The organism is Aeromicrobium alkaliterrae (assembly GCF_039529015.1).
GTDB classification, from domain to species: domain Bacteria; phylum Actinomycetota; class Actinomycetes; order Propionibacteriales; family Nocardioidaceae; genus Aeromicrobium; species Aeromicrobium alkaliterrae.
Genome location: NZ_BAAAME010000005.1, coordinates 475,019 through 530,488 on the forward strand (window position 1 = coordinate 475,019; position 55,470 = coordinate 530,488).

A 55,470-nucleotide genomic window follows, 5' to 3' on the forward strand; every position below is an offset into this window, starting at 1 on the left:
AGGGATCGTCGAGCTCACCGAGCTCCTGGCGAGCCGAGGTGTGGGCGCCGAGGCCTGCCTGTTCACCGTCGATGACGCCGAGCTGCTGGTGCGACGCGGCGAGGTCGAGCGGTACCGCCGGATCGTCGTGGAGCCCATGGAGGCGGACCCGGCGGCCGGGTGCGAGCACGCCCTGGCGATGGAGGCCGTGCTCCTGCGCGCCGAGATCCGTCTCGAGCAGGTGCATCACGGCATGGGCCCTGCGTCCTGGCCCGTCCTCCGACAGGCCGTGACGCGTGGGCACGGCATCCGGACGGGTCTGGAGGACGTGGCGGACCTGCCGGACGGCGGTCCTGCGGACGGCAACCTTGCCCTCGTCCGCGCTGCGGCCGAGCTTCTCTGAGAGGCGACCTCACCCGCTCCACCAGTGCGACGAGTACAGGGACCGAACCCACCGAGGCCAGGGGCAGCACGGCGCGATCGTCACCGCCGAGCAGCCCGTCCAGCTCGCGCGCGTCCTGCGCGAGCGCCCCGATGTGGAACGAGCCGCCGCGCGGAATCCCGGTCGGGGCGTAGCCACGCGTCCACGGTGCGGCGCCGCCACCGGCGGTCGACAGAGGAGCGACGGGGATGTCGACTAGAGGATGCCGGCCGCAGCGGCCGCGTGGATCGTCGGCACCTCGGGTCGGAACCCGAGCTCGCGGGCCAGAGATCCGTCCATCCGGCCCGACCACGGGTTCTCGAGAGGGGCGGCGGACCCGTCGACGGGATCTCCACCTCCGAGTCGCGCCATCTCCCACACCGTCACCGGGGCGTCGTCGGTGAGGTTCACGATCCGTCCGTCGGTGACGCCGCTCAGCGCCAGGTGGACCAGGCCTGCGACGTCACGGTGGTGCGCGACGGAGTACGTGTGTGCCGGGTGCAGGCCGAAGCGCGGCGCGAGGGCGGAGATCGACGCCAGGTGCCCGTCGCCCTCGCCGTAGACGAACGGCAGGCGCAGGATCGACCACGTCAGGCCGCTCTCGCGCAGCAACGTCTCGGCGGCGACCTTGCTCGCCGGGTAGGCAGCGCCCGGCGAGCAGGCGTCGTCCTCACGCGACGGGCGGATGGCGGTGGCGTCGTAGACGTTGCCCGTGCTCGCCATGACGACCCGCGCGCCCGGCGCGTGGGTCGAGACCGCCTCGAGGAGGTGGCGGGTGCCGTCGAGGTTGGCTTGCCAGATCGCGGCCTCGTCGGTCGTGCGGAACAGGGCCGCGAGGTGCACGACGGCGTCCACGCCCTCGACAGCAGCACGGAGCGATGCCGGCTCGTCCAGGTCGCCGCGGACGGCCGTCACGCCGTCAGGCAGCTCGGTGTCACGGCGCACCAGGGCGCGGCAGTCGTGGCCGGCGGCGACGAGTCGGGGCAGGAGCCGCGAACCCACCAGGCCGGTGGATCCCGTCAGAAGAATCGTGGTCATGATCGTTCCTTTCGATGATCATCAGTAGTACTGATGATTAGCGTACACCCTAGAATCGATCCCATGACCTCCGAGCACGACCTCGGTCCGCACCTGCGCCGCCGGCTGACCTACCTGCTCAAGCGCGCGCTGGTCTCCCTCGACGAGCTGCACGAGACGCACCTGGCGGACAGCGGCATCAACGTCCGCGAGCTGGGCGTCCTGCTCCTGCTCGCCGACCGCGAGCCGGGGTCCCAGCAGCAGGCGGCCGAACGTCTCGGCGTCGACCGCACCTCGATGGTGGCCCTCCTGGACGTGCTCGAGGCGAAGTCGCTCGTGGTCCGCCGACCGGATGCCGCCGACCGACGCCGCAACGTCGTCGAGATCACCGACACCGGCCGCGCCACGCTCGCAGAGGCCACGCGCGCCAGCGACGACGCCGAGCGCGAGCTCCTCTCGGTCCTCGGCGACGCCGACGCCACGCTCCTGCGAGACCTGCTCGACCGCATCAACGTGGGCGGACCGCGCGGCTCCTGAGCGCCTCCGACGCCGACCGAGTCCTCACACCAGGGCGGACTGCCGTGTCACGGGGACGTGAAGTGCCGGCGCTCGACATAGGTGTCGGTGACCATCGTCAGCACCGGCCGCCCGTCTCCGTCACGCAACGCGCTGTGCAGGCGCACCAGCCCCATCCGAGGTCGGTCGAGCTCGACGGACTCCACACGAGCCTCTCCGTGCAGCTCGAGCTCGGGGAGCACGGGCTGATGAAACACCACGTCGCCCAGTGCTCGGCCGGCGACGACACGCCACGACGAGAACACGCCGACGACGCACATCCGCTGCAGCACGGCCATCGTCTGCACGCCGCTCGCGATCACGCCCTCGAAACGCGGGTGCGACCGCTGCGCAGGGTCGACGTGGAACGGTTGCGGGTCCCACAAGGTCGCGAAGTCGATGATCTCGCGCTCGGACAGACGGCGTCGACCCAGCACCAGTGGCTCACCGACGGTGATGTCCTCGGCGAAGCGGGCACCATCGGTCATCGGGCCGCTCGCAGCATCATGACCCGACGATCCCACACGGTCGATACGTCAGACGCGTTCGGAGTGCATGCCGCTCATGAGCGCGCCGAGGTCCTCGGGCTTGAGGAAGGACGGCGGCATGTGCGGACCCCAGGCAGCGAGGCTGTGCCGGCCGCCGAAGACCTCCGGCCGCCACGCCTCGTCGTCGTCGATGACGTCCAGGTCGCTGTAGTACTCCGCGAAGTTGCCGGCCGGATCCTTGAGGTACCAGAAGAAGTTGCCGCCCACGTTGTGCCGGCCGAGTCCCCACACGTGGCGCTCGGGGTCGGCCTCCAGCATGCGGGCGGCACCCCGACCGACCTCGTCGATGTCGTCGACCTGCCACGACGTGTGGTGCATGAAGCGGAAGGGAGCCCGCTGGACCATGAGGTTGTGATGGTCGGTCGAGCACCGCACGAAGTGGCCGACGTTGCGGATCGTGTCCGAGATCTTGAACCCGAGACCCTCGAGCACGATCTGCTCCGTGCGCTCGATGTCGGTCGTGCCGAGCACGACGTGCCCGAGCTTGCGCGGACGCACGAGCCCCTCGCGCGTGGATCCGGGAGCTCGTTCGTTGTGCCGCACGACCTCTCCGGGCGCGTTGTACTCGGGCGTCTCGGCCGGCGACGGGGCGTAGCGGGCGGTGGGGGTCATGCTGATCGTGACGCCACTGCCTTCGTCGAAGACCGCGAGTCCTTCGTCGGACGCCGTGTGCTGCACGTCCATCCGGGAGAGCCTCGACGAGGCGCTGCGGATGTCGTCCGGGTCGTCGACACCGACGCCGTACTCGAGCAGGCGCCGCACCGGCGAGTACGCCAGCTTCAGCTGCTCGCCGCCGTCGAGGGTGGCGAACCGGTGGTCCCCGAGGGGCGTCAGGCCGAAGTCGGTGTAGAACTCGGCGGTGGCGTCGAGATCGGGGACACCCAGGGTGATGGACGAGATGCGGTGCATGGACACAGGGGCCTCCTCAGGCTCGCGGCGTGCAGTGGTGCGTCATGGAGCCGATGCCCTCGATGACGCTGACGATCTCGGCGTCGGGTTCGAGGTAGCGCCGGGGCTGCTGCGAGGCGCCGACGCCGGCCGGGGTACCCGTGAAGATGAGGTCGCCCGGCTCGAGGCGCACGGCGCTCGAGATCTCGGCCACCAGTCGGGGCACGTCGAAGATCAGCTGGCTCGTGCGGCTCGACTGCACGACCTCGCCGTTGATCTCGCACCGGATCGCGAGGTCGTCCGGGTTCTCGAGCTCGTCCGGTGTCACCAGGTACGGTCCGACCGGGGCGTAGGTGGGGCCCGACTTCGCGAGGGCGAAGTGCGGCAGCGGCTTGCGCGCCTGGATGCGGCGGTCCGAGAGGTCCTGCCCGATCGTGAGGCCAGCGACGGCTCCCCACCCCTCCGCCTCGGGGATGGCGAACCCGCCGCGACCCACGACGACCACCAGCTCGACCTCCCAGTCGACCCGGTTGCTGCCGAGGACGACGCCGTCGGCCGGGCCGATCACGCTCGAGGGGTACTTCGGGAAGACCAAGGGGTACTCGGGAACCTCTGCGCCCGCCTCCGCCGCATGGTCGGCGTAGTTGAGCGCCAGGGCGAAGATCTGGCGCGGGTAGCCCACCGGCTGCTGGAGCGACTCGGGCCGCAGGGGCTCGGACCGGGCCAGGACCTCACTCTCGTCGAGGCCGTCGACGGACGTGCGAAACCCCTCCCAGTCATCGAAGAGGGTGTTGGTCCGTGCGTCGTGATCGTGGATCCCGAGCGCCGCGAGGGACGTGTAACGGTCACCTGCCACCAGCCCGAATCGGTCCGCCACTCGTGCGAGTCTCATGCCGTCCTCCGTCGTGATTGAACACCTGTGTCGAGTTTACAACTTTTGTGTCGAATACTCAACGATGATGTTGCCGCAACTAGCGCGTGCCGACGTTGACGACCTCGACGTGCGAGCCGTCGTACAGCAGCTCGGCGCCCGTCAGCGAGCGGTTGGACGGTCGCGCCAGGTAGACGATCGCGTCGGCGATCTCGTCGACGTCGATCATGTGGCCCAGCGGCTGGCTCGCCTCCATGAGCCGGATGGCGGCCTCTCGGTCGTCATCGTTCCGACCCGTGCCCGCCGTCAGCACCGGGCCGGGGTGCACCGCGTTCACCCGGATGCCCTCCTCCAGGAGGTCGGCAGCCATCGCTCTGGTGAGCGCCGCGACGGCACCCTTGGAGGCGCTGTAGACCGCACGAAGCGGCGTGCCGGCAACGGCGTTGACGGAGGCGACGTTGACGATCGAGCCGGACCCGGTCGCGCGGATCAGGGGAAGCGCGTGTCTGCTGACCCGAGCCAGTCCGAACACGTTGATCTCGAAGACGCGCAGCCACTCCGCGTCCGTGGCGGTCTCGACCGTGCCCCGGCTCGGCACCCCGGAGTTGTTGACCAGGACGTCCAGCCGGCCGTGCTCCGACGCGAGGCGGGAGAACGCAGCGGCCACCGTCGCGTCGTCGGTGACGTCGCACCTCAGGAAAGAGACGCCGTCCGGCAGTTCCCCCTCCGTGAGGTCGAGGCCGACCACCGTGGCGCCCGCAGCCGAGAAGGCTCGCGCCGTGGCCGAGCCGATGCCGCCCCCGGCACCCGTGACGGCGACGACCCGTCCGGTGAAGCCCGGGCTCATCGGCGAGGGCCGCGGTCGCGGCGAGGCGCGAAGTCGTTGCCCGGCGGCGCGAGCTCCTGCGGCACGTAGCCGAAGTGCTCGTCGAGTCCCGGGGGGACGACCAGCATCTCCACCGAGAGCCGGTCGGCGAGCCGCAGGTAGGTCGACCCAGAGGTCGTGGGGACCTCCACCGACGCGGTGGCCCCACGCGACAGCGTCCCCTCGACGTCGTCGTGCATCACGACGTGGTCGCGGTAGCCCATGGCGATGTTCATGAGTCCCTGGTCGCTCAGCAGCGCGTCGTCCGCCGGCGGGCGGGGAGTCGGGTCGTCGTAGCGGACCGCCTCGAGCAGGACGCCACCGCCGTCGAAGACCGCGACCTCGCGCCGCGCCTCCGCGAGCCCCCAGAGCTGCTCGGCGCCCGGGCCGTGGATCGTGTCCGCCGGCAGCTCCTCGAGCCCCAGCACCTCGGTGAACTGACGCCGGAACTCGTCGAGATCGCGGACCGAGGCGGCGACGTACGCCAGGGCCGGACGCGGGTCGGCCGTACCCGACTCGGCAGCGGGGAGCGCCGGGTCCTCCTCCATGATCTCCACGACCACGTCGGACCCCGGCTCGCGGAAGCACACCCGCCGGAACCCGTTCACCTCGATCGGGTCGGACAGCGTCGCATGGTCAGCGGCGGCGAGTCGAGCGACCACGGCATCGAAGTCGGGCACGACCACGCCGAACCGTGTCCACCCCAGGTCTGCCGGCGTCCAGCCCTCCGGACGGGGCCGCTGCGCCGGGCTCGAGTGGTGGAACAGCTCGACCTGGCCGCCGAAGCCCTGCCGCCCGATCAGCCACCAGATCATGGTGTAGGAGTTGTCTCCCGTCCCGAGCTCCTGGAGCCGAGAGGCGCGCTCGCCCCATCGGGGCCGGCCCCCCGCACTGTCGAAGCCGAGCACCTCGACGAACGTGCGGATGGTGCGCGGCATGTTGTCGGTGCAGATGGCGACCTGGACGAGCGTGGGCATGGGAAGTCTCCTGACGAGGCGGGGTGCAGTGGGAGTGACCGAGCAGGGCGCCGTGGTTCAGCTGCGACCGCGGGTCCAGGGCATGAGTGCCCAGGCGACCAGGGTCGTCGCGTAGTAGAGGACGACACCGAGCACGGTCAGCACGGTGAGAGCGGCGAACGCCATGTCCATCCGGAGCGCCGACGAGGCCACCTGCATCACGAACGCGATGCCCTCCGACCCGGCGAACATCTCGGCCCCGGCAGCGCCGGTCACCGCCAGCGTCATGCCGACCTCGAGCCCGCTGAAGATCGCCGGCAGGGCGAGCGGGACCTCGATCGTCCAGAAGGTCCGAGCGCGCGACCCTCCCATGACGCTCCCCAGCGAACGGAACTCCTCGTCGACTCCGCTGAAGCCGAGACGGGTGTTGACCAGGATCGGGAAGACCGTGATGAGCACGACGATGACCAGGCCCGAGGTCTGGCCGATGCCGAACCACGCCAGGATCACGGGCAGCAGGGCGATCTTGGGCACCGTCTGGATGCCGACGATGACCGGCGTCAGGAGGCCGTCGACGGTCGACGAGGCTCGCATCGCCACGGCGAGGGAGACGCCGATGACGACGGAGAGCGCGAAGCCGATCAGGATCGTCCGGAGGGTGTACCCCACGTTGTCGAGGAGCAGCTGCCGGTTGTCGCCCAAGGACCTCAGCACGTCGAGCGGCTCCGGAAGCACCGTGGCCTGCACCCCACCGACGGTCGTGACGAGGTGCCACGCGATCAGGGCGAGCGCGACACCGAGGGCACCCAGGAGCGGCTTGCGGCCGCGGGAGCGGCGCATCCTGCTCAAGGGGACCACCGGGCGGATCGCGGCAGGTCCTGCCGTGCTGGTGGTCGTGGCAAGGTCGGTCATGCTGCTGCCTTCCTCGAGGTGATGGCACGACGGGCGCGGTCGAGCACCTCGTCGAAGCGGTGGTCGACGGTGGGCCAGGCGGGACGAGGACGAGGCACGTCGACGACGATCTCCTCCGCGATGCGGCCGGGGCGCGGGGACATCACGACGATCCGGTCGGCGAAGAACGCCGCCTCCTCGATGCTGTGGGTCACCAGCACCGCGGTCGCCTGCGTCGTGTCCATCATGCTCGAGAGATCCGTGTTGATCTGTTCGCGCGTGAGGGCGTCGAGCGCTCCGAACGGTTCGTCCAGCAGCAGCACGTCGGGGTCGCGCACGAGCGCCCGGCAGAAGGCCACCCGCTGGCGCATGCCACCGGAGAGCTCGGTCGGCCGGCTGTCCGCGAAGTCGGCGAGACCCACGTCCTTCAGCAGGGCCAGCGCGCGCTCGCGGTAGTCAGCGACCCGCTCCTTGCGCAGGCGGACCGGCAGGAGCACGTTGTCGAGCACGGTCTTCCAGTTGAGGAGCAGGTCCTTCTGGAAGACGACGCCGGCATCGCTGTGCGGCTTGCAGATCTTGACGTCGTCCAGGTAGGCGCCTCCGGCGGTGGGGGCGATGAGTCCCTCGGCGATGCCGAGCAGGGTGCTCTTGCCGCAGCCCGAGGGGCCCAGGAGCGCCACCCGCTCACCGCTCTCGATCCTCAGCTCGACCCCGTCGAGCGCCCGGGTGACCCCGCCGGGCGTCACGTAGTCGTGCGTGACGCCGGCGAAGTGGACGACCGGCGCGCTCACGAGTCACCCTCGAGGTCGGCGCAGTCGTACTGCCCCTCGGCGGGGAGCGCGTCCAGCGTGGCGCGGGGGAAGGTGGTGGCCAGGTCGACCGCCCCCTCCTCGAGCACGCCCGAGGAGACCAGGGTCTCGACGCCTCCCTCGAGCTCCTCCGCGGTGAAGTCGCCGAACCAGGTGCCGTTGTCGTCGACCCCGCACCCGTTGGCGGCGAAGGCCTCGAAGACTGCACCCGCGTCCTCCTCCTTGAGGGCGGGGTTCTCCGCGAGCATCGCCGCGATCGCGTCGTCCTGGTTCTCGTAGGCCCCGGCCCAGCTCTCGAGCGTGGCCTGCACGAACCGTTCCGTCAGGTCGGCGTTCTCGCTGACGTACTCCTCCGAGGAGATGAGGAAGAAGCCCGGCATCTCGACGCCGGCCTCGGAGAACGAGATCGCCTCGACGTCGCGCTGCGGAGCCACCAGCGGCTCGGAGAACGGGAAGAGCGTGAGCACGGCGTCAGCACCGCCGCTGGCGAACGTCTGGTTGATGACGTTCTGGTTCACGTTGACGACCTCGATCTTGTCGGGGTCGACGCCCGCGGCCGTGACGGCGGCGTCGTAGAGCGGCTTCTGCGAGGACCCGGTCGTGATGATCACGCTCTTGCCCTCCAGGTCGCTCCAGGACTCGATGCCCGAGTCGCTGCCGACCAGCAGGCCCTGGTTTCCGCCGCGGATGACCTCGGCGAGCCCGACGAGCGGGTTGCCCGCCACACGGTTGAGCGCCACGCTCGGGAAGCTGCTCGTGGTGAAGTCCACCGTGCCGCGAGCGACGGCGTCGGACGCTGCCTGGCTCGAGACGCCCGGCTCGATCACGAGGTCGATGCCGTGCTTCTCGTAGATGCCCTCGGCCTTGCCGTACCAGAAGCCCGAGAACAGGCCGTTCTCCGGCAGCTGGAGCTGGATCGTCACGCGGTCCAGGTCGCCCGAGGCGGCGTCGTCGTCGGACCCGCAGGCCACGAGGAGCGTGGCGGGGATCAGGGCGAGAGCCACGGCCGCGATGACGCGACGCACGGATCGTCGGGCCCGGGACCGGCGGGGGGAAAGCTGGTGCATGAGTGCCTCCTGGTGAGCGTTGGTCCGACCGTAGACGTGGTGCGCGTCACATGTCAACTCTTATGTCGAATATTCTACGTTTGTGTTTCTATCGAGAATGCCAAGGCCCCGACCGGTGCCGTCGCACCGACCGGGGCCGTGGTCCACGAGAAGGGTCAGAACCGCCTGCCGGCCGTGGCGCCACCCTCGACCGGCAGAAGTGCCCCCGTCACGAATGAGGCCTCGTCCGACAGGAGCCAGCGGGCTGCACGCCCGATCTCGTCAGGCTCGGCCAGCCGGGGCAGCAGGTGCACCGTGCCCGCTCGACGGTCGGCAGCGGCGTCCATCGAGCCGAAGAAGGCCTCCGCCATCGGCGTTCGTGTGGAACCGGGCAGGACAGCGTTGACGCGGATGCCGAGCGGGGCACCGTCGACCGCGGCTGCCCTCGTCAGGCCGGAGAGTGCGTGCTTGGACGTCACGTAGCCCGCGCGGTCCGGGAAGGCGGTCGCCCCCAGCGCCGAGGAGGTGATGACGATGGAGCCGCCGGAGCCCATGGCGAGCATCTCCTGCTTGACGCAGTGGAACGTGCCGAGCACGTTCACTCGCATCACGAGATCGAACTCGGCGGACGTGAGCTCGAAGACGGGTTTCTCCGACTGGGTGATGCCGGCGTTGTTGAAGGCACCGTCGAGGTGGCCGAAGTCGTCGATCACGTGCTTCACGAGCTCCTCGACCTGGCCCTCGTCCGTGAGGTCCGCCTGCCGGAAGACGGCACGGGGACCCAGGGCCGACAGCTCGGCGGCTAACCCCGCCCCGCCGTCGTCGATCAGGTCGGTGACCACCACGTGCACGCCCGCCTCGGCGAGCAGGCGGGCGGTGGACCGCCCGATTCCCCCGAGCCCGCCGGTCACGAGCACGACCTTGGATGCGAGGTCCGCCATCGGCGCGGAGGTCACCGCGCGCCCTCCGACTCGACGAGTGCCCCCTCGTTCGCGACGACCGCCGCGATCTCCTCAGCCAGGAGGCGCTTGGCGATCTTCCCCACCGCGGTCCGGGGCAGCTCCGTCCGCGTCTCGACCCGCTCGGGCCACTTGAACTTGGCGACCTCCCGCGCGGCGAAGTGGGTGCGCACCTCGTCGAGCGTCAGCGGGGCACCGTCGTCGGTGATGACGTAGGCACACCCTCGCTCACCGAGGCGGAGGTCGGGCATCGCCACGACCGCCGCGGAGACCACGCGGGGGTGCTCGAGCAGCAGGCTCTCCACCTCTGCGGCGTTGACCTTCTCGCCGCCGCGGTTGATGAGCTCCTTGATCCGGCCCTCGACGCGGTAGGCCAGGACGCCGTCCACCTCCACCGCGGCCACGACGTCACCTGTGCGGTAGAAGCCGTCCGGGGTGAACACCAGTGCGTCGTGCTCGGGGGCGCCGATGTAGCCGCGGATCGTGTAAGGCCCCCGGACGAGGAGCTCGCCCGGCTCTCCGGTCGCGCACTCCCGGTCCGCCTCGGCGGGGTCGACCACGCGGATCTCGTCGTAGGCCGAGATCGGCGTTCCGACCGTGTGCCGCCGCATCTGGTCGGACGAGTCCAGCGGTGTGGCCAGGACGATGCCCTCGGTCATGCCGAAGTTCTGCCCCACCGTGACCCCCCAGCCCGACAACCGGTCGAAGAGACGCGACGTCGGCGCCGAGCCCGAGAGGCTGATCCAGCGCAGGCCCGACACCGCGCGCTCGAGGTCGGGGTGGTCGGCCCCGTCGAGCAACGACGACGCCATCAACATGCCGGTGACCCCTTCGTCCGCGACGGTGCGGAAGACGTCGAGTCCGCGCGCCAAGGAGTCGAGCACCAGACAGGCCCCCGAGGAGTGGGCCGGCCACAGGGCGGCATGGACGCCGGCGTTGTGGACGATCGGGATGAGGTGGGCGATGCGGTCCTCGGGCCCGACGCTCCACCGCTCGGCCGTCGCGATGCCGTTGTACCAGTACTCCGCGTGCAGCCGCGGGATCAGCTTGGGAGTTCCGGACGTCCCGCCGGACAGCTGCACCACGGCCAGGTCGTCGGGCCCGACACCGTCCGCCTCGGGAAGGAACGCCTCCACCGCGTGCGGCGGGGAGAGGCGCAGCTCGTCGAGCGTCAGCACGTCGTCCCCCGCCAGCAGCGACGGGCCGCCAGAGGTCTGGATGAGATGGACGACCGACGCGACCCGCTCGCGCACCTCTTCCGCGAAGACGCTGCGCTCGTCGGCTCGTTCGCTCAGGTCGATCGCGTGGGCCCTCGCGCCGACCGTGGTCGCGATCGAGTCGATCTCGTGGTGACCGTGCGCCTGCAACGTGCACACGGGGACCAGCCCGGCCTTGAGCAAGCCGTAGAAGAGCTCGATCGTCCCCACGGAGTTGCCGGCCTGCAGGGTCACCCGGTCACCCACCTCGAGGCCCGCAGCGAGGAGACCGGTCGCGATCGCGTCGCTGTTGGCATCGAGCTCGGCGTACGTCAGGCGCCGCTCTCGGTCGACCACGGCCTCGCGGTCGGCGAATCGGCTGGCGACCGCGCGGAACTCCTGCGCGATCGTGCGAGTGCCCCACAGGCCGGCGGCGCGGTAGCGCTCCACGGCCTCGACGGGGAAGGTCGGGAAGTCAGGCAGGCGCGGTGCGGCCTCCGAGGCCCTGGTGTCGACCGTAGGCATGGTCGCTCCTCATCTGTTCGACGTTTGTGTCGAATATACACCGCCAATGTCGATCTAGGTGTCCCAGATCACGCGCCGTCCAGCATCGAGCCCAGCCGGGCGACATCGCTGGTGATGCGGCGGTGCAGCTCGGAGACCGAGGCCGGGTCGCGCTCCGGCAGCGCGACGCCCATCAGCACCAGCTCCACCAGCCCGTCCGCCAGCTCGTCCGGGCCGATGCCCATGTCGGCGTGGTACCACCACGCCACCCAGTTGATCGAGCCCAGCGCCATGTACGTCGCGATCCGTGGATCGACCGCCCGGAACTCGCCGTCGCGCACGCCGTCGGCGATGATCGACTGCACGGCGTCGCGAAACACCCTGCGCGTGGCGGCGACCCGAGCGACGGTCTCCTCGTCCGGTGTCGCCTCCGGCGACATCAGGATCCGGAAGCGACTGGGGAACTCGGCGATGGGCGCCAGCAACGCCGCCAGGACGTGCCGGAGCCGCTCGGCCGCGCTGGCGTCCTGCCCGTCCGGGATCACGGCCTTCTCCAGGGCGGCTTCGGTGCTCGTGATCAGGTCGTTGATCAGTCGCTGCAGCAGCGCCTGCTTGCTCGGGAAGTAGTGATACAGCGACGGCCGTCCGATGCCGAGGTGGTCGGCGACGTCCTGCAGCGTCGACGTCCCGATGCCCTTCTCGTCGAAGACCTTGGCCGCGCCTGCGACGATCTCGCTCTCCATCAGGTCGCGGCGCGGTCGCCGTGCCGGCGGGTTGCTCTGTGCCATTCAGGTTCCCAAGAGGTGGAGGGTGGAGATCCTGGCGCGGTCTGCGCACACCCGCCAGGCCATCGGATCACCGCATCTAACCACGGACCCCTCGTGCGATCGCTCCATCCGATCGCCACGCGGAGCGGGCCGGAGGGACTGCTGCACGGTGCACCCGCACCGTCAGCTTCGGCCTCACGCCTGGCTCGCACCTGCGGCCGAGCCGCGGCGGCGCGTCGACACGGACCGCGGCGGGGTCCGACGCATGTGGTCACGCGTGCGAGACAGGATGTCGGCGAGGGTCTCGACGTCCGAGCGCGACAGCGGTGCGAGGAAGAGGTCCTCGAGGATCGCGACGTGGCCCGGGAAGACCTTGGCCAGGACCGTCCGACCGGCGTCGGTGATCGCGACGGTGATGCCGCGCTCGTCGTCGGGTGACGGCGCACGGGTGACGAGACCACGCTTCTCGAGCGTCTGCGCCTGGTAGGTCAGACCGCTGCGGCTGTAGACGACACCGTCGGCCAGGTCGGTCATCCGCGCACTGCCGTCCGCGGCGTCGCCCAGCGTCGCGAGCAGCTGGAACTGCACGTAGCTGAGGTCGCCGACCTCCTTCAGCTGCTGCTCCACGGCGTGCCGGAGCAGGCTGCTGGCCTCGATGAGCGCGAGGTAGGCGCCCAGCTGCTGGTCGTCGATCGGTCGCGGGTTCGCCATGGGCTGACGATATCAGTGCTTTGAACTCGAACCACTTGCTTTGAATTCGAATCATGTGTACCGTCGCACTCAGTTGCTTCGAATCCGAAGCAACAACACGAAGGAGACATCATGAAGGCCATCCGATTCCACGAGACCGGCGACGCCGACGTCCTGCGCTACGAGGACGTCCCCACCCCCATCCCCGGCTCGGGCGAGGTGCTCGTCCGCGTCGCCGGCTCGGCGTTCAACCCCGCCGACGGCGGCCTGCGCGGCGGCTTCCTGCCCATCCCGATCGCCCTGCCCCACATCCCGGGCTACGACGTCTCCGGGACGATCGAGTCCGTCGGCGACGGCGTCGACGCACTGGCCGTGGGCGACACCGTCATCGGGTTCCTGCCCATGACGGCTGACGGCGCGGCCGCGGAGCTCGTCGTCGCACCCGCCGAGGCACTGGTCGCGGCACCGACGCGCATCCCTCTGACCGACGCCGCCGGACTGCCGTCGGTCGGACTCACCGCCTCCCAGGCGCTCTTCGAGGCCGGGCGCCTGACAGCCGGGCAGCGGATCCTCGTCAACGGCGCCGGTGGGGCCGTCGGCGGCTACGCCGTGCAGCTCGCCACGCACGCCGGAGCCCACGTCATCGCGACCGCGAGCCCCCGCAGCCGAGCCAGCGTGGAGGCGGCCGGCGCCGACGAGATCGTCGACCACACGACCACCACCCTCCTTGACGCCGTCATCGAACCCGTCGACGTCCTGCTCAACCTCGCCCCCATCACCTCCGAGGACTTCACCGCACTCGTGGCGCGCGTCCGCGACGGCGGAGTCGTCGTGTCGACGACCCCGATGGTCACCACCCCGGGTGACGAGCCGCGCGACGTCCGGGCCGAGACGATCTACGTCCATCCCGACAACGCCACGCTCTCCCACCTCGTGTCGCTGGTCGACAGTGGCGACCTCCGCGTGGAGATCGCCCAGCACGTCCCGCTCAGCGAGCTGCCCACGATCCACGCGCAGGCCGACGCCGGCCAGGTCCACGGCAAGGTCGTCGCCGTGCCGCCGAGCGCCTGACCGGGGTCGGACGGGCCTCGGGGAGTGACCACACACCGTCGACACAGGAGACCCCCGGAATGCTGCGATTTCCCTTGCCCCCGGGGGTGTTCGTCACGCGCTGGCGGTGGATGAGGCTTCGATGTCGACATCTGCGGCCTGCAGCGATGCCCGAAATCACTGAAATCCCAACAGTTCGTCATCACAGCGATGCGTCCGAATCCCGCTATTTCACAGCAGGATGTGCCCATGCATCGGGAGGCGCAGATCCGCTCAGATCTGCGACGACGGCCGTCACGCGCCGAGTTCACCATCCGACACTTCTCGCGAATGTGTCAGATTCGTTGACGGTTGTCAGATTTCGAATCTAGCCTCAAATCACCACCTCAGTGACTCACGTCACATGGACAATCGGAGCGAGGCACGGATGACCAACCCCACCCCGACCGCAGCCGTCATCGGCGCCGGAATCAGCGGACTGACCGCAGGCAAGAACCTTGCCGACGCTGGCATCGAGTACGACTGCTTCGAGGCATCGGACCGCATCGGCGGGAACTGGGCGTTCCGGAACCCAAACGGGCACTCCAGCGCCTACCGGTCGTTGCACATCGACACCTCGAAGGAGCGGCTGTCGTTCAAGGACTTCCCCATGAGCGACGACCTACCCGACTATCCCCACCACACCGAGATCAAGCAGTACCTCGAGGACTACGCCGCGGCCTTCGGGCTGAAGGACCGCATCCAGTTCGAGAACGGCGTCGAGAAGGCGACTCGGCTCGACGGCGGAGGATGGCGCCTGGAGACCCAGGACGGACTCACCCGGTACTACGACACCCTGGTCGTCGCCAACGGCCACCACTGGGATCCTCGGACCGCAGAATTTCCGGGCACGTTCACCGGAGAGAGCATCCACGCCCACTCCTACATCGACCCCACCGAGCCCCTCGACCTCAAGGGCAAGCGGATCGTGGTCGTGGGCATCGGCAACTCAGCCGCCGACCTGGTGTCGGAGCTGTCGCAGAAGTCGTGGCAGAACACGGTCTTCCTGTCCACCCGGTCCGGAGCATGGATCGTGCCCAAGTACGTCTTTGGGATGCCGGCTGACAAGATCGCGAAGACCTTCCCCCACATCCCACTCTCCTGGCAGCGCCGGGCACTGCGCCCACTCCCACGACTGTTGTTCGGCAGCCCCGAGAAGTACGGCCTGCCCACCCCCAACCATCACTTCCTCGAGGCGCACCCGACACAGTCCGCCGAGCTGTTGATGCGACTCGGGTCGGGCGACGCCACGGCCAAGCCCAACATCGAGAGGTTCGACGGCCGCGACGTGCACTTCACCGATGGCACCGTCGAGGAGGTCGACGTCGTCATCTATGCGACCGGCTACAACATCACCTTCCCGTTCTTCGACGAGGACTTCCTGTCCGCGCCCGACAACCGCCTCCCCCTCTACAAGCGGATGCTCAAGCCGGGCCTCGACGACCTGGTGTTCATGGGCTTCGCGCAGGCAGTGCCCACGCTCTTCCCCTTCGTGGAGTGCCAGGCTCGGCTGCTCGCGGCCTACCTCTCGGGCAACTACCGCCCTCCGTCGCCCGAGCAGATGGTCGAGGCCATCGCCGCCGACGAGAAGAAGTACGTCGGGCACGTCACCGACAAGCCCCGCCACACCCAGCAGGTCGACTACTTCGACTACGAGCGCAACATGCTGAAGAAGGAGCTGCCCGCGGGGCGCCGACGGGTCGACAAGCTGGGACCTGTGGCTCTTGCCGGCCAGGCCGGCACCGAGGCGACTCGTGTCAGCTGACGTCACGTCACTGGCCCGCCGGTCACCACGTCCTCAGCTGCGCAGCGAGAGCCGGCGAGCCAACCTGCTGACTGCGCTCGAGAACGAGCTGCGGCACCACACTCTGGCCGAGGTCAGCATCTCGGCGGTGACACGCGGCGCGGGGCTCGGGCGCTCCGCGTTCTACTTCTACTTCCCGAGCAAGCACGCTGCCGTGGCCGACCTCCTGAGCGGCGTCTATGACGAGCTCAGCGATCTGGCGTCCGACCTGCTGCTCGGTCGCGGGGTCCCGCGTGACAACTTCGCGGACGCTCTGCGCCACACCGTCGCCATCTGGCGTCAGCACCGGTTGCTGTTCTGCGCCATGTTGGACGCGGTCGCGGCCGACCCTGGCGTGGCCAAGGTCTGGACCCGGTGGATCGCGATGTTCGAGGACGTCGTGGTGCGCGTGGCCGACGAGCAGGCATGGCCGATCGTGATCCCGTCAGAGATCGGACTCCGCCGGACGGTGACCGGACTTCTCGCCATGAACACGAGCGTTCTCGAGGCTCATGTCCGCTCCGACGGCGACCACGCCGAGGCCAGGCTGGTCGGGGATCTCCTCGTGCACGTCTGGACCAGCGCACTGTTCGGTCAGGAGCACTCGTGAGCACGGCGACCACGGTGGTCGTCGCCGTGCAGGGCGACACCATCGATGCGCGCCACCACCGCGCCGAGATCGACGACCTCCGGAACGCCAGCGGCGTGCCATGCGTCGTCATGGCCCACGGGATCGGTGCGACGCAGGACAGCGGGCTGGAGGGATTCGCCCAGGTCCTGGCGGCTGGAGGGCTGGACGTGGTGACGTTCGACTACCGCCACTTCGCCGCATCCAGCGGCGAGCCGCGTCAGCTGGTGTCGCCGCGGCTCCAGGTCGACGACTACCTCGCCGTCGTCCGTCATGCCCGAACGCTCGAGGGCGTCGATCCCGACCGCATCGTCGTGTGGGGCGTGTCCTTCTCGGGCGGACACGTGCTCAGGGTCTCGGCCCAGGATTCGCGCATCGCGGGGGTCGTGGCGCTGACTCCCGCGGTGGACGGTGCCGCGGTGGTCGCTAGCATGCTGCGCACCCAGCCGGGCTCGTACTTCACCCGGTTGATCGCGCTTGCGGTCCGTGACGCCGTCGCCGGGTGGCGCGGTCGAGTGCCGGTGATGGCGCCGATCGTCGCGGAGGTCGGCGAGCCCGCCGCTCTCAACTCTGCGGGCGCTGTCGAAGGGATGCTCGCCACGGCGGGTCCGACCTGGCGCAACGAATTCGCGGCCCGCCTGTTCCTCACGGTCGCGGCCTACCGGCCCATCACGAGCGCCCGCCACATCCAGTGCCCGGTCCTCGTCCAGATCGGTGACCGAGATCGCTCGGCACCGCCGGCTCCTGCGGCCAGGGCCGCGATCGTGTCCGGGGCGACGGTCCACCACTACCCCTGCGACCACTTCGACGTGTACCCGGGGGCCGCCTGGCACGAACGCGTCGTCAGGGACCAAGTACGTTTCCTGCGCCGCACCCTCGCCGTCTGAGGAAGCTGCAACCCTGCGCCAGCCGGGTCGGCGACGGCAGGCCCTCGGCTCGTCAATCCTGGCAATGCGGCTTGACCAACCGCGGCACCAGGCGGGCCTCGGGCCACTCCCCCGCCGCCGCAGCGACTCGAGCCCGCTCCAGACGTCGGCGGAACGCACCCCGATCCCGAGCCGAGCAGCAGCGCGGAGATCCTCGATCGTGGTGACGTCGCTACGCAGACTGGCCGGGGCCTCGTCGAGACGGCGCATGCCGAGCTGCTCGTGGAGCATCGACGATCGGTCCCCGTACAGCGTCCTCAGCTGACGGGGATCTCGACCGAGGACGACCGTGGTGCCCTCCCCGGACATGTCGGGCACGAAGGCCTGTCCACTGGTGAAGTCGCGCAGCACCCAGGTGAGGTCGGCGGTGGTCAGCGCCGGGAGGTCTGCAGGGACGACCACCACGGGCGCTCCGGGTCGACGGCCGCCGACCCAGATCATTGCCGACCGGACCGCCTCAGTGACTCCACCCTGGGCTTGGATCGGTCGATCGTGGATGACGTCCATCCCCAGACGACGCGCGTGGGGCACGACCGCACCCTCGGCCGTGACCACGAGAACCTGACTGATCCATCGCGAACCCGCCACCGCATCGAGGACGTCGAGGCAGAAGGCACGCGCGAGCTCGTGGCGCGCATCGATCTCCAGCCGGGGCTTCGACAGGCGCCACGGCTTCACCGGGACGACGGCCGTCCATCCCCTCATCGCAGGATCAGACCCCGTCGAGCTCGAGCAGGAGGTCGCCACCCTCCACCGGGCGCGTGCCACCGACGACGAGTCTTCTCACGACGCCGGCCCGGGGGGCGGTGATCGAGGCCTCCATCTTCATGGCCTCGATCGTGGCGACGACCTGGCCGGACGTGACCATGTCGCTCTCGGCGACGAGGGGGGTGACGACCCCGGCAAACGGGATCGCCACGTGCCTCGAGTCGTTCGGGTCCGCCTTCTCGGCGCTGACCGCAGTGGACTCGGCGGACCGGTCGCGCACGAGGGTGGGTCGGAGCTGGCCGTTGATGGTGCCGACGACGGTGCGCATGCCACGGGCGTCAGGCTCGCCGATCGCCTCGACGCCGAGGAGCACGAGGTGGCTCTCGTCGAGGTGGACCTCGACCTCGAGGTCCGCGTCGAGCCCGTACAGGAACGCGGCGGTCGGTAGCACCGAGACGTCGCCGTACTGCGCCACGTCCTCCTCATGATCGGCCGTGGGGCCGGGGAAGAGGAGTCGGTTCAGGGTGCGGCGTCGGTCGGTGACGAGATCCTTCTCCTGATCGTCGGTCAGCGACTCCTGGCGGGGCTTGACCTCCCGGCCGACGAGGGCCTTGGTGCGGAAGGGTTCGGGCCAGCCGCCGGGTGGGTCGCCGAGCTCACCGTTGAGGAAGCCGATGACGGAGTCGGGGACGTCGAACCGGGCGGGGTCGGCCTCGAAATCGCCCGGATCGGCGCCAGCGGCGACGAGGTGCAGGGCGAGGTCGCCGATGACCTTGGAGCTCGGGGTCACCTTCGGGATGTTGCCGAGGATGTCGTTCGCGGCGGCATACATGTCCTCGATCTGCTCGAACTTCTCACCCAGGCCCAGCGCGATGGCCTGTTGGCGAAGGTTCGACAGCTGGCCGCCGGGGATCTCGTGCCGGTAGACGCGGCCCGTCGGCGCGGGCAGACCCGACTCGAACGGGGCGTAGAGGCGACGCACGGCCTCCCAGTAGGGCTCGAGCGCGTTGACGGCGTCGATCGAGAGGCCCGTCTCGCGCGGAGACCGGTCAGTGGCCGCGACCAGAGCCGACATCGACGGCTGGCTCGTGGTGCCCGCGAGCGCGGCGGAGGCGGCGTCGACGGCGTCGACACCGGCGTCGATCGCCGCCGTCAGGGTGGCGAGCTGGCCGCCCGTGGTGTCGTGGGTGTGCAGGTGCACGGGCAGGTCGAACCGCTCGCGCAGGGCCGTCACCAAGGTGCGGGCGGCCGGCGCCCGGAGCAGCCCTGCCATGTCCTTGATCGCCAGCACGTGCGCACCGGCGTCGACGATCCGTTCGGCCAGGTGCACGTAGTAGTCGAGGGTGTAGAGCCGCTCGGCCGGGTCGGAGAGGTCGCCGGTGTAGCAGAGCGTCACCTCGGCGACCGTCGTGCCCGTCGCGCGCACGGCGTCGATCGCAGGACGCATCTGGTCGACGTCGTTGAGCGCGTCGAAGATCCTGAACACGTCGATGCCGGTGGACGCCGCCTCGGCGACGAACGCGTCGGTGACCGCACTCGGGTACGGGGTGTAACCGACCGTGTTGCGACCGCGCAGCAGCATCTGCAGACAGACGTTCGGCGCCGCGTCTCGCAGCTCCGCGAGCCGGTCCCACGGGTCCTCCTTGAGAAACCGCAGTGCCACGTCGTACGTCGCGCCGCCCCACGCCTCGAGGCTCAACAGCTGTGGCGTCGTGTGCGCGACCGCTCGCGCGGCAGGCACCAGGTCACGCGTGCGGACCCGCGTGGCGAGCAGCGACTGGTGGGCGTCGCGGAAGGTCGTGTCGGTGACGTGCACCCGGTCGTCGCCGCGCAGGGCCGCAGCGAACCCTTCCGGGCCGAGCTCCAGCAGCCGATCGCGGCTGCCCGCCGGCGGGGCTGTCGACAGGTCGACGACCGGAAGCTTGCTGATGGGGTCGACCGACGCCGGTTGCGGTCCGTGGGGCTGATTCACCGTGACGTCGGCGACGTAGGCGAGCAGCTTCTCGGCCGGGTTCTCGACCGTCGGCGCGTTCACGAGCTCGGGGTGCTGATCGATGAACTGCGTCGTGACCCCACCGGCACCGAAGTCCGGGTGCCGCAGAAGCGCCTGCACGAACGGGACGTTGGTCGAGACGCCGCCGATGCGGAACTCCGCCAGACCACGCCGTGCGCGGGTGATGACCGACTCGAACGAGTCAGCCCGGCAGGTCATCTTGGCCAGCATCGAGTCGAAGTGCGGGCTGATCGCCGCACCCACGTGCACCGTGCCGCCGTCGAGCCGCACCCCCGGACCACCCGGCGACGAGTAGGAGGTGATGGTGCCGGTGTCAGGACGGAAATCGTTGGCGGGGTCCTCGGTCGTGATCCGGCACTGCAGCGCGAAGCCCGTGACCGTGATGCCATCTTGGGTCAGGCCCAGGTCGGCCAGGGTCTCGCCCGCGGCGATCCGCAGCTGCGCCTGCACCAGGTCGATGCCGGTGACCTCCTCGGTCACGGTGTGCTCGACCTGGATCCGCGGGTTCATCTCGATGAACACGTACCGGCCGTCGGCACCCAGCAGGAACTCCACCGTGCCTGCACAGGAGTATCCGATCTCGGTCGCAAACCTGACCGCATCGGCACACATTGCGGCCTTCACCTCAGGATCCAGTGCGGGTGCCGGGGCGATCTCGACGACTTTCTGGTGACGTCGCTGCACCGAGCAGTCCCGCTCGTGCAGGTGCACCACGTTCCCCAAGGAGTCAGCGAGGATCTGCACCTCGATGTGGCGCGCGTCGACCACGGCCTCCTCGACGAAACAGGTCGGGTCACCGAACGCCCCGTCGGCCTCGCGCATCGCGGCCTCGACCGACTCGCGCAGCATCGCCGGATCGTCGACGCGACGCATGCCGCGCCCACCACCTCCGGCGACAGCCTTCACGAACAGGGGGTACGTCAGCGCGTCGGCCGCAGCCACCAGCGTGTCGACGTCCGTCGAGGGCTCCACCGACGCCAGCACCGGCACGCCCGCGGCCTTCGCCGCCGCGATCGCTGACGCCTTGTTGCCCGTCAGCTCCAGGACCTCCTTCGCCGGACCCACGAACGTGATGCCCGCCTCCGCGCACGCCTCGGCCAGATCGGGGTTCTCCGAGAGGAACCCGTACCCCGGGTACACCGCGTCCGCCCCGGCACGCTTCGCCGCGCCCACGATCGCCGCGGGGTCCAGGTACGCCCGCACGGGGTGCCCCCGCTCGCCGATCTCGTACGCCTCGTCCGCGCGCACCCGGTGCTCCGACCCTCGGTCCTCGTTCGGGTAGACAGCCACCGTCGTGGCACCGAGCTCGCGCGCCGCACGGAACGCCCGCACCGCGATCTCGCCACGATTGGCGACCAGCACCTTGGAGAACGGCAACGTCGTCATGTCGGGATCAGTCCGTCGCCACGAGCAGCACGGGACGCCAGTCCAGCACCTCGCGGCCCTCGACCGAGGTCCGAACGCGGGCGCGCACCAGCCTTCCGCCGGGCATGGCCGGCTCGCTCGAGACGATCTCGACCGTCGAGGTGAGCACGTCGTCCTCGTGCACCGGGGCGAGGTGGTCGCACCCGTCCCAGGCCAGCACCGTGACGACATCCGGAATCGCCCGCGCCAGGTGGGCCGCGGCGATGCCGATCGTGTGACCGCCGTAGACGAGGCGCCGACCGCCGGCAACCTCGGACTCGTGGTGCACGCGCGCGACGTTGAGCGTGAGACGCGCCAGCTCCGGGGCGCTCGACACCACGTCGCCGCCGACGACCTCGATGACGTCGCCGGCGTCCGGAGCGGGCCCCCGATGACTCCACTTCCGGAGGTCCCATCCGCCGACCGAGCGGAGCAGGTCGGGGGCCGGCCCGTCCGTGCCGATCGTCGTGAGGTCGTCGGCGTGGCCGGTGTCGACGTCATCGCGCAACGGCAGCATCGCGCAGCGGTAGAAGTCGAGCACAGGCTGACGGGCGTCGTCCGTGGTCGTGATCCGCAGAGCCGCCAGACCCGTCGGCGCGCGGTCGGGGCGCCGGGAGTTCTGCCGCAGTCCCACGACCTCGGTCGTGGTGTGGAGCGTGTCGCCGATCGAGGGCTGCTTCAGCAGCACCAGCCGGCGGTAGAAGAGGTTGGCCTTCACGTGCTGGGTGGCCTGCGTGCTCTGCCCGATGGCGACGTCGGTCACGAAGCTCGGGTGGGCGATCTGTCGCCGGCCCGCGACCTGGCTCGACGACCGCGCGTCCAGCATCATCGGGAACCGGTCGCCGACGATGGCCTGGTGCATCGCGGCGCGCCCCTCGGTCAACGTGTACGGCGAGCTGGGGAAGGTCTGCCCACGCTCGAGGTCGTCGAACCACGGACCCTCCACGCGGTTCATCGCGCCGCCTTGGCCAGGACGCGTCGTGCCGCGACAGCCATGGCCTCGTCGACCAGCTCGCCGTCGAGGGCCAGAGCGCCAGAGCCGCCCTCGTGCGCGCGCCCCAGCATCTCGACAACCCGCTCCGCGTGAGCCACAGCGCTTGCCGAGGGGGTGAAGGCATCGTTCACGTGCTCGATCTGGCGTGGGTGGATGACCCACTTGGCGTCGAAGCCCAGCGTGACGGCCCGTTCCACGGCTGTCGTGAAGGGTTCGTCGACGTCGACCGCCAGGTGCGGGCCGTCCACGACGTCCAGATTGGCGGCGCGAGCACGGATCAGCACCTCCATCTGAATCGGTGTCCAGGTCGAGGGATCGGCGTCCGGATGGCGCCCGAGTGACGCAGTGAGGTCGGCGTACCCGACCACGAGACCGTCGAGACGGTCACGTCGCGAACAGATGTCGTCGAGGTTCGCGACCCCACGAGCCGTCTCGACGAGAGCCTGCACTCGGAGCGGCACCGCCCGTCCGAGCTCGGCGGCGATGCCCTCGAGCACCGTCTCAACCACGGCCAGGTCCTCGCGACTCTCGACCTTCGGCACGACGATCGAGGCGACGCCAGCGCCGGACTCGGCAACGGCTCGGAGGTCGCGCAGACCCCATGGCGACCTCAGCTGGTTGATCCGCACCGTGACTCGCGGCCCACCGTCAGCAGGCTTCAGCCCTCGGACGACCTCGCGAGCGACGTCCTTGCGCTCGGGAGCGACGGCGTCCTCGAGATCGAGGACGACCTCGCTGGCCGAGGTCGTCAAGGCCTTCTGCACGAGGGTCGGGTTGGCGGCGGGGACGCAGAGGATCGAGGTCCGACCGGGTGGGGTGGGGGAGGTCGTGTTGCTCACCTAATTTAATCTAGATTAGACTTGCTTCGTTGCCAACTCCCTTCCCGTGTCAGGAGCATCCCGTGCCGCAGCTGAACGCCGACGAACGCGAGATCGTCAAGGTCGTCCGTGACTGGGTCAATCGCGAGGTCAAGCCCGTGGTGCAGGAGCTCGAGCACGCCAACGAGTACCCCGAGAAGCTGATCGAGCAGATGAAGGAGCTCGGCATCTACGGGCTCGCCATCCCTGAGCCGTACGGCGAGGCTCCCGTGTCGATGCCCTGCTACGTGGAGATCACCACCGAGCTGGCCCGCGGGTGGATGTCGCTCGCCGGCGCCATGGGCGGCCACACCGTCGTGGCCAAGCTCCTGCTCCTGTTCGGCACCGAGGAGCAGAAGCAGCACTACCTGCCCCGGATGGCCACCGGTGAGGTCCGCGCCACGATGGCGCTGACCGAGCCCGGCGGCGGCTCGGACCTGCAGAACATGCTGACCAGTGCCCGTCTCGACGGTGACGAGTACGTCGTGAACGGGTCCAAGACCTGGATCTCCAACGCCCGCCGGTCGCAGCTCATCGCCCTGCTGGTCAAGACCGACCCGAAGGCCGAGCCGCGCCACGAGGGGATCTCGATCCTCCTCGTGGAGCACGGCCCCGGACTCGAGGTCTCCCGCGATCTTCCCAAGCTGGGCTACAAGGGCGTCGAGAGCTGCGAGATCTCCTTCGACGGCTACCGCACCCCGGCCGACAGCATCCTCGGCGGCACCCCGGGGAAGGGGTTCGCCCAGATGATGAAGGGCCTGGAGACTGGCCGCATCCAGGTCGCGTCGCGAGCCCTCGGCGTCGCCCAGGCCGCGTTCGACGATGCGCTGGCCTACTCCCAGGAGCGCGAGAGCTTCGGCACGCCGATCTGGAAGCACCAGTCGATCGGCAACTACCTCGCGAACATGGCGACCAAGCTGACGGCCGCCAAGCAGCTCACCCACTTCGCCGCCGAGCGCTACGACGCCGGCGAGCGGGTCGACATGGAGGCTGGCATGGCCAAGCTGTTCGCCTCCGAGGTCGCGATGGAGATCGCGCTCGACGCCGTGCGCATCCACGGCGGCTACGGCTACTCGACCGAGTACGACGTCGAGCGCTACTTCCGGGACGCTCCCCTGATGATCGTGGGGGAGGGCACCAACGAGATCCAGCGCAACGTCATCGCCGCCCAGCTCGTGCGACGCGGAGGCCTCACGGCCTAGGTCACATTTGAATCACGAATCAACGATCTAGGATGGCGTCCATGGTTCTCAAGCAGGCCGCCTCCACCGACGCGGACTCCAAGTCCGCACGGACTCGTCTTCGCATCCTCGATGCTGCGGCCGAGGTCCTCAGCGAGCGCGGGTACGCCGGCATGCGTCTCAGCGACGTGGCCGAGAAGGCCGATGTCCAGGCCCCGGCGATCTACTACTACTTCGCCTCGCGTGAGCTGCTGATCGAGGAGGTCATGTTCTCGGGCATCCACCAGATGCGTGAGCACCTGAACACCGCGCTCGACGGACTCCCCGACGGCACCGAGCCGCTGGAGCGCCTGACGATCGCGATCGAGGAGCACCTCCGTCACGAGCTGGAGCTCTCGAACTACGCGACGGCGGCGATCCGCAACGCCGGGCAGGTCCCCGCCGCGATCCGCGAGCGCTACGTGGCCGAGCAGCGCGGGTACGGCGAGATCTGGGCGAGGCTCCTGAAGTCGGCGCACGAGGCCGGCGACCTCCGGGAGGGCGCCGACCTCTACATGGCCCAGATGCTGATCATCGGCGCCCTGAACTGGACCGGTGAGTGGTGGGACCCCGAGCGCGGCAACATCGACACGCTGGTGGCCAGCGCGAAGACGTTCATCCTCGACGGCATCACCTGAGCAACGCCCACACCCGGGGTCACGGCAGACTCAGACCTGGGCCGCCTCGCGCTCGCGTGCCTTCTGGGCCGCGAGTGCCTTGCGCTTCTCGGCGAACTCCAGGGCCTCGGTCCAGCTGGCGCCCTTCTGGATCATCACGCGGTACTTCATGATCTCGGTCTGGCCATTCACCGTCAGAGCGCCGATGATGCGCTCGCCCCGTCGGTAGAGCGCGACCCATCGACCGTCGGCGTCCGGATCGCCATCGACCAGCACGACCTCGTCGGCGTCCGGCGAGCCGACGAACTGGATGCGCACGTCGTACCAGTCCGACCAGAAGTACGGCACGGTCCCGTAGGGCTTGGCGTTCTCGGGGTCGATCGCGTTGCGGGCCGCGGCAGCGCCTTGCTCGGCCGCGGCGGTCCAGTTCTCCATCCGCTGGCGTTCGTCCATCACCGGGTTGTGCCACGACGCCACGTCCCCGGCGGCGTAGACGCCCGGGACCCCCGTCCACAGCGTCTCGTCGCACACGATGCCGTTCTCGACCGTCAGGCCGGAGCCCTCCAACCACTGCGTCGCCGGGATGATCCCGATGCCGACCACCAGCAGGTCGGCCGGGAGCACCGTGCCGTCGTCGAGCACCACGCTCTCCACCCGCGACTCACCGTTCACCGACACCACGGTCCGCCCGCAGAGCAACGGCGTGCCGTTGCGCTCGTGGAGGGACGCGATCGCCGCGCCCATGCGGTCACCGGTGGCCCGCACGAGCGGCGTCTGCAGGGCCTCGACCACGGTGACGTCCAGGCCCCGCTTGCGTGCGCCGGAGGCGACTTCCGACCCGATGAAGCCAGCACCCACCACGACGGTCCGGGCCCCCGCGTCGAGAGCCGCGCGCACGGCGATGCCGTCGTCCAGGGTGCGGAGCCCGTGGACACCATCGAGGTGCTCCGTGCCGGGCAGCGTGCGGAGGTTCGAGCCCGTGGCGATGACCAGCGCGTCGTAGGCGATCTCGCGGTCGCCCACCAGGACGACCTGACGACCGGTGTCGAGCCCCGTGGCCGGTGCGCCGAGCACGAGGTCGATGCCCAGCTCCTCGGCCAGGACCTGCTCGGTACGGAAGGTCGGGTGCTCAGGATCGTCGCCCGCCTCGAGGAAGGCCTTCGAGAGCGGCGGTCGGTCGTACGGCAGGTGCTGCTCCGCCCCGATGAGCGTGATCGCGCCCTCAAAACCGGCCTTGCGCGCGGCCTCGACAGCGCGTAGTCCGGCGAGCGAGGCGCCGACCACGACCAAGCGGTCGACGCTCACCGTTCGATCCGCAACGCCTCGGTCGGGCAACCAGCAACGGCCTCCTCGACGGACTGGAGCTCGTCGTCGCTGATGTCCTCCTTGAGGAGCACCAGGTCACCGTCGTCGTTCACCTCGAAGAACTCCGGGGCCAACGACTCACAGATCCCCAGACCCGTGCACTTTGCGAAATCCACGACCACCTTCATGGCAGTACCTCTCTCCGACCGATCGATCACGTCATAACTTAACTTATGCTCAGGCCGCGGGCGCGGGACGAGCGACCAGCCTCGACTCATCCGGCATGGGCAGCGAGGTGCTCCAGCACCTTGCCGGTCACGATCTGCGCCGTCTCGGCACACGCCGTCGTTCCGCCGTTGGCGTACTCCTTCACGCCGTCACCGACGTTCCAGAGGCCCTCGATCGGGGTGTCGTGCGGCATGTCGAAGCCGGCCACAGCACGCTGCGGCGGCCAGTCGTCACGCGTGATGTTGATGCTCAGCTCGCGCACGTCGTCGTCGAAGCCCGGGAAGTTCTCGCGCAGGTCCTCGCGCAGCAGCTCGATTTCGGCCGCCTCGTCGAAGTCGCCGATGGCCGGCTCCGGCACCGACGTCGCGACGTAGAGGTTCCAGCCCGGAGGCGACATCTCCGGACACGTGTCGGTGAAGTTGGCCACGTAGGCCATCCGCCTCGTGGAGGCGAAGCTCAGCATGCCGGGCGCCTCGACCAGGCGCTTCTCGCTGGCGAAGTTGATCGCGATCATTGCGCAGGGCCGGTCGCCCTTCTCGATCTGGGCGACGTAGTCCGCCGGCAGGTGCTCGCGCCCGACCAGACCCAGGGTGGCCGCGGGGCCGACGTTGCTGATCACGACCGGGGCGGACACGGTGACGCGCTGTCCGTCGCGCTCGAGCTCGACGCCCGTGACGCGCCCCCCCTCGGTCAGGATGCGGTCGACACTGGCTTCGCGCCAGATCTCGCCCCCGTTCGCCTGGACGTTGTCGGCGAGCTGCTGCCAGACGCCGATCGTGCCCTCGGGGTGGAACCCGAACCGCTTGAAGGCGCTCTTGCGGGTGAAGTACGTGAGGAAGACGCGCGCCGGAAGGTCGGTCGAGCTCACCGCGAAGATCGAGGCGCTCATGTTGCGGAAGATGCCTCGGACGCCCTCGTTCTTGGTGTACTTGCGCACCCACTCGTCGGTCGAGATCTCGTCCTCCGGCAGCCCGCTGTCGTTACGCGCTGCGCCGAGGCCGGACACCAGCTTGGCCCCGGAACGGGTCAGCTTGCTCAGCATGAAGCCCCAGCCGCCGCCCGTGACGTCGACGTCCTTGCCCTTGATCCGGTACAGGATCGGCGGCGTGGGCTCACGGATCTCCCACGGAATGCCGAGCTCGTTGAAGGTCTGCTCCGTGATGCCCCCGACCTCGATCACGATGGCGCCGTCGTTGACCTTGAAGCCGTCGACCACGGTCGTCGAGGCACGGCCGCCGACCTTGTCGAGCCGCTCCACCACCAGGACCCGACGGCCCTCGTGGGCGAGTCGAGCCGCGGTGAACAGGCCACCGGCGCCAGCGCCGATGACGACGACGTCGTAGTCGAGGTTGCTCATGTGAGTTCCTTCTCCTGGTGCTTCGGTACGGGGGTTCAGTAGGAGCGCGGCAGACCGAGGGAGGTCTGCGCGACGAAGTTGAGGACCATCTCGCGGCTGACCGGGGCCGTCCGCATCAGCCGGGTCACGAACCAGAGCTCGGACAGGCCGTACTCCTTCGCGAGGCCGTTGCCGCCGTGGGTCTGGATCGACTGGTCGAGCGCCTTCAGGGACGCCTCGGACGCGAGGAACTTCGCGATGTTGGCCGCCTCACCGGCACCGGGGTGGCCGGCGTCGAACAGCTCGGCACTGTGCTTGGTCGCCAGACGGCTCGCCTCGACCTCCATGTGGGCCAGCGCGATCGGGTGGGACACCCCCTGATGAGCGCCGATCGGCGTCGACCAGACCTCACGCTCCTTGGCATAGGCCACGGCGCGGTCGATCGCGTAGCGGCCGACGCCGCCGCAGATCGCGCCGACGAGGATGCGCTCGGGGTTGAGCCCGGTGAAGACCTGCTTGAGGCCCTCTCCGGTGTGGCCGACCAGGGACTCAGGGCCGACGCGGACGTCGTCGAGGTAGACCGTGAACTGCCCGTCCGGCGACACGATCGACGTGGGGATCTCCTGGTAGGACAGGCCCTCGGCATCGGTCGGCACCACGAAGATCGAGAGCTTCTTGCGTCCCTCGCCCGTCTCGTCGGCGTCCCGCGCGATCAGCAGGATCGCCTCGGCCTGGTCGACCGCGGAGATGTAGTACTTCTGGCCCGAGATCCGCCAGCCGTCGCCGTCGCGCCGGGCTGTCGTCGAGATCTCGTGGCTGTTCGAGCCGGCGTCCGGCTCGGTCAGCCCGAAGGCGACCTTGCGGCTGCCGTCGGCGATGCCGGGCAGCCACTCGCGCTTCATCTCCTCGGAACCGTGGCCGGCGATGATGCTGCCGACGATGGCCGGGGAGATGACCCAGATCAGCATCGGCATGCCGTGGGCTGCGAGCTCCTCGACGACGACCACGGCGTCCTCCATGCCGCCCCCGCCGCCGCCGTACTCCTCGGGCAGGTGCACGCCCAGGAGCCCGGACTGGCCGAGGTCGGCCCACAGCTCGTCGATGTTGCCGCCGTTCGCCCCGCGCTCGAGGAAGTACGCGGGTCCGTGCTTCTCGGCGATCGCCGCGACGCTCTTGCGCAGCGCGGCGTGCTCCTCGGAGTCGTGGATCAGTCCGGCCATGTCATCGTCCTTCGAATTCGGGGACCCGGCGCTCGGCGAACGCCGCGATCCCGTGGATGAGGTCGTCGGTCGCGGCGCAGGCCACGGTCGACGCACGTTCGCGCTGCAGGTGCTCGGCGAGCGTGTGGTCGTGGGCGCTCGCCACCAGGTCGAGCGCGTGGGCGTAGGCGACGGTCGGTCCCGCGCCAAGACGCGTCGCCAGCGCCAGGGCCTCGTCGGCGAGGGTGTCGGCAGGGACGAGCCGGGTGACGAGACCCCACTCGAGCGCTTCGCGAGCGGAGAACGACGGGTTCTCCAGCAGGAGTGACGCGGCCCGACGGGGTCCGACGAGGCGCGACAGGAACCAGGTCACGCCGGTGTCGCCCGGCAGGCCGAGACCCGTGAACGCCGTGCGGAACCGGGTGTCGTCAGCGGCGAGGACGACGTCGGCGATCCCGACGAGCGACAACCCGGCCCCGACCACCCAGCCGTGCACTGCGGTCACGACCGGCACCGGGAGCTCCAGCAGACCCACGAGGGCCGGCGTCACGCGGTCGGTCAGGTCACCGAACACCTCGCCGTACTCGGCCGGGTCGAACGTCCGGAAGTGACGCACGTCCCCGCCGAGGCTGAAGCTCGGCCCTTCGGCCCGCACCAGCACGGCCCGCAGGCCGTCCGTCTCCGCCAGCTGGGCAACCGCGGCGCCCAGGGCATCGGTGAGCTCGGCGTCGAACGCGTTGCCGTTCTCGGGACGGTTCAGCGCCAGCGTGCCGACGCCCGCGACGATCTCGACGGTGACAGCGGGCCCGGCCATCAGCGACCCTCGAAGTTCGGACGCCGCTTCTCACCGAAGGCCGTGATCGCTTCCGCGATGTCGCGGGTCGCCCCGGATGCGTGGAGCTGCTCGGTCTCGCGGCGGAGCTGGTCGGACAACGAGGCGCCCCAGGTGTCGCGCAGGAGCCGACGCATCTTCGCGTAGGCGCGGGTCGGGCCTCGCGCGAGGGTGCGGGCCAGCTCGAGCGCCGCCTCGTCCAGCTCGTCGTCCGGCACGACGTCGGTCACCAGACCGATGTCGAGTGCCTGGGTCGCGGGGACCGGCCGATTGAGCAGGGTGATCGCGGTCGCGCGGGCCAGACCGACCCGCCGCGGCAGGTGGTAGGACCACCCACCGTCACCGGACAGGCCGAGGTCGCTGAAGGCCGTCACGAAGCGCGTGGTCTCGGACGCGATGCTGACGTCCGAGGCATAGACGTATCCGATGCCTCCACCGGCAACGGCGCCTCGCGTCGCGGTGACGATGGGCACGTCGACCTCGGCGAGGATCCGAAACCCTTCGTGGAACGGGGTGGTCATCGAGCGGAGGAGGTCGCCGAGCTGGTCGGGGTCGCTCTCCAGGAAGGTCGAGATGTCACCGCCGACCGTGAAGTGGGGGCCTGCTCCCGTGATCAGGACCGCCCGCACCGAGGCGTCGGCCTGGATCCGGCGAGCCACGGTCAGCGTGTCGGTCGCCAGCGCCAGGTCGATCGCGTTGCGCACCTCGGGTCGATCAAGACGCACGTGGGCGATGCCGTCGTCGTCGACACGGTACGCAATGGTCGAGAGCTGGTCCGGGAGCGTCGCCGCCCAGGCAGCACTGTCGGTCAGCTGCTCGACCCGGACGATCCTGCCCTCACGGAACGACAGCAGGTGCACGAACGCTGCCTCGAGCTCCGCGCCCGTCGCCCGCTCGCTGCCGCGATACGTGCCGAGCACCACCAGACGACCGTCGTCGAGACCGTGCATCTCGGCGGGCTCGGCCGATGCGGCCCAGGTACGGCCGATCGCCCACCAGAAGCTGGCCTGCATGTCGGCCGGCGACGCGTAGTCGCCCCCGAGGCCGAGCGGGAAGCCGGCGGTGGCGTGACCGGTGAAGTCCGGGTGGAGGACGTCGTCCAGGGCATGACGATCACCGCGAGCGAGAGCTGCGTAGAGCCGCTCCGCCGCGTCGCACTGGTCCGGCAGGTTCATGGTCATCCTCCTTCTAATCTAGATTAAATTCAATTCGGCATCGGGTCAAGCCCGACGCCGCACCCCGACCAGGCTCAGCCGAGCTCGTTGCCGACGACGCTCACGAAGGAGACGCAGCCGCCCGGGCGTCCGCCCAGGTTGTGGGTCAGGGCGTGGTGAGGGTCGGCGAGCTGACGCTGCTCCGCCTCACCCCTGAGCTGCAGCCAGGCCTCGAACAGCATCCGGAGCCCGCTCGCGCCGACCGGGTGGCCGAAGGACTTCAGACCGCCGTCGACGTTGACCGGGAACCGCCCGTCCGCGTCGAACTCGCCCGCGAGCACGTCCTTCCAGGCCTGGCCCGGAGCGGTGAACCCGAGGTCCTCCATCAGCAGGATCTCGGTGGGGGTGAAGCAGTCGTGCACCTCCGCGAACGAGAGCTCGGCCGCGGGGTTCGTGATGCCGGCCTGGGCGTACGCGTCCTGGGCGGACCGCACGACCTCGGGGAACGTCGTGAAGTCGTACGCCGGGTCCATGCCGCCTCGCATGGGTCCCGCAGCCAGCGCGAGTGCCTTCACGTAGATCGGCCGGTCGGTGTAGTCGAGGGCGTCCTCGGCGCGCACGATCATCGCCGCGGCCGAACCGTCCGACACCCCAGAGCAGTCGAAGACCCCGAGCCGGCCGGCGACCTTCGGCGCAGCCTCGATCTTCTCCTTGGAGACCTCGGACCGGAACTGTGCGCGGGAGTTGCGGGCGCCGTTGACGTGGTTCTTCCACGCGACGTGCGTCATCGCGTCGCGCATGGCTCCCGGGTCGACCCCGTACTTGGCGCAGTAGGCCGGGTCGAGGAGGGAGAACGCCGCCGGCGCCGTGAGCGAGAGCTCCGACGCCGTCCCGTCGGCGGGCGGATCGGTGCGCAGCAGGCCCGAGAACCCCGAGTCCTTGAGCTTCTCGACACCCACGGCCATGACGCGGTCGTAGGCGCCTGACGCCACGGCGTAACAGGCGTTGCGGAAGGCCTCCGACCCGGTGGCGCAGTAGTTCTCGACCCGGGTGACGGGCTTGTAGTCGATGCCGAGCGGACGGCTGAGAGCCAGGCCGGACTGGCCCGAGCCCAGCGTGCCCAGCCAGAACGCGTCGACGTCAGCGACACCCACGCCGGCCGAGGCCACGGCCTGGCCGACCGCGTCGACCAGCAGGTCGTCGGTCGAGCGCTCCCAGAGCTCACCGAACTGCGTGCACCCCATGCCGACGATGGCGACCTTGTCGGCGATTCCTCTGCTCGTCATGCTGACTCCTCGGTACCGATCCCGGCCTCGGTCGGGACGACCTTGGCCTTCCAGAAGTAGTTGTGGACGCCGCCGGCCACGAACAGGCTGCGGAACGTCATCTCGACCTCGGTCCCCACCTCGACCGAGGCCGGGTCGGCGTCGGCCACCTCGACCGCGCACCGCCCGCCGTCGTCGAAGTCGACGACGACGTCGACGACCGGCGGCGACGGCGAGTAGGCGAGGCGGTCGACCGTGTAGGTCGCCACCCGACCCCGAAGCCGGGACACCGGCGCCGGCTCCATCTGCTGCGACGCGCCACAGCTGCGGCAGACCGGAACGGGCGGCAGGTGCACGAACCCGCACTGGGTGCATCGTGCTCCGACGAAGCCGAACTTCCACCCTCCACCGCGCAACGACGGTGGTCCGGCCGGCCGTTCAGGCTCGGGCCGGCGCGGCATCTCCCGCGCGAGCAGGCCTCGCCACGACAGGTAGGTGGGGTACGGCACCGGCACACCGTCGGCGAGCTGGCGCTCGAGAGGCACCGGCTGCCGTCGCGCGGGCAGGAGATCAGTCGTGCGCAGCAGCCAGACGTCGGCGCCGTCGACCGCCGACACGAGGAGGATCGTCTGGCCGACCTCGGCGCGGTCGAGGACGTGGGCCAGGGCCACGAGCAGGTCGGACGCCCCGCTGAAGCCGAGGGGCGACGTGACGGTCGAGACCTGGCCCTTCACCAGCGCTCCCGCGCGCTTCACGACGGCCGAGTTGCCACTGGCGAGGACCACGTGGTCGACGGCATCCACACCGGCCTGCGCGAGGACACGGTCGACCGTGGTCCGCACGAGCTCGGCGTAGCGCTCGAACCCGAAGCGCTCCTCCCACTGCTCGCCGGTCACGCTCGTCGGGACGCGCCAGCGGTCGAGCAGCTCGCCTGTCGTCGAGGTCGAGGCGAGGACGTCGGCGACGCCGGGTCCCTCCCCGAGCACGAAGGCGGCAGCGCCGTCTCCCCCGAGCTTCTCGTCGGACGAGCCGGGCTTGCCCACGCGAACGTCGGCGGCCAGCACCAGGCCGCCTTGGGCGGATGCGGCACGGAGAGCTCCGGCGGTCGACCGGCCGGAGCCGATCAGGTCCGAGGCGAAGACGTGCGGGGGCAGCTGGAGCGCCGCATGGATCGCCGAGGCGTTGGTCTTGTCGAGGTACGCCGGACTGGTGGTCGCGAACCAGAGACTGTCGACCCGCTCGAGCTCGTCGGCCGGCAGCGCGCGGGCGGCGGCGACCGCCATCGTGGTGCTGTTCTCGTCGAACGACGCGACGGCCCGGTTCCCGCGCACACCGCTGTCGGACCCGAGGCGGTAGGCCGGGACGTAGCTCGCGTACGCGAGGATCGAGGTGGTCATCTCAGCGCACTCCCCGGAACAGCGCGGCGATGCCTTGGCCGCCGCCGATGCACATCGTCTCGAGCGCCCAGTCGCCCTCGCGGCGGCGCAGCTCGTGCAGCATCGTCGTGAGGATCCGGACGCCGGTGGCGCCGATCGGGTGTCCGAGCGAGATGCCCGAGCCATTGACGTTGAGCCGCTCGTCGAGGGCGTCGAGCGTGACGTCCCACCCGCGGAGCACCGCGAGCACCTGCACGGCGAAGGCCTCGTTGATCTCCACCAGGTCGAGGTCGTCGAACCCGATTCCCGCGCGGGCCAGCACCTTCTTCGCCGCACCCACGGGCCCGATCCCCATGCGGGACGGTTCGCACCCGACAGCGGCCCAACTGTCGAACCAGGCGATCGGCTCCAGACCGAGCTCCTCGAGCCGGTCCTCGGCGACCACGAGGCAGGCGGCCGCGGCATCGTTCTGCTGGGCAGCATTGCCGGCCGTGACGGTTCCGCCCGGCGTGAGCGTGCGCAGGCGGGCCAGCGACTCCGGACTGGAATCGGGACGGACGCCCTCGTCGCGGTCGAACACCACGGGATCGCCCTTGCGCTGCGGCACCTCGACGGCCACGACCTCCTCGGCGAAGACCCCGTTCGACCACGCGGCGGCGGCCCGCTGGTGGCTCCGGACAGCGAAGGCGTCGGAGTCCTCGCGCGAGATGCCGAAATCGGAGGCCAGGTTCTCGGCGGTCTCGATCATGCCGCTGATCTCGCCGAACCTCCACGAGGGCTGCGAGCGCTGGCGCCCGCGGTCGAGACGGTCGTACAAGGTCTGGTTCCCCGACCGTGATCCCCAGCGCGCGGTGGTCGTGTAGTGCTCGATGTTGCTCATCGACTCGACGCCGCCGGCGACCACGACGTCAGCGGCACCGGTCTGCACCGTCATCGCCGCCGTGATGACGGCCTGCAGTCCACCTCCGCAACGGCGGTCGGTCTGGAACCCGGGAACCTCGATCGGCAGACCCGCGTGGAGCGCCGCCCAGCGTCCGATGCACGGAGCCTCGGAGCTCGCGTACGACTGCGCGAAGGCGACGTCCTCGATCCGCTCCGGGTCGACGCCGCTGCGGGCGACGAGCTCCTTGATCACCCCGGCCGCGAGGTCCTCGGCGGCGACGGGACGAAGGGTTCCGCCGAAGCCGCCGACGGCGGTACGGACCGGTGCCACGATGGCGACGCGTCTCATGGGTGCTCCTGGTTCAGGGTCGGGATCCGGCCGAGGCCAGGGCCGACTCGGCCTCGGCGTCCAGCTCGGTGCGGTGGTCGGGGTGGGCGATCGCGATCATGCGTTCGATCCGCTGGTCGGTCGTCAGGCCGCGCAGGTCGGCGACACCGTGCTCGGTCACCACGACGATCTGCTCGGCGCGCGGGGTCGAGACTGGACCGTTCAGGGCCGCGACGATGCGCGAGGCTCCGCGGGCGACCGACGGCAGGGCGACGATCGGGACGCCTCCGGGCGATCCGGCAGCGCCACGGAGGAAGTCCATCGCTCCACCGACGGCGCCGACGTAACGACCGGCGGCGACCTCGGCGTTGACCTGTCCGGTCAGGTCGACCTCGATCGCGGCGTTGATCGCGGTCATCCGGTACGACGTGCGGAGGATCTCGGCGTCGTGGGTGTAGCGCGTGCTCCGCAGGGCGAGTCCCTGGTTGCGGTCGGCCCACGCGAACAGCTCGGCCGAACCGCCCAGGAGTCCGGCCACGGCGATGCCGCGGTCGTGCGTCTTCCACGCGCCGGTCGCGACCCCGCTCCGCACGAGGTCCATGGCGGTGTCGTTGAGGATGCCGGAGTGGATGCCGAGGTCGCGGTGCTCGCGCAGCTCCGCGAGCACTGCCTCGGGCAGCGCGCCGATGCCGAACTGCAGCGTCGCGCCGTCCGGCACCAGCGATGCCACGCGCCGCGCGACGGCCCGGGTCGTCTCGTCGACGGGCGGGGTCGGCATCTGCCCGGGCACCTCGTCGGAGTGCACGACGGCCGCCAGCGAGTCGCGGTGGAGGCGCCGCGCGTCCGGCGTGCGGGGGACGTGGGGATTGACCTCGGCCAGCACCACACGAGCCGTCTCGACCGTGCCGGCGAAGTAGTCGTCGGCCAGCCCCATCCAGTGGTAGCCCTCGTCGTCGGCCGGCGACACCTGGACCAGGACCACGTCGGCGCGCAACGCACCGCTGCCCAGGAGGTCGGGCAGGGTCGAGTAGTGGACCGGCAGGATCCGCAGCCGATCGGCGGCGTGCATCGCGGCGTTCGTGCCCGAACCGCAGTACGACACGGCGTCGATCGAGCCGACGGTGTCGACGGTCAGGCTCGACCCGGCGGGGATGCCGACGAAGCAGGTCAGCTCGCCGATCCGGTCGGCCTGCTCGACCAGGAGACGGCTGAGGGCCCTCGGCTCGGAGCACGCCTGCCCCCAGGTGACGACGTCACCCGGTCGGACGTGCTGCGTCAGGTCGAGCCACTCGGGATCGGACATGGTCGTCACCTCAGTTGGTCCCGCCCTCTTTCCAGCGGTCCGCGGACGGGTCGAGCAGCTGGGTCAGGTTGCCGTCGGGCAGCCAGACGAGCGCTTCGAGCTCGAGCGCGTCGAAGAATCGCGTCCGACCGGTGCGCAGGTCGGTGACGCGAAGACGGGTCGAGTTGCCCCTGGCGTCGACCTCGACGGCGACCTCGGCGAACTCACTGCCCACGACGGCTCCTTCCGGTGACTCGAACGGGCCCCGGCCACCGAGCGACACGGTCCCCGCCTGCTCGGACTCGCTCATACGAGGAACCCCAGGGTCGGGACGACCTTGTCGTGGTCGACCAGGACGACCTTCTTGTACGCCAGACGGATCTGGTCGCCCTCGCGGCGCAGGCGGTACGTCGTGCGCCCACCCCAGATCGTGTTGCCGCGCTGGCGCGACTCGAACACGATGAAGTTGGCACCGATCTCGAGATCGACTCCGCCGTCGCCGTTCGCGCGGCCCCCGAGGAGCTCCACGTTCGAGATCAGGCGACGCAGGTTCGACGGCGGCGCCTGGGCGTACCGCTTCCCGGTCTTGACCTGCTTCATGCGGGTCGAGATGCGGCTGCGGTTGTCGAAGATGATCGACACGTTCCGGGTCGGGTCCGCGGTCAGGTCGTCACCCGGGACCCAGTAGATGGCGTCGTCGGTCCACAGCGCCTCCCAGGCGTCGTAGTCGTTCTCGTCGGCCAGACGCGCCTCGCGATAGAGGTACTGCTCGACCTCGCGGACGTCCCAGCCGTCCGGGACGGGCCCGAGTGCGTCCGGGTCCGGCGCCTCGGTGGCAGCAGACGCGGCGAGGGGGGCGGCAGTCTCGGTCATCGGTCACGCCTCCATGAGGGACTTGTAGTGCTTCCAGAAGCCGCGCATGCCGGTCTCGTCGGTCGCGGCACCGATCGTGAACCCGTTCTCGTCCGTGCTCTCGCGGCCGAGGCCGCGACGCACGTCGAGCCACTCGGGGTCGAGCATCTCGACGCCGCGCTGGTTGCGCTCGTACATCTCGGTGTCGTCGGCCAGCAGCATGCCGGCCGGGCCGACCGATCCGATCGACTGCGACACCATGCGCCGGTTGAGCTCCGGCGCCCCGCCGAGCTGCACGGCGGTCGAGTACTGCACGCACTCGCCCACGGCGTTCGGCTGGATGTTGAAGACCTGGATCTCGGCGATGAACAGGTTGGGGAAGATCATGACGTGGGGCGCACCCTCGATCATGCGACGCTCCGCGTCGTCGCCGTAGACCTCGTTCATGCGACCCACGTACTCCGGGACGCGCTCGGGCGTCGTGCCGAACCACCGCATGGGCTCGCCGAACTTGCGGAACTCCGGTCGCAGGTCGTTCTCGCTGTGCCCGTTGCCGAGGCTGCGGGTCACGGCGGTCGAGCTGTCGCTGTAGAGCGCGCCGATGGGGCTGCCGGTCACGCCGAAGATCGAGCCGTGCACGAACTGCGGGTGGTAGCCGTCCGTCTCGTTCTCAGCGAGGAACTTCCAGTTCGAGCGGGTCTTGTGCTTGAGCCATCCGGCGTCGAGCTGCACCGTGCCCTCGGGCGAGAGCCCGACGAGGCGGTCGATCTCGCCCTTGGCGGAACCGAGGTGCTCGATCAGGGTCGGCCCTTCCTTGGCCATCGAGGCGAAGACGAAGCCTGCGTAGGAGTCGACCCGCGGGACCTGGCCCATGCCGAGTCCGTCGAGCTTGCCCTTGCCGCCGTACCCCTTGTTGTAGGGGTAGCCGAGGAGCTCGCCGCTGTTGCGGTAGGTCCACCCGTGGTACGGGCAGCGGAACGAGCTGGAGTTGCCCTTGTCGTCGTCGCAGACCTGCAGGCCGCGGTGCGCGCAGCGGTTGATCAGCACGTGGACGGCACCCTCGCGGTCGCGCGTCATGATGACGTCCTGCGTCGCGAACTGCTTGCGCACGTAGTCGTTCGGCTCGGGGATCTCGCTCTCGTGCCCGATGAAGACCCAAGTGCGGAACCAGATCTTGCGCAGCTCCTCGCCGAAGATCTGCGGATCGGTGTAGACCGAGCCGTGCACCTTGTCGGCACGGATCAGCTGGTCGTACGTGCCCTGCACGTCGGCGGGCGGCACCAGGGAGGTCATGGCGGCTCCTGTTCGTTTAATCAAGATTAGATTAACACAGCGCCGGCGACGAGCACAGGCCCCCGGTCCCGCTGGTTGAGGTGTGAGGAGCCCTGGCGACGAGCCTCGAAACCTCGGTCACGACCTGGGGGCCGGCACCCCTTTCGAGGCTCGTTCCTCGCACCTCAAGGGGCGGGGCTCCGCCCACGGGGTCGGCTAGACGAGAACGCCCGTGGAGACCTGCTCGACGAGCCGAAACTTCTGGATCTTTCCGGTCGGCGTGGTGGGCAGTCCGTCGGCATCGACGAACACGACCCGCTTGGGCACCTTGAACCGTGCGAGGTTGTCGCGACAGTGCGCGATCAGCTCTGCCTCGGTGACGGTCGCCCCCGGCGAGCGCACGACCACGACGCAGCCGATCTCGCCCCAGCGGTCGTCCACCAGCCCGATCGCGTACACCTGGCTCACGGAGTCGAGGGCCGCGAGGACGTCCTCGACCTCCTTGGGCATGACCAGCTCGCCGCCGCTCTTGTAGAGCTCCTTGCTGCGACCGGTCAGGGCCAGGTAGCCGTCCGGTCGGACCTTGCCGAGGTCGCCCGACCGCACCCACCCCTCGTCGGAGAGAGCCGCGGCGGTCTCGGCGGGCTTGCCCCAGAACCCCTTCATCATGGTGGGCCCGGAGGAGCGCAGCTCTCCCGTCGACCCTTCGGGCAACGGCTCGCCGGTCTGCGGGTCGATCGTGTCGTAGACGCAGATCGCGTCAGCGCCGTCGACACCTGCGGCGCCGGCCAGCTTGGGCCGACCCACCGTGGTCGAGGTCAGCTCGAGGGCATCCTCAGGCAGGGTCAGCGTCATGGCACCGCCGCACTCGGTCATGCCGTAGCCGGTCACGATCTCCGAGACGCCGAACTCCTTCTCGACCTGCTGCCACAGCCAGACCGGGGCCGGCGCGGAGCCGCACAGGATCGCCGAGAGGCTGCTCAGGTCGTAGGAGCCTCGGGCCGGGCTCTCGACCATCGCGACCGCCATGGTCGGCACGCAGAGGATGTCGTCGGCACGGTGGCGTTGGATGCCGGCGAGGTAGCCCTCGGCCGAGAACGAGGTCTGCAGGATCACCGCTCCCCCGACCCACATCGCCGAGAGGATCCCCTCCACGTACCCGAACATGTGGTAGCAGGGCAGGGAGAAGAGGATCCGACGGCCGTCGTCATACGCACGGTGCAGGGCCGAGGCGTAGGCCGTCCGCTGCACCGCGTCGTGAGTCACCAGCACGCCCTTCGGCGACCCGGTGCTGCCGCTCGTGTAGAGCATGTCGCCGATGTCGTCCGGGCGATGCGTCGCCCGGTCCGACGCACCCGCGTTCTCCCGTCCGAGGTCCTCGAGCTCGGCGAGGGTCAGAGCTCCCGCCCGCTCGCGGCCGTCGGTCGACAGCACGACGACCTGGCGCAGCTCGTGCGGGAAGCCCGCTGCCGGCTCGCGCCGGAGGTCGGCGTACGCCGGCAGGTCCCAACCGGGAACGATCTCGTCGAGCATGCCGAGGTAGTCGAGCCCGGAGAACCCGGTCATCGTGAGCAGCACGCTGCACCCGGACTGCTGAAGGACGTACCCGAGCTCCTCCTTGCGGTAGAGGAAGTTGAACGGGATCGCGATGGCCCCGAGGCGGGCGACCGCGAACTTGAAGGGCACGAACTCCGGGAAGTTCGCCAGCAGCATGCCGACCCGGTCGCCGGCCGTCACGCCGAGCTCGACCAGGGCGTCGGCGATGACGCGCGAACGGTCCGCGACCTCGCGGTAGGTCAGCGTGACGTCGTCGGTGATCACGAACGGCCGGTCCGGGTAACGGTCGGCACAGTGGTCGAGGAACGCGTCGAGGGTGCGCGGCTCCCAGACCGGCACCTGCTCACGGAGCGCGGCGCGGCGGGCGTCGATCGATGTCGTCATGCTGTCTCTCTCCCTGGTGGTCCGAGCCCGGTCAGACGAGCTCGCGGTAGGTGCCGTCGACCACGTGGTCGACGACCTTGAACTTGCGGACCTTGCCGGTCGGCGTGAGCGGCAGGTCGTCGGACACGAACCACCGGCTGGGGATCTTGAACCGCGCGAGCCGCTCCCGCAGGAACGCGTCGAGCTGCGCCCGCAGGTCGGCCGGCTCCTCGCCGCGCACCGTGATGACGACGCCGACGATCTCGCCGAGGCGCTCGTCGGGCAGACCCACGACCGTCGCGCTCAGCACGGAGTCGTGCGCGACGAGGGCGGTCTCGATCTCGGCGGGGGCGATGTTCTCGCCGCCGCGGATGATGAGCTCCTTGAGTCGGCCGGTCAGGGTGATGTAGCCACGCTCGTCGAGGGACCCCAGGTCGCCGGTGTGCACGTATCCCTCGCGGTCCACGGCATGGCTCGTGGCATCCGGATCATGCAGGTACTCGATCATCTGCTGGTAGCCGCGGGCACAGATCTCGCCGGGCTCGCCCAGTCCGACGACGTCTCCGGTCACGGGATCGACGATCTTGACGTCGACCTGCGGCAACGGGTGCCCGACGGTCAACAGCTGGTCGTCACGCGAGTCCCCCGGCCGCGTGGCCGACAGCACCGGCGCCAGCTCGGTCTGGCCGAACAGGTTGATGACCGAGGCTCCGAACACGCGCTCGGCGGCCTCGATCATGCTGGCGGGCACGTTGGCGGCACCGCCCATGACGGTGTGCAGCTGCGGCGGCTCGGCGTCACTCGTGCGCTGCACCTCCAGCAGCGCCCCCAGCACGGCCGGCACGTAGAACAGCACGCTGGCGTTCTCGGCTCGCATCGTCTCGAGGACCGGCGCCGGCGCGAACTGCTCGATGAGCACCTCGGTGCCACCGATCGAGCACGGGCCGAGCGTGCCGATCACGCACGCGGCCGTGTGAAACATGGGCAGCGGGTTGACGCAGACGGCTCCCTCAGGGACCTCGACGAAGGCCATCGTCATGCGGGCGACGTTGACGAGCGACCGGTGCCGCAGCAGCACGCCCTTGGGGTTGCCGGTCGTGCCCGACGTGTACTGCAGCATCACGGGCGCGTCCGGATCGGTGGGCGCGGCATCGATGACGGCGGGGTCGGCCTCGTCGGCCCGCCAGGCCGAGCGGTCCGCCAGGCTGACGACCTTCAGGTCGGGGAGGTCGGCGCCCAGACCGCGGGCCACGGCAGCGAGGTCGTCGTCGCGCACCCGCTCGGCGTGCAGCAGCACGGTGCTGCGCGAGTGGGTCACGGTGTACTCCAGCTCGGCACGGCGGAACGCCGGGTTGAGCGCCACGAGGGTCACCCCGGCGAGCGCGGCGCCGTACTCGATGAGCGGCCACTCGACGTGGTTCGGCGACCACAGCGCCACGTGCTCGCCCGGCGCCGCGAGCCTCGACAGCCCCGTGGCCACGCGGCACGCCTCGGCGTAGAGCTCGCGGTAGGTCAGGCGCACCGCGCTGCCGTCGATCGAGGTGCCGATCAGGGCGAGTCGATCGGGGTAGGTCTCGGCCTGCTGTGCCAACAGGCCCCCGACCGTCGTGTCGACCAGGTCGTAGGACGTGTCGGCCGGCAGGATGGCCGGCTGGTGGGTCGTCGTGGTCATGCGTCTCTCCCGGGGGTGGTTCCGAATCGCGGTGCGCGGCGTTCGGCGAACGCCGCGACTCCCTCCGCGAAGTCGTCGCTGCCGAACAGGTCGGCCTGGTTCTGCACCTCGAGCTCGAGCACGGCGGCGGGATGGCGGGGCTCGCCCGAGAGCGTGCGCTTCACGACACCGAGCGCCCCTGCGGCCATCGAGGCGAGGTGATCGGCGTCCTCGAGCGCCGCGTCCAGCGCCGCCCCGGGGTCGACCGCACGGTCGACCAGGCCGAGCGCCACGGCGGCGTCACCCGAGACCGGGTCGGGGAACATCAGAAGCTGCTTGGCGCGGTGGGGCCCGACCCGCGCCGCCAGCGAGGCGAAGATCCCCATGTCACCGGCAAGCCCGACGCGCGAGAACGTCGGCGCGAAGCGGGCCTCACGCGAAGCGACCACCCGGTCGCAGGCGAGTGCCAGCGACATCCCCGCGCCGTAGGCGGCACCCTCGACCGCCGCGACGACGGGCTTGCTCGTGCCCCAGATCGCCCGGATGATCCGCTGGGCTGCCTGCGCGCGCGGCACGGCCTCGTCGCGCGACATGCGCCGCATCGACGCGATGTCGCCGCCGGAGCAGAACGTCGGCGCCGCTCCGGTCAGCACGACCGCGCGGACCCGGATCGCACCGTCGGCCGCCTCCAGTGCCTCCGCGAGTGCCACCCGCGTGGGCATGTCGATCGCGTTGCGGACCTCCGCGCGGTTGATCGTGACGACGCGGACCGGTCCACGGTCCTCGCTCAGCACCAGCTCGGCCGAAGAGCCGGCCGGGTCCGGGCTCATCGTCCCGTGAACGTCGGAGTGCGACGCTCGATCACGGCCGCCAGGCCCTCGCGGGAGTCCGACGTGCCAGACAGCTCCGAGACGACACGCGCCTCCTCCGCGAAGCGCTCGTCGACGCTCGCGCCGACTCCGCCCCACACGAGTCGCTTGGTCGCGGAGACCGCGAGCGGCGGCATCGCGGCGATCGTCCGGGCCAGGGCCAGGGCTTCCTCGGCCAGGTCGGCCTCCGGCACGACGCGGTTGACGATGCCGAGCTCGTACGCCTCCGCGGCGGTCAGCGTGGGATTGGTGAGCAGCAGCTCGAGGGCCTTGCGGAGACCGACGATCTGGGCGAGCGTCACGGTCGTACCCCCGTCGGGCGCCATGCCGACGCGGACCGCTCCGGAGAAGAACTTCGCCGTGTCGGCAGCGATCACGAGATCGGCGGCGCACACGAACCCGAACCCGGCTCCCCCCGCGGCGAAGCCCTGGACCGCGGCGATCAACGGCGCCTTGAGCTGGATCATCGCGCCGGTCGCGATCTGCAGCCACGCGGTGGCCGAGCGCAGGTGCTGGGGCAGGTCCTCACCCTTGGAGGCGAACGACTTGACGTCGCCTCCCGTGCAGAAGTTCCGGCCTTCGCCGGTCAGCAGCACGACGCGCACGTCGGGCTCGGCGTGACAACGCAGCACCGCCTCGTGCAGCAGCTTCAGGTTGTCGACGTCGACCGCGTTGGACGACTGAGGACTGTTCAGGCGCAGGTGCGCGACGCCGTCGTCGTCCAGATCGAGCAGAACGGGGCCATCCGTGATCAAGCCGGTCATCGCTTCGATCCCTTCGTCGTGAAGTCCTGGACGCCGGCCTCGCCGGCCTCCCCGGAGATGTGGTCGACCACCGCGTCGAGCTCGAGGTCGAGACCGCTCTCGAGATCGAGCTCGAGACCGTGCCGCACCAATGACTTGATGCCTCTCAGGGCATCGGGGCGTCGCGACGCGAGCCGCCCGACGAAGGCGTCGACGTCGGCGTCGAAGGTCTCCGGCGGGTAGGCGTGGAGGGCCAACCCCCACTGCTCGGCCTGTGCGCCGGACAGGCGCTCGCCACTCAGCACGTGGCCGAGCGCCCGCGACCTCCCGACCAGTCGGGCGAGCCGTTGCGACCCGCCACCGCCCGGGATCTGGCCGAAGTTGACGTGGTTGTCGCTGAGCCGCGCGTCGGTGCGCACCAGCGCGATGTCGACGGCCTGCACCAGCTCGAAGCCACCGGCCATCGCGACGCCCTCGACCACCGCGACGACGGGCTGGTCGATCTCTCCGACGGCTCGACAGGCCCCGCGGAACGCCAGGAAGAGCTCCCGCAGCGCCTCGGGACCCTCGGCGCGAAGCCGCTGGACCTCGCCGAAGTCACCACCAGCGCAGAAGTTGCCGCCGGCACCGCGGATCGTGATGACGGTGACGTCCTCGCGTCCGCCCAGGTCGCGGACCGCGGCCTCGAGCGCGCGTCCGAGATCGGTCGAGATCGCGTTCATCTGGTCGGGTCGGTTCAGGACGACGGCACCGACCCGCCCCTCCACCGAGACCTCGACGACACTCACATGCCTCGCCCCCCGCTGACCTCGAGGACCGTGCCGGTCATGTAGCTCGACAGGTCGGAGGCGAGGAAGGCCACGACGGCCGCGACCTCGGCCGGCTCGCCCGCGCGGCGCATCGGGATCGTCGCTTCGGTGGCGGCGAATGCCTCGGGCGACATGGCGGCGGTCATGGGCGTCTTGATCAGGCCCGGCTGGATCGCGTTGACGCGGACGCCGTGGTGGGCGAGCTCCTTGGCCGCCGCCTTCGTCATGCCGACCACGCCGGCCTTGGCCGCGCTGTAGTTGGTCTGGCCGGGGTTGCCGACCTTGCCCGACATCGAGGAGAGGTTGATGATGCTGCCGGACTTCTGCTCGCGCATGACGGCCGAGGCGGCACGGATGCCGAGCCAGGTGCCGCGCAGGTGGACCGTCACGACGGCGTCGAAGTCTTCGAGCGTCATCTTCTTGAGCGACGCGTCGCGGGTGATGCCGGCGTTGTTGACCAGGACGTCGAGCCCACCGAGGTATTCGGTGGCGCGGTCGACGAGGCGCTGCACGTCGTCCTCCGACGTCACGTCGCAGCCGAGCCCGAGGGCCCGCTCCCCGATCCCGGCGGCCGCCTCGACGGCTCGCGCCTCGTCGAGGTCGGCCAGGACGACCGAGGCACCGTGCTCGTGGAGCGACCGGGCGATCTCCAGGCCGATGCCCTGGGCAGCGCCGGTGACGACGGCGCGGCGGCCCTCGAGCAGGCCGCTCACCCGAAGTACCGCACGATCGAGGTGACGACGGCGGCCGGCTTGGCGCTGCCCTCGATCTCGATCGTCGTGGTCATGACGCCCTGGACGGCACCGTCGAGCTGCTGCGTCGCGTCGAGGACCACGCTTCCGCGGATGCGCGCGCCGGCCGGAACCGGCGCGATGAACCGGACCTTGTCGAGCCCGTAGTTGACCGCCATCGCCACGTTCTCGACCTCGTACACCTGGTGCATGAACACCGGCAGCATCGAGAGGGTCAGGAAGCCGTGCGCGATCGTCCCGCCGAACGGGCCGTCGGCCGAGCGCTCCGGGTCGACGTGGATCCACTGGTGGTCGCCCGTCGCGTCGGCGAACAGGTCGATGCGGGCCTGGTCGACCTCGACCCAGTCGCTCTGGCCGAGCTCGGACCCGGCCGCGGCGGCGAAGGCACTGATGTTCTCGAAGGTCTTCACGGATTCCTCTTCGTCGGCTCTCGTTTTCGAATTGAATCTAAATTAGAGTAAGCCTGTCGTCAACGTCACACCGCGCCACTCACCTGGGAGCACCATGGATCTCGGACTGTCCTCCGCCCGCGTCGTCGTGACCGGTGGTGCGTCCAACATCGGCCGGGCGATCGTGCACGGATTCGCTCGCGAGGGCGCCCGGGTCCTGGTCGCCGACATCGACGCTGCCCAGGCCGACCGGGTCCGGCGCGAGGCCGTGGAGCTCGGCGCGGCCGACGCCGCGGTGAGCGTCGGCGACCTCGTCGAGCCGGGCGTCGCCGACGCTGCGGTGCAGCAGGCCGTCGAGACCTGGGGCGGCCTCGACGTCGTGGTCAACAACGCCGGGTGGAGCCGTGGCGAGTTCATCGCGAAGGACGACGACCGCGACCGGTGGCGTCGCCTGATCGACGTCAACCTCGTGGCGCTGGTCGAGATGACCCGTGCGGCGATCCCGGCCCTGCGCGAGTCCGGCGGCGGCTCGATGACGTTGATCTCGAGCGAGGCCGCCTTCGGCCAGATCCGTCAGGGCGTCTACGGCGCCACGAAGGCCGCCGGCGTCGCCCTCGCGCGAACCGTCGCGCGGGAGCACGGTCGCCACGGGATCCGCTCCAACATCGTGTGCCCCGGCCTCGTGGTCCCCGATGGCGCCGACGCCGTCGGGGCGTCGAGCCTGTGGGCCGACGGCACCGACACGGTGTTCAACGACGCCCAGTCCGAGTACCTGCTCAAGGACACCCCGCTGAACCGCCTCACGAACGCCGACGACGTGGCGCACGCGGTGCTCTGGCTCTCGTCACCGCTCGCCGCGCGTCAGGTGACCGGCCAGCTCTTCAGCGTCAGCGGCGGGTACACGATGCCATGACGACGACCCGCGACCCCAGCGCACCGACCACCGTCGACACGCGCGACCGCATCCTCGTGGCGGCCGCGAACGTGCTGGCGCGACGCGGGTTCGCCGAGGCCAAGCTGCGCGAGATCGCCGACCTCGCCGCCGTGCGCCCTCCGGCCGTGTACTACTACTTCAGCTCCCGCGAGGAGCTGCTCGCCGAGGTCCTGCACACCGGACAGCAGCGGGTGCGCCTGCACGTGGCGTCCGCACTGGCCGCGCTCCCGGCGGGCACCGACCACGAGACCCGGATCGCAGCGGCGTGCGCGGCCCACCTGAGCATCCAGACCGCGATGGCCGACTTCGCCCGGGCCGTCTCGCGCAACATCGCCCACGCCCACGGACCTGCCCACGAACAGCTCCACCGCGAGAGCGAGGCGTATCACGACCTCTGGCGCGGACTGCTCTCCGCTGCCGCCGCCGACGGCGCGATACGGACCGACCTCGACCTCAGCACGGCACGCATGTTCGTCATCGGCGCCCTCAACGGGTCCACCGAGTGGTTCCACGGCACGGACGACACCGAGCGGCTGATCGAGCAGGCGCAGGCGCTGGTGCGTCACGGGCTCCGTCCACCGAGGCCCACGAGACCACATCGATCGACGAAAGGCTCTCCATGACTGACCAGACCGACGCCCCCTCCACCGTCCGACCGGGCGATCCGAGCTTCCTCGACCACTACCGCCGCGCATGGTCCTCGGGCGACGAGGACCTCCTGCGCACGGCGTTCGCCGAGGACGGCGTCTACATCGACACCGGCATGGGCCACACCTACACCGGTGTCCACGACGTCGCCAGGTTCTTCCGCCACATGCTGAGGTTCTCCAGCGACACCTTGGTCGACTTCACCTCGATCGTCGTCGACGGCGAGTCCTTCACCGCCGAGTGGACCTGGTCCGGCACGGCCGACGGACCCCTGTCGCTGGGAGACCAAGTCCACCCGGCGACCGGGCGGACGTACTCGGTGCCGGGCGTCGCCGTCTGCCGCGCGGACGCCTGCGGCCGGGTCACCTATCACCGCGACTACTACGACGTGCGCGACCTCGCGCGCCAGGTCGGCATCGATCTCTGACGAGCGAGGGCGCCCTTTCCCTCGTTTTTGATTCTGTGTTAAATTCCTGACGCGCCGAGTGGCGCCCCTTCCGAGAGGACACCTGTCATGCCCGAGGCCTACATCGTCGATGCCACCCGGACCGCCGTCGGACGCCGCAAGGGCGGCCTGGCCGGGGTGCACCCCTCCGACATGGCGAGCCATGTCATCCGCACCCTCGTCGAGCGCAACGACTTCGACCCGGAAGCCATCGACGACGTCGTGCTCGGCTGCCTCGACCAGATCGGAGCGCAGGCCGGCGACATCGCGCGCACCGCTGCCCTGGGCGCCGGGCTGCCCGAGAGCGTCCCCGGCGTGACGATCGATCGCCAGTGCGGCTCCGCTCAGCAGGCCGTGCACTTCGCGGCCCAGGGCGTCATGAGCGGCACGCAGGACGTCGTCATCGCCGGCGGCGTGCAGAACATGAGCGTGTACCCGATCCTCAGCGCCTTCTCCGCGGCCGAGCCGTACGGCTGGACTGATCCGTGGACCGGCAACGAGGGCTGGGAGGCGCGTTACCCGGGCGAGGAGATCTCGCAGTTCCGCGGGGCCGAGCTGATCGCCGAGAAGTGGGGCATCTCCCGCGAGGACAACGACGCGTTCGGGTACCAGAGCCACCAACGCGCGATCGCCGCCCAGCAGGCCGGATACTTCGACCGCGAGATCACCCCCCTCGCAGGACTGGCCGTCGACGAGGGCCCGCGGCCCGACACGACGCTCGAGAAGATGGCCAGCCTCCGGACCCTGTCGCCCGGCGGCACGATCACCGCGGCCGCCTCGAGCCAGATCTCCGACGGCGCCTCGGCCATGATCATCGCCTCCGAGGCGGCCGTGAAGCGCTTCGGCTTCACCCCGCGCGCCCGCATCCACCACCTGTCGGTGCGCGGCGACTCCCCCGTCATGCTGCTGTCGGCCCCGATCCCGGCGACGCAGCACGCCCTCAAGCGCACGGGCATGTCGATCGACGACATGGACACGGTCGAGATCAACGAGGCCTTCGCGCCCGTGGTGCTCGCGTGGCTCAAGGAGATCGGCGCCGACCCGGCCAAGGTCAATCCCAACGGCGGCGCGATCGCCCTCGGTCACGCGATCGGCAACACCGGCACCCGCCTGATGACGACGATGCTCCACGAGCTCGAGCGCACCGGCGGCCGCTACGGCCTGCAGACGATGTGCGAGGGCGGCGGTCAGGCCAACGTCACGATCATCGAGCGCCTCGGATGAAGCGCGAGCTCTACGACGCCGACCACGAGGCGTACCGCTCTACGGTGCGCGAGTTCCTCGCCCGCGAGGTGGCTCCGTTTGCCGAGCAGTGGGACGCCGACCGCTGGATCGACAAGTCCGTCTTCGCCAAGGCCGCGGCTGCGGGCATCTACGCCCTGCGCGTCCCCGAGGAGTTCGGTGGAGCAGGGGTGACCGACTACCGGTTCCGCCAGATCGTCTGCGAGGAGATCGGCCGCATCAACGCACTCTCCTTCGGCCTGACCCTCGGACTGCAGGACGACCTGGTGTTCGCCTACCTCGCCGACCTGACGAACGACGAGCAGCGGAAGCGTTGGCTCCCGGGCTTCGCGTCCGGCGAGCTCATCGGCGCCCTCGCGATGACCGAGCCAGGTGCCGGCAGCGACCTGCGCGGCATGCGCACGTCGGCCCGACGCGACGGCGACCACTACGTGATCAACGGCCAGAAGACCTTCATCTCGAGCGGCATCATGGCGGACTTCGTGATCCTGGCCGTCCAGACCGACTCACAGGCAGGGTCCCGCGGTTTCAGCATCGTCGTGGTCGAGGACGGGACGCCGGGGTTCGGACGCGGGCGCAAGCTCGACAAGCTCGGACTGCCCGGCCAGGACACCGCCGAGATCTTCTTCGAGGACTGCCGGGTACCGGTCGAGAACCTCCTCGGCGAGGAGGGGCGGGGCCTGCAGTACCTCATGAGCCACCTCCCGCAGGAGCGCCTCGGCATCACGATCATGGCGATGGCGACCTCGCGGGCGATCCTCGACATGACGATCTCGTACACGAAGGAGCGCACCGCCTTCGGCCAGTCGATCGCCGACTTCCAGAACACCCGGTTCGAGCTCGCGACGATGGAGACCGAGCTCGACGTCGCCGAGGCGTACACCGACAAGAGCGTGCTGGCCTTCAACGCGGGCGAGCTCTCGGCGACCGAGGCCGCCAAGGGCAAGTGGTACCTCAGCGAGCTGCAGAAGCGCGTCATCGACCGCTGCCTGCAGCTGCACGGCGGCTACGGGTTCATGAACGAGTACCCCGTCGCCAAGGCGTACAGCGACACCCGCATCCAGACGATCTTCGGTGGCACCACCGAGATCATGAAGGAGCTCATCGGCCGCGAGATCGTCGCGCGCTGACCCGACCGGCCTCGCACCTCCCGGCCGCCCGCCGGTTGAGGTGCGAGGCCGCCCGCGGCCGAGCCTCGAAACCACGGTCACGCGATGGGCCGAGGCACCCGTTTCGAGGCTCGCTCGTTCCTCACTCACACCTCAAGGGGCGGTCGGCTCACGGCTCCAGGACGATCTTCCCGAGCACACCACCGGCCGCGAGCTGCTCGACCGCAGAGGCGCCGTCGGCCAGAGGGGCCCGCTGCGTCACCGCCGGACGCAGGCCGCCGACCACGAGGTCGTCGACACCTCCGGCCACCACTGCGAGCAACGTCGGGTCCGCGCGCAGGGCCTCGCCCCACCCCGCGCCCAGCACACCGACGTTCCTCAGCAGCAGACGGTTGACCTTGACCGACGGGATGCCGCCGCCGGCGAACCCGACCACGACGAGGCGGCCGTCGTGCGCGAGGCAGCGGACGGCGTCGTCGAAGGCGTCTCCCCCGACCGGGTCGATCACGATGTCGGCACCACGACCACCGGTCAGCTCACGCACCTGCGCAGCCCAGCCGTCGCGCAACGGGACGACCTCGTCGGCACCGACCTCCCGCACGAAGTCGTCAGCCCCCTCGCGGTGGACGACACCGATGACCCGCGCGCCGAGCGCACTGGCGACCTGGATCGCCGCCGTCCCCACTCCACCCGCCGCACCGAGCACCACGACCGTCTCGCGAGGCTCGAGCCGCGCTCGCACCACCAGTGAGAAGTAGGCCGTCTGGTGGTTGGCGAGCAGGGCCACCGCCTCGGTGTCGTGGAGCACGTCGGGGGTGCGCAGGACGAGTCCGGGCGCCACCGCCACCCGCTCGGCATATCCGCCGATCCCGGGCAGGGCCATCACCCGGTCACCTGCTGACCAGCCCGATCCAGCGGGGGCGGACACCACGGTGCCCGCCACTTCCGAGCCCGGGACGAACGGGGGCTCGACCCGGCCCTGGTACTCGCCCCTCATCAGCAGCAGGTCGGGATAGTTCACCCCCGCGGCCCCGACTCGGATGTGCACCAGGTCGGCACCGACCGGCTCGTCGACGTCGACGAGCTCGAGCGCCGACGGTCCGGTCAGCGACGTGAGCCGGAGAGCCTTCACCCGAGGGGGTTCTTGCCCTGCGTGACGTTCGAGAGGTCGGTGATCTCCGACCAGCGCTCCGCGACGAGCCCGACCGACGGCGGCTCGGCGAAGCGCACACCCTCGTTCTGGAACTGGGCGACCCGCTGCACCTGCCCACCGCCGACGACGAAGACCGAGCCGGTCTCGGTGGACTCCTCGGTCAGCAGGTAGCCCACGACGGGTGACACGAAGGTCGGCGGCAGCTTCTCGAGGAACTCGGCCGGAGCGATGTCCTCGGTCATGCGCGTCGCAGCGAGCGGTGCGACCGCGTTCGCGAGGATCTTGTTGCGGGCACCCTCGATCGCGAGCGTGTTCACCAGCCCGACCAGTCCGAGCTTGGCGGCGCCGTAGTTGGCCTGCCCGAAGTTGCCGAACAGACCACTCGTCGACGTGGCCATGACGACACGGCCGAAGTTCTGCTCGCGGAAGTACGGCCACGCGGCACGCGTGACGTGGTAGCCGCCGTACAGGTGGACCTGCAGGACGGCGTCCCACGCAGCGTCGTCCATCTTGGCGAAGCTGCCGTCGCGGAGGATGCCGGCGTTGTTGACGACGCCGTGGACGGTCCCGAACGTGTCGACCGCGGTCTTCACCAGCGCCGCGGCGCCGTCGGCGGTGGCCACGCTGTCGTAGCTCGCGACCGCCTCGCCGCCGGCGTCGACGATCTCCTTCACCACGGCGTCGGCCATCGCAGAACCGGCACCGGAACCGTCGCGGGCACCGCCGAGGTCGTTGACCACGACCTTCGCGCCCTCCCGGGCCACGGTCAGCGCGTATTCACGACCCAGCCCACCCCCGGCACCGGTGACGATGACGACCTTGTCCTGGACTCCACTCATGGCATCTCCTTGCGGCGTCAGGGCCGCGGATTCAGATCAGCGCGACCCGGACGGACCGCTTTTCTATCCTATGTTAAATTCGATGTCCACGACCAGAGAGGGGCCGCTCCATGGAATCGGACCAGCCCGATGACGTGACCGTCGAGGAGATCAGCGACGCGGTCGCCCGCATCCCACTGCCCCTGCCGTTGGCGGAGCTGCGCTCGGTCAACTGCTACGCCGTGCGCGGTCCCGACGGACTCACCCTGATCGACCCGGGCTGGGTCTGGACGGAGACGACGACCGCTCTCGAGTCCGGCCTCGCGGGGCTCGGCCTCGCGCTCGACGACGTGTCACGCATCCTCATCACGCACTCGCACTGGGACCACTACAGCCAGGCGTACCGCTGGCACCTCGAGCGCGGAACCGACCTGTACCTCGGTGCCGGCGAGCGGCACAGCATCCAGGCCTGGAAGGACCTCGACGGCGCGTTCCCGCTGCAGGTCGGGCTCCTGCAGCGGGCGGGCGACGGAGCACGGGCCGATCTGCTCGAGCACCACCCGGTGTCCGAGACCGAGCGAAGCACCGACTTCGGCGATCCCACGACCTACCTCGACGGCGGCGAGACCCTGACCGGGTCCGACGTGCCGATCGGGGTCATCTCGACACCAGGCCACACCCGCGGCCACCTCGTCTTCGAGGACCTCACGCACCAGATGCTCTTCACGGGCGACCACGTGCTCCCGCGCATCACCCCATCGATCGCGTACGAGCGTGCGCCCGACCGGTTGGCGCTGCGCTCGTACCTGTCGTCGCTGCAGCTGCTGCTCGACCGACCGGACGCCACGATGCTCCCGGCGCACGGACTGCCGACGAGCAGCGTGCACGCACGTGTCACCGAGCTGATCGCTCACCACGACGACCGGTTGAAGGTCGTCGGCGACCTGGTGGCCCAAGGAGAGCGAACCGCACTCGACGTCGCCTCCGGCATGACGTGGACCCGACGCGAGAAGTCCCTCGCGGAGCTCGGCGACGACCACTCCTGGACCGCGGTGCTCGAGGCAGCGGCCCACCTGGAGCTGCTCGTGTGGCGAGGCGACCTGACGAAGGACGACTCCGGCCCGGTCGACCTCTACTCCGTCGCGTGATCGATCGTCACCGCAGGACGAGAACGAGGCAGACCACCCCGACGACCGCGAGCCATCCGTCGAACAGCGGCTGGACACGGGTGCCGCGCAGCTCCATGAACTCGAGGGCGACGAACCGCGCCTTCACGAAGGCCACCGCCGCCGCGACGGCCGCCGCACCTCGCCCGGAGAGCAGGTCGTGCGCAGAGCTGGTCGTGAACCACAGGGCGACCAGCGTCAGGGTGACGAGCAGGACGAAGACGGCCTGCACGCGACGTACCTGCGCACCGTCGGCTGTGCTGATGGCGTCGCTCATGCATGGCTCCCGATGTAGACGAACGAGAAGATCAGGATCCAGAGCAGGTCGACCATGTGCCAGTAGCCCGCGGCGCCCTCGACGAACCGCGTCGAGACACGCCGGCCCCCAGGTCGCACCGACCGTCGCCAGGTCACCAGCAGCAACGTGCCGATCGCGACGTGCATCAGGTGCAGGCCGGTGAGCGCGTAGTAATAGGTGAAGAACGTCGAGGACGTCAGCGTGTGGCCGTCACCGATCTCCAGCGTGTACTCGACGACCTTGACCACCGCGAAGCATGCCGACAGCACGAGTGCACCGGCGAGCGCCGCGCGCGGGTCGCCCCCCGATCGATGGGTCTGGACGGCCCGGACCACCAAGAACGACGACGTCAGCAGGACCAGCGCGTTCGCCAGGCCCAGCGCGACGACCAGGTGGGAGGCCTCGGCGACGAACCCGGCTCGATCCGACCCGAAGTCCCAGAGGTAGGCGATGAAGAACGCCGCGAAGACCGACATGTCCGCCAGGAGGAATCCCCACAGCCACGGCTCAGCCGGGCCCTCACGTCGCCTGCCAGTCTCAGCACGGGCCGTCACGCCCGCGGTCACTGGACGACCTCGCCCACGAGATCGGCCGACGTCGCGGGCGCGTCGTCGTCCTCGGGCAGGAGGGCCTGGTGCCGGACGAACAGTCCCATCACGAGCAGGAACACCGAGTACGTCGTGAGCGCGAGCCAGAAGATCAGGATGCCGTTCCAGGCGAACGGCCCGCGGTGGACGACCAGCGCCAGGACGTCGAAGCTGAACGTGAACGCGATCCAGCAGTTGAGGTAGCCCATCCACCGTGGGAAGGGCGACGCATCGTCGAACAGCGCGGACGCCGCGACGGCCAGGTTCTGGATGATGAACGGCATGATCGGCGTGATGAACAACAGCCACGCGAGGTCGTTGAGCATGACCGTCAGCTCGGGGTCCCGCTCGGGCCGGAACGCGATGATCGCCATGATCAGCATCGGCACGAAGAGCAGCACGGCCGTCACCGTGCCGGAGACGAGCTGGACCAGGGAGACGAGCCGTGCCCCCGGCTCACCGGTGTCCATCAGGTGCGAGATCGCCGCGACCAGCGGGCTCAACAGCGAGACGCCGATCGTCGCGAGCCCGATGCCCAGCACCACGTGCATTCCGCCGGCGTAGAACTCGACGACCTTCGACTCGGAGTCGTCTGGCCCGAGCGGGAACGGCAGCACCCCTGCGATCAGCCAGCCCGCGAACGCCACGGCGATGACCGCCGGCCCGATCCATCCACACACCAGAAGGGCGCGACGTCGCAGCGACAGCGGCGGGGGCACCTCGGCTACGGGCACTCGGGGCACGGCAGTGAGCGTCATGACGGCTTCTCTCTTGGGACCTGACGACGGCGGACGCGGACGAGCTCAGAAGAGCTTGCGCATGATCTTCAGTGCCGTCGCGGAGTACGGCGGGTAGACGAACTGCGGATCCGGGGCGAAGGGCTTCGACAGCACCGACTTGCGGTGGCTGAGCGCCTCGAAGCCCCACTTGCCGTGGTAGGCACCCGTGCCGCTCTCGCCCACGCCACCGAAGGGCAGCTGCGGCACGAGGCAGTGCATCGCGACGTGGTTGACCACAACTCCGCCGGAGCTGATCTCGTCGAGCAGGCTCTTGCGCACGGCGCGCGACTTCGTGAAGTAGTACGCCGCCAACGGCTTCGGACGCGCATTGACGAACGCGATCGCGTCATCGACCGAGTCGACCGTGAGCACGGGAAGAATCGGGCCGAAGATCTCGTCGGTCATCAGCGGCTCGTCAGGGTCGGGGTCGACGACGACCGCGGGGGTGATCGTGAGCCGATCCCGGTCGACGACCCCGCCGGTGGCGACCTCGCCGCTGGTCGCGTCCAGGTAGGAGGCGAGCCGGTCGAACTGACGCTCGTTGACGATGCGGAGACCGTTCGTGCCCTCCTCCTGGCGGAACGCCCTGATCGTGTCGACGACCTTCGAGACGAACGCATCGCGGACGGAGCGCTCGACCAGCAC

56 protein-coding genes and 1 pseudogene (1 of these 57 running past the window's edge) are annotated in these 55,470 nt (G+C 70.0%); 14 read left to right on the forward strand and 43 right to left on the reverse strand.

All coding sequences use genetic code 11. The features are described 5' to 3' along the window. On the forward strand, window positions 1–382 hold a 382-nt coding region (locus ABD127_RS16435), incomplete at its 5' end, for a 3-keto-5-aminohexanoate cleavage protein (protein ID WP_344203473.1). Between the two features lie 234 nt (window positions 383–616). Here the strand turns inward: ABD127_RS16435 and ABD127_RS16440 are convergent. Continuing rightward, on the reverse strand, window positions 617–1,438 hold the full coding sequence (locus ABD127_RS16440; RefSeq protein WP_344203476.1) for an NAD-dependent epimerase/dehydratase family protein: 822 nt from the start codon (window positions 1,436–1,438) through the stop codon (window positions 617–619). A gap of 63 nt (window positions 1,439–1,501) precedes the next feature. Here ABD127_RS16440 and ABD127_RS16445 point away from each other — a divergent pair, with 63 nt between their 5' ends. Further along, window positions 1,502–1,954 carry a MarR family winged helix-turn-helix transcriptional regulator gene (locus ABD127_RS16445; RefSeq protein WP_344203478.1) on the forward strand — a complete coding sequence of 151 codons (453 nt, stop codon included), beginning with the start codon at window positions 1,502–1,504 and terminating at the stop codon, window positions 1,952–1,954. Between the two features lie 47 nt (window positions 1,955–2,001). Here ABD127_RS16445 and ABD127_RS16450 read toward each other — a convergent pair whose 3' ends face one another. The 12 genes from ABD127_RS16450 to ABD127_RS16505 all read right to left on the reverse strand — a co-directional run bounded on the left by ABD127_RS16450 (window position 2,002) and on the right by ABD127_RS16505 (window position 12,983). After that, window positions 2,002–2,460 (reverse strand): MaoC/PaaZ C-terminal domain-containing protein, encoded by a 459-nt coding sequence (locus ABD127_RS16450; RefSeq protein ID WP_344203481.1) that lies wholly within the window; start codon window positions 2,458–2,460, stop codon window positions 2,002–2,004. 48 nt (window positions 2,461–2,508) lie between these two features. Further along, window positions 2,509–3,429: a VOC family protein gene (locus ABD127_RS16455; RefSeq protein ID WP_344203702.1), complete on the reverse strand. Its 921-nt coding sequence runs from the start codon at window positions 3,427–3,429 to the stop codon at window positions 2,509–2,511. Between the two features lie 16 nt (window positions 3,430–3,445). After that, window positions 3,446–4,300, reverse strand: coding sequence for a fumarylacetoacetate hydrolase family protein (locus tag ABD127_RS16460; RefSeq protein ID WP_344203484.1), 855 nt, complete (start codon window positions 4,298–4,300; stop codon window positions 3,446–3,448). 79 nt (window positions 4,301–4,379) lie between these two features. Then, entirely contained in the window at window positions 4,380–5,126 is a 747-nt protein-coding gene (locus ABD127_RS16465) for an SDR family NAD(P)-dependent oxidoreductase (RefSeq protein WP_344203486.1), read from the reverse strand. Continuing rightward, on the reverse strand, window positions 5,123–6,121 hold the full coding sequence (locus tag ABD127_RS16470) for a VOC family protein (RefSeq protein WP_344203488.1): 999 nt from the start codon (window positions 6,119–6,121) through the stop codon (window positions 5,123–5,125). The genes ABD127_RS16465 and ABD127_RS16470 overlap by 4 nt, the downstream gene beginning before the upstream one ends. 57 nt (window positions 6,122–6,178) lie before the next feature. Beyond that, window positions 6,179–7,012 carry an ABC transporter permease gene (locus ABD127_RS16475; protein WP_344203490.1) on the reverse strand — a complete coding sequence of 278 codons (834 nt, stop codon included), beginning with the start codon at window positions 7,010–7,012 and terminating at the stop codon, window positions 6,179–6,181. Further along, window positions 7,009–7,782 (reverse strand): ABC transporter ATP-binding protein, encoded by a 774-nt coding sequence (locus tag ABD127_RS16480; protein WP_344203492.1) that lies wholly within the window; start codon window positions 7,780–7,782, stop codon window positions 7,009–7,011. The genes ABD127_RS16475 and ABD127_RS16480 overlap by 4 nt, the downstream gene beginning before the upstream one ends. Then, window positions 7,779–8,867: an ABC transporter substrate-binding protein gene (locus ABD127_RS16485; protein ID WP_344203494.1), complete on the reverse strand. Its 1,089-nt coding sequence runs from the start codon at window positions 8,865–8,867 to the stop codon at window positions 7,779–7,781. Before ABD127_RS16485 ends, ABD127_RS16480 begins: the two co-directional genes overlap by 4 nt. A gap of 155 nt (window positions 8,868–9,022) precedes the next feature. After that, window positions 9,023–9,802, reverse strand: a complete 780-nt coding sequence (locus ABD127_RS16490; protein ID WP_344203496.1) for an SDR family NAD(P)-dependent oxidoreductase — start codon at window positions 9,800–9,802, stop codon at window positions 9,023–9,025. After that, window positions 9,799–11,526: an AMP-binding protein gene (locus ABD127_RS16495; protein ID WP_344203498.1), complete on the reverse strand. Its 1,728-nt coding sequence runs from the start codon at window positions 11,524–11,526 to the stop codon at window positions 9,799–9,801. The genes ABD127_RS16490 and ABD127_RS16495 overlap by 4 nt, the downstream gene beginning before the upstream one ends. 68 nt (window positions 11,527–11,594) lie before the next feature. Continuing rightward, on the reverse strand, window positions 11,595–12,293 hold the full coding sequence (locus ABD127_RS16500; RefSeq protein WP_344203500.1) for a TetR/AcrR family transcriptional regulator: 699 nt from the start codon (window positions 12,291–12,293) through the stop codon (window positions 11,595–11,597). Window positions 12,294–12,467: 174 nt separating this feature from the next. After that, on the reverse strand, window positions 12,468–12,983 hold the full coding sequence (locus ABD127_RS16505; protein WP_344203503.1) for a MarR family winged helix-turn-helix transcriptional regulator: 516 nt from the start codon (window positions 12,981–12,983) through the stop codon (window positions 12,468–12,470). 111 nt (window positions 12,984–13,094) lie between these two features. Between ABD127_RS16505 and ABD127_RS16510 the strand changes: the two genes are divergently transcribed. The 4 genes from ABD127_RS16510 (at window position 13,095) to ABD127_RS16525 (ending at window position 17,349) form a co-directional block, all read left to right on the forward strand. Then, the gene (locus tag ABD127_RS16510; protein ID WP_344203506.1) at window positions 13,095–14,033 is read left to right on the forward strand and encodes an NADP-dependent oxidoreductase; all 939 of its coding nucleotides are present in this window, start codon (window positions 13,095–13,097) and stop codon (window positions 14,031–14,033) included. A 406-nt stretch (window positions 14,034–14,439) separates the two neighbouring features. Further along, window positions 14,440–15,816, forward strand: a complete 1,377-nt coding sequence (locus ABD127_RS16515; RefSeq protein WP_344203508.1) for a flavin-containing monooxygenase — start codon at window positions 14,440–14,442, stop codon at window positions 15,814–15,816. Next, entirely contained in the window at window positions 15,806–16,444 is a 639-nt protein-coding gene (locus ABD127_RS16520; protein WP_344203510.1) for a TetR/AcrR family transcriptional regulator, read from the forward strand. Before ABD127_RS16515 ends, ABD127_RS16520 begins: the two co-directional genes overlap by 11 nt. Next, complete coding sequence (locus ABD127_RS16525) at window positions 16,441–17,349, forward strand: alpha/beta hydrolase (RefSeq protein WP_344203511.1); 909 nt, start codon at window positions 16,441–16,443, stop codon at window positions 17,347–17,349. Before ABD127_RS16520 ends, ABD127_RS16525 begins: the two co-directional genes overlap by 4 nt. A 168-nt stretch (window positions 17,350–17,517) precedes the next feature. On the opposite strand, the pseudogene cofC reads toward ABD127_RS16525, so the two are convergent. The 4 genes and pseudogenes from cofC to ABD127_RS16540 all read right to left on the reverse strand — a co-directional run. Then, window positions 17,518–18,093: pseudogene (gene cofC / locus ABD127_RS19105) on the reverse strand (2-phospho-L-lactate guanylyltransferase); the annotation flags it as partial. A 7-nt stretch (window positions 18,094–18,100) separates the two neighbouring features. Next, complete coding sequence (locus tag ABD127_RS16530) at window positions 18,101–21,496, reverse strand: pyruvate carboxylase (protein ID WP_344203513.1); 3,396 nt, start codon at window positions 21,494–21,496, stop codon at window positions 18,101–18,103. Between the two features lie 7 nt (window positions 21,497–21,503). Further along, the gene (locus tag ABD127_RS16535; protein WP_344203515.1) at window positions 21,504–22,469 is read right to left on the reverse strand and encodes a MaoC family dehydratase; all 966 of its coding nucleotides are present in this window, start codon (window positions 22,467–22,469) and stop codon (window positions 21,504–21,506) included. After that, window positions 22,466–23,347, reverse strand: coding sequence for an HpcH/HpaI aldolase/citrate lyase family protein (locus ABD127_RS16540; RefSeq protein WP_344203518.1), 882 nt, complete (start codon window positions 23,345–23,347; stop codon window positions 22,466–22,468). The genes ABD127_RS16535 and ABD127_RS16540 overlap by 4 nt, the downstream gene beginning before the upstream one ends. Before the next feature lie 62 nt (window positions 23,348–23,409). On the opposite strand from ABD127_RS16540, the gene ABD127_RS16545 reads away from it, so the two are divergent. Then, window positions 23,410–24,567 carry an acyl-CoA dehydrogenase family protein gene (locus ABD127_RS16545; RefSeq protein WP_344203521.1) on the forward strand — a complete coding sequence of 386 codons (1,158 nt, stop codon included), beginning with the start codon at window positions 23,410–23,412 and terminating at the stop codon, window positions 24,565–24,567. A 41-nt stretch (window positions 24,568–24,608) separates the two neighbouring features. Next, on the forward strand, window positions 24,609–25,223 hold the full coding sequence (locus tag ABD127_RS16550) for a TetR-type transcription factor C-terminal domain-containing protein (RefSeq protein WP_344203522.1): 615 nt from the start codon (window positions 24,609–24,611) through the stop codon (window positions 25,221–25,223). 30 nt (window positions 25,224–25,253) lie between these two features. On the opposite strand, the gene ABD127_RS16555 is transcribed toward ABD127_RS16550, so the two are convergent. The 20 genes from ABD127_RS16555 to ABD127_RS16650 all read right to left on the reverse strand — a co-directional run bounded on the left by ABD127_RS16555 (window position 25,254) and on the right by ABD127_RS16650 (window position 45,667). Further along, the gene (locus tag ABD127_RS16555; RefSeq protein ID WP_344203524.1) at window positions 25,254–26,507 is read right to left on the reverse strand and encodes an NAD(P)/FAD-dependent oxidoreductase; all 1,254 of its coding nucleotides are present in this window, start codon (window positions 26,505–26,507) and stop codon (window positions 25,254–25,256) included. Next, a complete protein-coding gene (locus ABD127_RS16560; protein WP_344203526.1) occupies window positions 26,504–26,695 on the reverse strand; it encodes a ferredoxin in 192 nt (63 codons plus the stop codon). The genes ABD127_RS16555 and ABD127_RS16560 overlap by 4 nt, the downstream gene beginning before the upstream one ends. Before the next feature lie 86 nt (window positions 26,696–26,781). After that, the gene (locus ABD127_RS16565) at window positions 26,782–28,092 is read right to left on the reverse strand and encodes a phytoene desaturase family protein (protein ID WP_344203527.1); all 1,311 of its coding nucleotides are present in this window, start codon (window positions 28,090–28,092) and stop codon (window positions 26,782–26,784) included. Between the two features lie 35 nt (window positions 28,093–28,127). Next, on the reverse strand, window positions 28,128–29,291 hold the full coding sequence (locus tag ABD127_RS16570) for an acyl-CoA dehydrogenase family protein (RefSeq protein ID WP_344203530.1): 1,164 nt from the start codon (window positions 29,289–29,291) through the stop codon (window positions 28,128–28,130). Between the two features lies 1 nt (window position 29,292). Continuing rightward, window positions 29,293–30,084 carry an enoyl-CoA hydratase/isomerase family protein gene (locus tag ABD127_RS16575; protein WP_344203532.1) on the reverse strand — a complete coding sequence of 264 codons (792 nt, stop codon included), beginning with the start codon at window positions 30,082–30,084 and terminating at the stop codon, window positions 29,293–29,295. Beyond that, on the reverse strand, window positions 30,084–31,277 hold the full coding sequence (locus ABD127_RS16580; protein WP_344203535.1) for an enoyl-CoA hydratase-related protein: 1,194 nt from the start codon (window positions 31,275–31,277) through the stop codon (window positions 30,084–30,086). The genes ABD127_RS16575 and ABD127_RS16580 overlap by 1 nt, the downstream gene beginning before the upstream one ends. 74 nt (window positions 31,278–31,351) lie before the next feature. Further along, on the reverse strand, window positions 31,352–32,542 hold the full coding sequence (locus ABD127_RS16585; protein ID WP_344203538.1) for an acetyl-CoA acetyltransferase: 1,191 nt from the start codon (window positions 32,540–32,542) through the stop codon (window positions 31,352–31,354). Then, a complete protein-coding gene (locus ABD127_RS16590; RefSeq protein ID WP_344203540.1) occupies window positions 32,539–33,918 on the reverse strand; it encodes an OB-fold domain-containing protein in 1,380 nt (459 codons plus the stop codon). The genes ABD127_RS16585 and ABD127_RS16590 overlap by 4 nt, the downstream gene beginning before the upstream one ends. A 1-nt stretch (window position 33,919) precedes the next feature. Then, on the reverse strand, window positions 33,920–35,128 hold the full coding sequence (locus tag ABD127_RS16595; protein ID WP_344203542.1) for an acetyl-CoA C-acetyltransferase: 1,209 nt from the start codon (window positions 35,126–35,128) through the stop codon (window positions 33,920–33,922). 13 nt (window positions 35,129–35,141) lie between these two features. Next, window positions 35,142–36,410 (reverse strand): acetyl-CoA hydrolase/transferase family protein, encoded by a 1,269-nt coding sequence (locus ABD127_RS16600; protein ID WP_344203543.1) that lies wholly within the window; start codon window positions 36,408–36,410, stop codon window positions 35,142–35,144. A 10-nt stretch (window positions 36,411–36,420) separates the two neighbouring features. Beyond that, entirely contained in the window at window positions 36,421–36,624 is a 204-nt protein-coding gene (locus tag ABD127_RS16605; RefSeq protein WP_344203545.1) for a hypothetical protein, read from the reverse strand. 71 nt (window positions 36,625–36,695) lie between these two features. Then, window positions 36,696–37,262, reverse strand: coding sequence for an aromatic-ring-hydroxylating dioxygenase subunit beta (locus ABD127_RS16610; RefSeq protein WP_344203548.1), 567 nt, complete (start codon window positions 37,260–37,262; stop codon window positions 36,696–36,698). A gap of 3 nt (window positions 37,263–37,265) precedes the next feature. Continuing rightward, a complete protein-coding gene (locus tag ABD127_RS16615; protein ID WP_344203549.1) occupies window positions 37,266–38,534 on the reverse strand; it encodes an aromatic ring-hydroxylating oxygenase subunit alpha in 1,269 nt (422 codons plus the stop codon). Between the two features lie 195 nt (window positions 38,535–38,729). Continuing rightward, window positions 38,730–40,454, reverse strand: coding sequence for a class I adenylate-forming enzyme family protein (locus tag ABD127_RS16620; RefSeq protein ID WP_344203552.1), 1,725 nt, complete (start codon window positions 40,452–40,454; stop codon window positions 38,730–38,732). Window positions 40,455–40,485: 31 nt separating this feature from the next. Beyond that, window positions 40,486–42,105, reverse strand: coding sequence for a class I adenylate-forming enzyme family protein (locus ABD127_RS16625; protein ID WP_344203555.1), 1,620 nt, complete (start codon window positions 42,103–42,105; stop codon window positions 40,486–40,488). Then, entirely contained in the window at window positions 42,102–42,914 is an 813-nt protein-coding gene (locus ABD127_RS16630) for an enoyl-CoA hydratase/isomerase family protein (protein WP_344203558.1), read from the reverse strand. The genes ABD127_RS16625 and ABD127_RS16630 overlap by 4 nt, the downstream gene beginning before the upstream one ends. Continuing rightward, window positions 42,911–43,717, reverse strand: a complete 807-nt coding sequence (locus ABD127_RS16635) for an enoyl-CoA hydratase/isomerase family protein (protein WP_344203560.1) — start codon at window positions 43,715–43,717, stop codon at window positions 42,911–42,913. Before ABD127_RS16635 ends, ABD127_RS16630 begins: the two co-directional genes overlap by 4 nt. Beyond that, window positions 43,714–44,484: an enoyl-CoA hydratase/isomerase family protein gene (locus ABD127_RS16640; protein ID WP_344203562.1), complete on the reverse strand. Its 771-nt coding sequence runs from the start codon at window positions 44,482–44,484 to the stop codon at window positions 43,714–43,716. Before ABD127_RS16640 ends, ABD127_RS16635 begins: the two co-directional genes overlap by 4 nt. Beyond that, the gene (fabG, locus tag ABD127_RS16645; protein WP_344203563.1) at window positions 44,481–45,218 is read right to left on the reverse strand and encodes a 3-oxoacyl-ACP reductase FabG; all 738 of its coding nucleotides are present in this window, start codon (window positions 45,216–45,218) and stop codon (window positions 44,481–44,483) included. The genes ABD127_RS16640 and fabG overlap by 4 nt, the downstream gene beginning before the upstream one ends. Further along, window positions 45,215–45,667 (reverse strand): MaoC family dehydratase, encoded by a 453-nt coding sequence (locus tag ABD127_RS16650; RefSeq protein WP_344203564.1) that lies wholly within the window; start codon window positions 45,665–45,667, stop codon window positions 45,215–45,217. The genes fabG and ABD127_RS16650 overlap by 4 nt, the downstream gene beginning before the upstream one ends. Window positions 45,668–45,761: 94 nt before the next feature. On the opposite strand from ABD127_RS16650, the gene ABD127_RS16655 reads away from it, so the two are divergent. The 5 genes from ABD127_RS16655 to ABD127_RS16675 all read left to right on the forward strand — a co-directional run bounded on the left by ABD127_RS16655 (window position 45,762) and on the right by ABD127_RS16675 (window position 50,045). After that, the gene (locus ABD127_RS16655) at window positions 45,762–46,559 is read left to right on the forward strand and encodes an SDR family NAD(P)-dependent oxidoreductase (protein ID WP_344203567.1); all 798 of its coding nucleotides are present in this window, start codon (window positions 45,762–45,764) and stop codon (window positions 46,557–46,559) included. Further along, window positions 46,556–47,203 (forward strand): TetR/AcrR family transcriptional regulator, encoded by a 648-nt coding sequence (locus ABD127_RS16660; RefSeq protein ID WP_344203570.1) that lies wholly within the window; start codon window positions 46,556–46,558, stop codon window positions 47,201–47,203. Before ABD127_RS16655 ends, ABD127_RS16660 begins: the two co-directional genes overlap by 4 nt. Further along, window positions 47,200–47,655, forward strand: a complete 456-nt coding sequence (locus tag ABD127_RS16665) for a nuclear transport factor 2 family protein (protein ID WP_344203572.1) — start codon at window positions 47,200–47,202, stop codon at window positions 47,653–47,655. Before ABD127_RS16660 ends, ABD127_RS16665 begins: the two co-directional genes overlap by 4 nt. A gap of 87 nt (window positions 47,656–47,742) precedes the next feature. Beyond that, a complete protein-coding gene (locus ABD127_RS16670) occupies window positions 47,743–48,897 on the forward strand; it encodes an acetyl-CoA C-acetyltransferase (protein ID WP_344203574.1) in 1,155 nt (384 codons plus the stop codon). Next, complete coding sequence (locus ABD127_RS16675) at window positions 48,894–50,045, forward strand: acyl-CoA dehydrogenase family protein (protein ID WP_344203575.1); 1,152 nt, start codon at window positions 48,894–48,896, stop codon at window positions 50,043–50,045. Before ABD127_RS16670 ends, ABD127_RS16675 begins: the two co-directional genes overlap by 4 nt. Before the next feature lie 148 nt (window positions 50,046–50,193). Here ABD127_RS16675 and ABD127_RS16680 read toward each other — a convergent pair whose 3' ends face one another. Continuing rightward, window positions 50,194–51,156 carry an NADPH:quinone oxidoreductase family protein gene (locus ABD127_RS16680; RefSeq protein ID WP_344203576.1) on the reverse strand — a complete coding sequence of 321 codons (963 nt, stop codon included), beginning with the start codon at window positions 51,154–51,156 and terminating at the stop codon, window positions 50,194–50,196. Further along, on the reverse strand, window positions 51,153–52,016 hold the full coding sequence (locus ABD127_RS16685; RefSeq protein WP_344203577.1) for an SDR family oxidoreductase: 864 nt from the start codon (window positions 52,014–52,016) through the stop codon (window positions 51,153–51,155). The genes ABD127_RS16680 and ABD127_RS16685 overlap by 4 nt, the downstream gene beginning before the upstream one ends. Window positions 52,017–52,126: 110 nt before the next feature. Here ABD127_RS16685 and ABD127_RS16690 point away from each other — a divergent pair, with 110 nt between their 5' ends. Then, window positions 52,127–53,143, forward strand: coding sequence for an MBL fold metallo-hydrolase (locus tag ABD127_RS16690; RefSeq protein ID WP_344203579.1), 1,017 nt, complete (start codon window positions 52,127–52,129; stop codon window positions 53,141–53,143). A gap of 7 nt (window positions 53,144–53,150) precedes the next feature. Here the strand turns inward: ABD127_RS16690 and ABD127_RS16695 are convergent, their stop codons facing one another. The 4 genes from ABD127_RS16695 to ABD127_RS16710 all read right to left on the reverse strand — a co-directional run. Next, complete coding sequence (locus tag ABD127_RS16695; protein WP_344203580.1) at window positions 53,151–53,438, reverse strand: cytochrome C oxidase subunit IV family protein; 288 nt, start codon at window positions 53,436–53,438, stop codon at window positions 53,151–53,153. Continuing rightward, window positions 53,435–53,935: a cytochrome c oxidase subunit 3 gene (locus tag ABD127_RS16700; RefSeq protein ID WP_344203582.1), complete on the reverse strand. Its 501-nt coding sequence runs from the start codon at window positions 53,933–53,935 to the stop codon at window positions 53,435–53,437. Before ABD127_RS16700 ends, ABD127_RS16695 begins: the two co-directional genes overlap by 4 nt. Before the next feature lie 86 nt (window positions 53,936–54,021). Beyond that, a complete protein-coding gene (locus ABD127_RS16705) occupies window positions 54,022–54,804 on the reverse strand; it encodes a hypothetical protein (RefSeq protein WP_344203584.1) in 783 nt (260 codons plus the stop codon). Window positions 54,805–54,849: 45 nt separating this feature from the next. Beyond that, window positions 54,850–55,470: the 3' end of an aldehyde dehydrogenase family protein gene (locus tag ABD127_RS16710; RefSeq protein WP_344203586.1), read on the reverse strand. The gene runs 786 nt beyond the window's last position; only the last 621 of its 1,407 coding nucleotides appear in the window; the start codon falls outside the window, past its right edge — the gene reads right to left on this strand; the stop codon is at window positions 54,850–54,852.

What these genes read in the sequence shown, in the direction of transcription:
- ABD127_RS16700 (WP_344203582.1), bottom strand. Translation starts at nt 53,935, where the DNA reads ATGTCGGTCTTCGCGGCGTTCTTCATCGCCTACCTCTGGGACTTCGGG.
- ABD127_RS16620 (WP_344203552.1), bottom strand. Translation starts at nt 40,454, where the DNA reads ATGACGACATCGATCGACGCCCGCCGCGCCGCGCTCCGTGAGCAGGTG.
- ABD127_RS16585 (WP_344203538.1), bottom strand. Translation starts at nt 32,542, where the DNA reads ATGACGAGCAGAGGAATCGCCGACAAGGTCGCCATCGTCGGCATGGGG.
- ABD127_RS16560 (WP_344203526.1), bottom strand. Translation starts at nt 26,695, where the DNA reads ATGAAGGTGGTCGTGGATTTCGCAAAGTGCACGGGTCTGGGGATCTGT.
- ABD127_RS16615 (WP_344203549.1), bottom strand. Translation starts at nt 38,534, where the DNA reads ATGACCTCCCTGGTGCCGCCCGCCGACGTGCAGGGCACGTACGACCAG.
- ABD127_RS16505 (WP_344203503.1), bottom strand. Translation starts at nt 12,983, where the DNA reads ATGGCGAACCCGCGACCGATCGACGACCAGCAGCTGGGCGCCTACCTC.
- ABD127_RS16590 (WP_344203540.1), bottom strand. Translation starts at nt 33,918, where the DNA reads ATGACCACCTCGATCCTCGCGTACGCGAGCTACGTCCCGGCCTACCGC.
- ABD127_RS16690 (WP_344203579.1), top strand. Translation starts at nt 52,127, where the DNA reads ATGGAATCGGACCAGCCCGATGACGTGACCGTCGAGGAGATCAGCGAC.
- ABD127_RS16515 (WP_344203508.1), top strand. Translation starts at nt 14,440, where the DNA reads ATGACCAACCCCACCCCGACCGCAGCCGTCATCGGCGCCGGAATCAGC.
- ABD127_RS16440 (WP_344203476.1), bottom strand. Translation starts at nt 1,438, where the DNA reads ATGACCACGATTCTTCTGACGGGATCCACCGGCCTGGTGGGTTCGCGG.
- ABD127_RS16635 (WP_344203560.1), bottom strand. Translation starts at nt 43,717, where the DNA reads ATGACCGGCTTGATCACGGATGGCCCCGTTCTGCTCGATCTGGACGAC.
- ABD127_RS16685 (WP_344203577.1), bottom strand. Translation starts at nt 52,016, where the DNA reads ATGAGTGGAGTCCAGGACAAGGTCGTCATCGTCACCGGTGCCGGGGGT.
- ABD127_RS16495 (WP_344203498.1), bottom strand. Translation starts at nt 11,526, where the DNA reads ATGCCTACGGTCGACACCAGGGCCTCGGAGGCCGCACCGCGCCTGCCT.
- ABD127_RS16475 (WP_344203490.1), bottom strand. Translation starts at nt 7,012, where the DNA reads ATGACCGACCTTGCCACGACCACCAGCACGGCAGGACCTGCCGCGATC.
- ABD127_RS16535 (WP_344203515.1), bottom strand. Translation starts at nt 22,469, where the DNA reads ATGAACCGCGTGGAGGGTCCGTGGTTCGACGACCTCGAGCGTGGGCAG.
- ABD127_RS16670 (WP_344203574.1), top strand. Translation starts at nt 47,743, where the DNA reads ATGCCCGAGGCCTACATCGTCGATGCCACCCGGACCGCCGTCGGACGC.
- ABD127_RS16530 (WP_344203513.1), bottom strand. Translation starts at nt 21,496, where the DNA reads ATGACGACGTTGCCGTTCTCCAAGGTGCTGGTCGCCAATCGTGGCGAG.
- ABD127_RS16705 (WP_344203584.1), bottom strand. Translation starts at nt 54,804, where the DNA reads ATGACGCTCACTGCCGTGCCCCGAGTGCCCGTAGCCGAGGTGCCCCCG.
- ABD127_RS16455 (WP_344203702.1), bottom strand. Translation starts at nt 3,429, where the DNA reads ATGCACCGCATCTCGTCCATCACCCTGGGTGTCCCCGATCTCGACGCC.
- ABD127_RS16575 (WP_344203532.1), bottom strand. Translation starts at nt 30,084, where the DNA reads ATGGCCGGGCCCGCTGTCACCGTCGAGATCGTCGCGGGCGTCGGCACG.
- ABD127_RS16630 (WP_344203558.1), bottom strand. Translation starts at nt 42,914, where the DNA reads ATGAGCCCGGACCCGGCCGGCTCTTCGGCCGAGCTGGTGCTGAGCGAG.
- ABD127_RS16675 (WP_344203575.1), top strand. Translation starts at nt 48,894, where the DNA reads ATGAAGCGCGAGCTCTACGACGCCGACCACGAGGCGTACCGCTCTACG.
- ABD127_RS16665 (WP_344203572.1), top strand. Translation starts at nt 47,200, where the DNA reads ATGACTGACCAGACCGACGCCCCCTCCACCGTCCGACCGGGCGATCCG.
- ABD127_RS16660 (WP_344203570.1), top strand. Translation starts at nt 46,556, where the DNA reads ATGACGACGACCCGCGACCCCAGCGCACCGACCACCGTCGACACGCGC.
- ABD127_RS16570 (WP_344203530.1), bottom strand. Translation starts at nt 29,291, where the DNA reads ATGGCCGGACTGATCCACGACTCCGAGGAGCACGCCGCGCTGCGCAAG.
- ABD127_RS16610 (WP_344203548.1), bottom strand. Translation starts at nt 37,262, where the DNA reads ATGACCGAGACTGCCGCCCCCCTCGCCGCGTCTGCTGCCACCGAGGCG.
- ABD127_RS16510 (WP_344203506.1), top strand. Translation starts at nt 13,095, where the DNA reads ATGAAGGCCATCCGATTCCACGAGACCGGCGACGCCGACGTCCTGCGC.
- ABD127_RS16460 (WP_344203484.1), bottom strand. Translation starts at nt 4,300, where the DNA reads ATGAGACTCGCACGAGTGGCGGACCGATTCGGGCTGGTGGCAGGTGAC.
- ABD127_RS16485 (WP_344203494.1), bottom strand. Translation starts at nt 8,867, where the DNA reads ATGCACCAGCTTTCCCCCCGCCGGTCCCGGGCCCGACGATCCGTGCGT.
- ABD127_RS16655 (WP_344203567.1), top strand. Translation starts at nt 45,762, where the DNA reads ATGGATCTCGGACTGTCCTCCGCCCGCGTCGTCGTGACCGGTGGTGCG.
- ABD127_RS16625 (WP_344203555.1), bottom strand. Translation starts at nt 42,105, where the DNA reads ATGACCACGACGACCCACCAGCCGGCCATCCTGCCGGCCGACACGTCC.
- ABD127_RS16600 (WP_344203543.1), bottom strand. Translation starts at nt 36,410, where the DNA reads ATGTCCGATCCCGAGTGGCTCGACCTGACGCAGCACGTCCGACCGGGT.
- ABD127_RS16580 (WP_344203535.1), bottom strand. Translation starts at nt 31,277, where the DNA reads ATGAACCTGCCGGACCAGTGCGACGCGGCGGAGCGGCTCTACGCAGCT.
- ABD127_RS16565 (WP_344203527.1), bottom strand. Translation starts at nt 28,092, where the DNA reads ATGAGCAACCTCGACTACGACGTCGTCGTCATCGGCGCTGGCGCCGGT.
- ABD127_RS16695 (WP_344203580.1), bottom strand. Translation starts at nt 53,438, where the DNA reads ATGAGCGACGCCATCAGCACAGCCGACGGTGCGCAGGTACGTCGCGTG.
- ABD127_RS16595 (WP_344203542.1), bottom strand. Translation starts at nt 35,128, where the DNA reads ATGAGACGCGTCGCCATCGTGGCACCGGTCCGTACCGCCGTCGGCGGC.
- ABD127_RS16470 (WP_344203488.1), bottom strand. Translation starts at nt 6,121, where the DNA reads ATGCCCACGCTCGTCCAGGTCGCCATCTGCACCGACAACATGCCGCGC.
- ABD127_RS16465 (WP_344203486.1), bottom strand. Translation starts at nt 5,126, where the DNA reads ATGAGCCCGGGCTTCACCGGACGGGTCGTCGCCGTCACGGGTGCCGGG.
- ABD127_RS16450 (WP_344203481.1), bottom strand. Translation starts at nt 2,460, where the DNA reads ATGACCGATGGTGCCCGCTTCGCCGAGGACATCACCGTCGGTGAGCCA.
- ABD127_RS16550 (WP_344203522.1), top strand. Translation starts at nt 24,609, where the DNA reads ATGGTTCTCAAGCAGGCCGCCTCCACCGACGCGGACTCCAAGTCCGCA.
- ABD127_RS16445 (WP_344203478.1), top strand. Translation starts at nt 1,502, where the DNA reads ATGACCTCCGAGCACGACCTCGGTCCGCACCTGCGCCGCCGGCTGACC.
- ABD127_RS16500 (WP_344203500.1), bottom strand. Translation starts at nt 12,293, where the DNA reads ATGGCACAGAGCAACCCGCCGGCACGGCGACCGCGCCGCGACCTGATG.